The organism is Pseudomonas sp. LBUM1641 (assembly GCF_059716235.1).
Window position 1 is genome coordinate 1,150,097 of the sequence record NZ_CP166815.1, and the last position, 57,671, is coordinate 1,207,767.

General features: G+C 61.0%; 51 protein-coding genes (2 of these 51 running past the window's edge). 24 read left to right on the plus strand and 27 right to left on the minus strand.

The window, feature by feature from the left end; genetic code table 11:
- On the minus strand, positions 1 to 681 hold the 5' portion of the coding sequence (gene yejK, locus ACA046_RS05190) for a nucleoid-associated protein YejK (protein WP_003212745.1). Its footprint begins 324 nt before the window's first position; 681 of the gene's 1,005 nt are visible here — the first part of the coding sequence; it begins with the start codon at positions 679 to 681; the stop codon falls past the left edge of the window.
- 396 nt (positions 682 to 1,077) lie between these two features.
- Here yejK and ACA046_RS05195 point away from each other — a divergent pair, with 396 nt between their 5' ends.
- Positions 1,078 to 1,359 carry an HU family DNA-binding protein gene (locus ACA046_RS05195; protein ID WP_017476062.1) on the plus strand — a complete coding sequence of 94 codons (282 nt, stop codon included), beginning with the start codon at positions 1,078 to 1,080 and terminating at the stop codon, positions 1,357 to 1,359.
- Positions 1,360 to 1,536: 177 nt separating this feature from the next.
- Here the strand turns inward: ACA046_RS05195 and rlmF are convergent, their stop codons facing one another.
- From rlmF to ACA046_RS05220, 5 genes are all read right to left on the minus strand, one after another.
- The gene (gene rlmF, locus ACA046_RS05200) at positions 1,537 to 2,559 is read right to left on the minus strand and encodes a 23S rRNA (adenine(1618)-N(6))-methyltransferase RlmF (RefSeq protein ID WP_497676044.1); all 1,023 of its coding nucleotides are present in this window, start codon (positions 2,557 to 2,559) and stop codon (positions 1,537 to 1,539) included.
- Positions 2,560 to 2,807: 248 nt separating this feature from the next.
- The gene (locus ACA046_RS05205; RefSeq protein WP_076017613.1) at positions 2,808 to 5,660 is read right to left on the minus strand and encodes a valine--tRNA ligase; all 2,853 of its coding nucleotides are present in this window, start codon (positions 5,658 to 5,660) and stop codon (positions 2,808 to 2,810) included.
- Positions 5,661 to 5,845: 185 nt separating this feature from the next.
- A complete protein-coding gene (locus tag ACA046_RS05210; protein ID WP_459029197.1) occupies positions 5,846 to 6,250 on the minus strand; it encodes a DNA polymerase III subunit chi in 405 nt (134 codons plus the stop codon).
- A gap of 7 nt (positions 6,251 to 6,257) precedes the next feature.
- Complete coding sequence (locus ACA046_RS05215) at positions 6,258 to 6,686, minus strand: DNA polymerase III subunit chi (protein ID WP_102605183.1); 429 nt, start codon at positions 6,684 to 6,686, stop codon at positions 6,258 to 6,260.
- A 165-nt stretch (positions 6,687 to 6,851) separates the two neighbouring features.
- On the minus strand, positions 6,852 to 8,342 hold the full coding sequence (locus ACA046_RS05220) for a leucyl aminopeptidase (protein ID WP_497676045.1): 1,491 nt from the start codon (positions 8,340 to 8,342) through the stop codon (positions 6,852 to 6,854).
- A 282-nt stretch (positions 8,343 to 8,624) separates the two neighbouring features.
- Here ACA046_RS05220 and lptF point away from each other — a divergent pair, with 282 nt between their 5' ends.
- The 10 genes from lptF to tadA all read left to right on the plus strand — a co-directional run bounded on the left by lptF (position 8,625) and on the right by tadA (position 19,146).
- Complete coding sequence (lptF, locus tag ACA046_RS05225) at positions 8,625 to 9,743, plus strand: LPS export ABC transporter permease LptF (RefSeq protein ID WP_459026206.1); 1,119 nt, start codon at positions 8,625 to 8,627, stop codon at positions 9,741 to 9,743.
- Complete coding sequence (gene lptG, locus ACA046_RS05230; protein ID WP_421523501.1) at positions 9,736 to 10,815, plus strand: LPS export ABC transporter permease LptG; 1,080 nt, start codon at positions 9,736 to 9,738, stop codon at positions 10,813 to 10,815. The genes lptF and lptG overlap by 8 nt, the downstream gene beginning before the upstream one ends.
- A gap of 152 nt (positions 10,816 to 10,967) precedes the next feature.
- A complete protein-coding gene (gene lepA / locus ACA046_RS05235; protein ID WP_169378422.1) occupies positions 10,968 to 12,767 on the plus strand; it encodes a translation elongation factor 4 in 1,800 nt (599 codons plus the stop codon).
- Positions 12,768 to 12,772: 5 nt separating this feature from the next.
- Positions 12,773 to 13,627, plus strand: a complete 855-nt coding sequence (lepB, locus tag ACA046_RS05240) for a signal peptidase I (RefSeq protein WP_076017606.1) — start codon at positions 12,773 to 12,775, stop codon at positions 13,625 to 13,627.
- A 147-nt stretch (positions 13,628 to 13,774) separates the two neighbouring features.
- The gene (gene rnc, locus ACA046_RS05245) at positions 13,775 to 14,464 is read left to right on the plus strand and encodes a ribonuclease III (RefSeq protein ID WP_076017605.1); all 690 of its coding nucleotides are present in this window, start codon (positions 13,775 to 13,777) and stop codon (positions 14,462 to 14,464) included.
- Entirely contained in the window at positions 14,457 to 15,359 is a 903-nt protein-coding gene (gene era / locus ACA046_RS05250; protein WP_003210432.1) for a GTPase Era, read from the plus strand. The genes rnc and era overlap by 8 nt, the downstream gene beginning before the upstream one ends.
- Positions 15,360 to 15,581: 222 nt before the next feature.
- Entirely contained in the window at positions 15,582 to 16,271 is a 690-nt protein-coding gene (recO, locus tag ACA046_RS05255) for a DNA repair protein RecO (protein ID WP_497676046.1), read from the plus strand.
- A 52-nt stretch (positions 16,272 to 16,323) separates the two neighbouring features.
- Positions 16,324 to 17,067: a pyridoxine 5'-phosphate synthase gene (pdxJ, locus tag ACA046_RS05260; protein WP_003210427.1), complete on the plus strand. Its 744-nt coding sequence runs from the start codon at positions 16,324 to 16,326 to the stop codon at positions 17,065 to 17,067.
- Between the two features lie 202 nt (positions 17,068 to 17,269).
- A complete protein-coding gene (locus tag ACA046_RS05265; RefSeq protein ID WP_459026215.1) occupies positions 17,270 to 18,649 on the plus strand; it encodes a multicopper oxidase family protein in 1,380 nt (459 codons plus the stop codon).
- On the plus strand, positions 18,649 to 19,146 hold the full coding sequence (tadA, locus tag ACA046_RS05270; RefSeq protein ID WP_459026217.1) for a tRNA adenosine(34) deaminase TadA: 498 nt from the start codon (positions 18,649 to 18,651) through the stop codon (positions 19,144 to 19,146). Before ACA046_RS05265 ends, tadA begins: the two co-directional genes overlap by 1 nt.
- Positions 19,147 to 19,262: 116 nt before the next feature.
- On the opposite strand, the gene cmoB is transcribed toward tadA, so the two are convergent.
- The 6 genes from cmoB to ACA046_RS05300 form a co-directional block, all read right to left on the minus strand.
- Complete coding sequence (cmoB, locus tag ACA046_RS05275) at positions 19,263 to 20,219, minus strand: tRNA 5-methoxyuridine(34)/uridine 5-oxyacetic acid(34) synthase CmoB (RefSeq protein ID WP_459026219.1); 957 nt, start codon at positions 20,217 to 20,219, stop codon at positions 19,263 to 19,265.
- Positions 20,216 to 20,959, minus strand: a complete 744-nt coding sequence (gene cmoA, locus ACA046_RS05280; protein ID WP_093201534.1) for a carboxy-S-adenosyl-L-methionine synthase CmoA — start codon at positions 20,957 to 20,959, stop codon at positions 20,216 to 20,218. Before cmoA ends, cmoB begins: the two co-directional genes overlap by 4 nt.
- Positions 20,960 to 20,995: 36 nt before the next feature.
- A complete protein-coding gene (locus ACA046_RS05285; RefSeq protein ID WP_459026223.1) occupies positions 20,996 to 21,652 on the minus strand; it encodes a lysoplasmalogenase in 657 nt (218 codons plus the stop codon).
- A 1-nt stretch (position 21,653) separates the two neighbouring features.
- Positions 21,654 to 22,046 carry a protease inhibitor I42 family protein gene (locus ACA046_RS05290; protein ID WP_010176924.1) on the minus strand — a complete coding sequence of 131 codons (393 nt, stop codon included), beginning with the start codon at positions 22,044 to 22,046 and terminating at the stop codon, positions 21,654 to 21,656.
- A 199-nt stretch (positions 22,047 to 22,245) separates the two neighbouring features.
- Positions 22,246 to 24,666, minus strand: coding sequence for an endopeptidase La (gene lon, locus ACA046_RS05295; RefSeq protein WP_226476632.1), 2,421 nt, complete (start codon positions 24,664 to 24,666; stop codon positions 22,246 to 22,248).
- Positions 24,667 to 24,882: 216 nt separating this feature from the next.
- Positions 24,883 to 25,872: a GntR family transcriptional regulator gene (locus ACA046_RS05300; RefSeq protein ID WP_076017595.1), complete on the minus strand. Its 990-nt coding sequence runs from the start codon at positions 25,870 to 25,872 to the stop codon at positions 24,883 to 24,885.
- A 335-nt stretch (positions 25,873 to 26,207) separates the two neighbouring features.
- Here ACA046_RS05300 and ACA046_RS05305 point away from each other — a divergent pair, with 335 nt between their 5' ends.
- From ACA046_RS05305 to ACA046_RS05345, 9 genes are all read left to right on the plus strand, one after another.
- The gene (locus ACA046_RS05305; protein WP_497676047.1) at positions 26,208 to 27,551 is read left to right on the plus strand and encodes an amidase; all 1,344 of its coding nucleotides are present in this window, start codon (positions 26,208 to 26,210) and stop codon (positions 27,549 to 27,551) included.
- Between the two features lie 11 nt (positions 27,552 to 27,562).
- Positions 27,563 to 28,441 carry a polysaccharide deacetylase family protein gene (locus ACA046_RS05310; protein ID WP_003210406.1) on the plus strand — a complete coding sequence of 293 codons (879 nt, stop codon included), beginning with the start codon at positions 27,563 to 27,565 and terminating at the stop codon, positions 28,439 to 28,441.
- Positions 28,442 to 28,619: 178 nt separating this feature from the next.
- Complete coding sequence (locus tag ACA046_RS05315; RefSeq protein ID WP_017476084.1) at positions 28,620 to 29,960, plus strand: MFS transporter; 1,341 nt, start codon at positions 28,620 to 28,622, stop codon at positions 29,958 to 29,960.
- 11 nt (positions 29,961 to 29,971) lie between these two features.
- Positions 29,972 to 30,733, plus strand: a complete 762-nt coding sequence (locus tag ACA046_RS05320; protein ID WP_459026231.1) for an SDR family NAD(P)-dependent oxidoreductase — start codon at positions 29,972 to 29,974, stop codon at positions 30,731 to 30,733.
- A 160-nt stretch (positions 30,734 to 30,893) separates the two neighbouring features.
- Positions 30,894 to 31,643, plus strand: a complete 750-nt coding sequence (locus ACA046_RS05325) for an SDR family NAD(P)-dependent oxidoreductase (protein WP_459026233.1) — start codon at positions 30,894 to 30,896, stop codon at positions 31,641 to 31,643.
- A 13-nt stretch (positions 31,644 to 31,656) separates the two neighbouring features.
- Positions 31,657 to 31,959, plus strand: coding sequence for a hypothetical protein (locus tag ACA046_RS05330; protein WP_076017591.1), 303 nt, complete (start codon positions 31,657 to 31,659; stop codon positions 31,957 to 31,959).
- 119 nt (positions 31,960 to 32,078) lie between these two features.
- On the plus strand, positions 32,079 to 33,053 hold the full coding sequence (locus tag ACA046_RS05335) for a CobW family GTP-binding protein (protein WP_497676048.1): 975 nt from the start codon (positions 32,079 to 32,081) through the stop codon (positions 33,051 to 33,053).
- Positions 33,050 to 34,222, plus strand: coding sequence for an ABC transporter substrate-binding protein (locus ACA046_RS05340; protein WP_167664567.1), 1,173 nt, complete (start codon positions 33,050 to 33,052; stop codon positions 34,220 to 34,222). The genes ACA046_RS05335 and ACA046_RS05340 overlap by 4 nt, the downstream gene beginning before the upstream one ends.
- A gap of 204 nt (positions 34,223 to 34,426) precedes the next feature.
- Positions 34,427 to 36,763 carry a putative bifunctional diguanylate cyclase/phosphodiesterase gene (locus ACA046_RS05345; protein ID WP_497676049.1) on the plus strand — a complete coding sequence of 779 codons (2,337 nt, stop codon included), beginning with the start codon at positions 34,427 to 34,429 and terminating at the stop codon, positions 36,761 to 36,763.
- A gap of 58 nt (positions 36,764 to 36,821) precedes the next feature.
- On the opposite strand, the gene ACA046_RS05350 is transcribed toward ACA046_RS05345, so the two are convergent.
- The 6 genes from ACA046_RS05350 to ACA046_RS05375 all read right to left on the minus strand — a co-directional run bounded on the left by ACA046_RS05350 (position 36,822) and on the right by ACA046_RS05375 (position 44,962).
- Positions 36,822 to 39,239, minus strand: coding sequence for a glucose/quinate/shikimate family membrane-bound PQQ-dependent dehydrogenase (locus ACA046_RS05350; RefSeq protein ID WP_497676050.1), 2,418 nt, complete (start codon positions 39,237 to 39,239; stop codon positions 36,822 to 36,824).
- Between the two features lie 100 nt (positions 39,240 to 39,339).
- Entirely contained in the window at positions 39,340 to 40,677 is a 1,338-nt protein-coding gene (locus ACA046_RS05355) for a carbohydrate porin (protein WP_497676051.1), read from the minus strand.
- A 213-nt stretch (positions 40,678 to 40,890) separates the two neighbouring features.
- On the minus strand, positions 40,891 to 42,168 hold the full coding sequence (locus tag ACA046_RS05360) for a type II toxin-antitoxin system HipA family toxin (RefSeq protein ID WP_497676052.1): 1,278 nt from the start codon (positions 42,166 to 42,168) through the stop codon (positions 40,891 to 40,893).
- Complete coding sequence (locus ACA046_RS05365) at positions 42,165 to 42,614, minus strand: helix-turn-helix domain-containing protein (protein WP_497676053.1); 450 nt, start codon at positions 42,612 to 42,614, stop codon at positions 42,165 to 42,167. Before ACA046_RS05365 ends, ACA046_RS05360 begins: the two co-directional genes overlap by 4 nt.
- 141 nt (positions 42,615 to 42,755) lie before the next feature.
- A complete protein-coding gene (locus ACA046_RS05370; RefSeq protein ID WP_497676054.1) occupies positions 42,756 to 44,006 on the minus strand; it encodes a 2-aminoadipate transaminase in 1,251 nt (416 codons plus the stop codon).
- 89 nt (positions 44,007 to 44,095) lie between these two features.
- Positions 44,096 to 44,962: a LysR substrate-binding domain-containing protein gene (locus ACA046_RS05375; protein WP_497676055.1), complete on the minus strand. Its 867-nt coding sequence runs from the start codon at positions 44,960 to 44,962 to the stop codon at positions 44,096 to 44,098.
- A gap of 194 nt (positions 44,963 to 45,156) precedes the next feature.
- Between ACA046_RS05375 and ACA046_RS05380 the strand changes: the two genes are divergently transcribed.
- Complete coding sequence (locus ACA046_RS05380; protein WP_258343832.1) at positions 45,157 to 46,185, plus strand: amino acid ABC transporter substrate-binding protein; 1,029 nt, start codon at positions 45,157 to 45,159, stop codon at positions 46,183 to 46,185.
- A gap of 4 nt (positions 46,186 to 46,189) precedes the next feature.
- Here the strand turns inward: ACA046_RS05380 and ACA046_RS05385 are convergent, their stop codons facing one another.
- The 5 genes from ACA046_RS05385 to ACA046_RS05405 form a co-directional block, all read right to left on the minus strand.
- Positions 46,190 to 47,203, minus strand: a complete 1,014-nt coding sequence (locus tag ACA046_RS05385; RefSeq protein ID WP_497676056.1) for a sensor domain-containing diguanylate cyclase — start codon at positions 47,201 to 47,203, stop codon at positions 46,190 to 46,192.
- Positions 47,204 to 47,363: 160 nt separating this feature from the next.
- Complete coding sequence (locus ACA046_RS05390; RefSeq protein WP_497676057.1) at positions 47,364 to 49,262, minus strand: alkaline phosphatase D family protein; 1,899 nt, start codon at positions 49,260 to 49,262, stop codon at positions 47,364 to 47,366.
- Positions 49,263 to 49,375: 113 nt separating this feature from the next.
- Positions 49,376 to 49,582, minus strand: a complete 207-nt coding sequence (locus tag ACA046_RS05395) for a hypothetical protein (protein ID WP_497676058.1) — start codon at positions 49,580 to 49,582, stop codon at positions 49,376 to 49,378.
- 107 nt (positions 49,583 to 49,689) lie between these two features.
- Complete coding sequence (locus tag ACA046_RS05400) at positions 49,690 to 49,974, minus strand: hypothetical protein (RefSeq protein ID WP_459026258.1); 285 nt, start codon at positions 49,972 to 49,974, stop codon at positions 49,690 to 49,692.
- Positions 49,964 to 50,752 (minus strand): MlaA family lipoprotein, encoded by a 789-nt coding sequence (locus ACA046_RS05405; protein ID WP_459026260.1) that lies wholly within the window; start codon positions 50,750 to 50,752, stop codon positions 49,964 to 49,966. The genes ACA046_RS05400 and ACA046_RS05405 overlap by 11 nt, the downstream gene beginning before the upstream one ends.
- Positions 50,753 to 50,916: 164 nt before the next feature.
- On the opposite strand from ACA046_RS05405, the gene ACA046_RS05410 reads away from it, so the two are divergent.
- Entirely contained in the window at positions 50,917 to 51,627 is a 711-nt protein-coding gene (locus ACA046_RS05410) for a response regulator (protein ID WP_497676059.1), read from the plus strand.
- Positions 51,624 to 52,943, plus strand: a complete 1,320-nt coding sequence (locus tag ACA046_RS05415; protein WP_497676060.1) for a sensor histidine kinase — start codon at positions 51,624 to 51,626, stop codon at positions 52,941 to 52,943. The genes ACA046_RS05410 and ACA046_RS05415 overlap by 4 nt, the downstream gene beginning before the upstream one ends.
- A gap of 322 nt (positions 52,944 to 53,265) precedes the next feature.
- On the opposite strand, the gene ACA046_RS05420 is transcribed toward ACA046_RS05415, so the two are convergent.
- The 4 genes from ACA046_RS05420 to ACA046_RS05435 all read right to left on the minus strand — a co-directional run bounded on the left by ACA046_RS05420 (position 53,266) and on the right by ACA046_RS05435 (position 57,446).
- On the minus strand, positions 53,266 to 55,494 hold the full coding sequence (locus ACA046_RS05420; RefSeq protein ID WP_497676061.1) for an ATP-binding protein: 2,229 nt from the start codon (positions 55,492 to 55,494) through the stop codon (positions 53,266 to 53,268).
- A complete protein-coding gene (locus ACA046_RS05425; RefSeq protein WP_459026268.1) occupies positions 55,491 to 56,105 on the minus strand; it encodes a biliverdin-producing heme oxygenase in 615 nt (204 codons plus the stop codon). Before ACA046_RS05425 ends, ACA046_RS05420 begins: the two co-directional genes overlap by 4 nt.
- Positions 56,106 to 56,206: 101 nt before the next feature.
- A complete protein-coding gene (locus tag ACA046_RS05430; RefSeq protein ID WP_459026270.1) occupies positions 56,207 to 56,584 on the minus strand; it encodes a response regulator in 378 nt (125 codons plus the stop codon).
- Between the two features lie 142 nt (positions 56,585 to 56,726).
- Positions 56,727 to 57,446, minus strand: a complete 720-nt coding sequence (locus ACA046_RS05435; protein ID WP_459026272.1) for an SDR family NAD(P)-dependent oxidoreductase — start codon at positions 57,444 to 57,446, stop codon at positions 56,727 to 56,729.
- A gap of 127 nt (positions 57,447 to 57,573) precedes the next feature.
- Between ACA046_RS05435 and ACA046_RS05440 the strand changes: the two genes are divergently transcribed.
- Positions 57,574 to 57,671 carry the beginning of a bleomycin resistance protein gene (locus tag ACA046_RS05440; protein WP_258343850.1) on the plus strand. Its footprint extends 337 nt past the window's final position, so 98 of the gene's 435 nt are visible here — the first part of the coding sequence; the start codon lies at positions 57,574 to 57,576; its stop codon lies off the right edge, out of view.

Genomic DNA, 57,671 nt, shown 5'->3' on the forward strand with positions numbered 1-57,671 from the left:
CTTGGTTTTCTCGCGGGCGGACTCGTCCGGCAAGTCTTCGCTTTCGACGAAGTCGCTGAAGGCCTTGAGCAGGGTGCGGGTCTCGCCCGGGCCGTCGACGCCTTCCTGGCAGCCGATAAAGTCGCGGAAGTACTCCGAGACCTTCTTGCCGTTCTTGCCCTTGATAAAGGAGATGTACTGCTTGGACTGCTTGTTGTTCTGCCACTCGGACACGTTGATCCGCGCCGCGAGGTGCAGTTGGCCAAGGTCGAGGTGGCGCGACGGCGTCACGTCCAGTTGGTCGGTCACTGCCACGCCTTCACTGTGGTGCAGCAGGGCGATCGCCAGGTAATCGGTCATGCCCTGTTGATAATGGGCAAACAGCACGTGGCCGCCGGTGGAGAGGTTGGATTCTTCCATCAGCTTTTGCAGGTGTTCCACGGCAATGCGGCTGAACGCGGTGAAATCCTTTCCGCCGTCAAAATACTCCTTCAACCAGCCGCTGAACGGGTGCGCGCCAGACTCGGCATGGAAAAAGCCCCAGGCCTTGCCTTGTTTGGCGTTGTAGCTCTCGTTGAGGTCGGCAAGCATGTTCTCGATCGCGGCCGACTCGGCAAGCTCGGAGTCGCGGGCGTGGAGAACTGCGGGTGTGCCGTCGGGTTTTTTGTCGATCAGGTGGACGATGCAATGACGGATCGGCATGGGCTTCTCGGCAGGTGAAGGGGAGTGGTTGAGCTCCCGGAAAAAGTCGCCAGTGTACCGCACCCGCTAGGGATGGCGTTGTTCGGAGGGCATTTTGAGAGCCCTCCGACGGGCCATATGCCTTTTTTTCACGGTTTAGAGCGATAAAGCTGACCAAATGGGTATGTTGAGGCGGATATTTCCCCGTCTCTGTGCTAGTTTTGCCCCGTCTTACGCGCAGTCTGGGCGTTAAGCGTGCATTCAGCATTTGTCAGGTCGAACCAAACCCGGTTTCAGGTATCTATAACCCCGATCTTCGTGGTTATAGCCCTTGGGTGCCAGGCCTTGATGGCAGGGCTCGATGGCTGACACTGCACTCTGCAATCCAAATGAATTTGATAGGGAAGGAACACCACAATGGCTATTACTAAAGACCAACTGATCGCTGATCTGGCTGAATCCACTGGCGCCACCAAAGTTCAAGTGCGTGCAGTGATTGAACAACTGAGCCAGATCGTTGCTGATCAGCTGGAAAACGGCGGCGAAATCACTCTGCCAGGCGTTGGCAAACTGAAAGTGACCGAGCGTCCTGCCCGTACTGGCCGTAACCCTTCGACTGGCGCTGCCATCGAAATCGCTGCCAAGAAAGTTATCAAGCTGGTTGTGGCGAAAAGCCTGACCGACGCTGTTAACAAGTAAGACGCAGCAAAAAAAACCGTGCTCCGGAGCGATCCGGGCACGGTTTTTTGTTGCCTGCGGTTTTGTTTTTAACTGTAGGAGCGAGCTTGCTCGCGAAGGTCGTCAACGATAACGCGGGGCATCTGATACCCCGCGGCGCCTGTTGGTTTTTCGCGAGCAAGCTCGCTCCTACAGGTTTTAGTCTTTGCGCGCCCAGCGCTGGCGCCACACCTGTTGCTCGCTCGGGGTCTGGAAGGTCCAGGCAACAAAGCGGCTCTGCTTCTGGCCCTGGGACATCTCCACCACCTGGCTTTCCAGTACACCGGCCTTTTTCAGCGCAGTCTGAATCGCCGGCAGGTTTGACGCCTTCGACACCAGGGTGCTGAACCACAGCACTTTATGTTGGAAATGCGCGCTTTCAGCGATCAACTGCGTCACAAACCGCGCTTCACCGCCTTCACACCACAATTCCGCCGACTGGCCACCGAAGTTCAGTACCGGCAACTTGCGCTTCGGATCAGCCTTGCCCAGTGCTCGCCATTTACGCTCGCTGCCCTTGGTTGCTTCATCCATGGACGCGTGGAAGGGCGGGTTGCACATGGTCAGGTCGAACCGCTCACCCGGCTCCAGCAGGCCCAGCAGGATCTGCTTGGGATTGGTTTGCTGGCGCAGATGGATGGCCTTGTTCAGCCCGTTGGACTGCACGATCGCCTTGGCGGCCGCCACGGCCGTTGGGTCGACTTCCGAGCCGAGGAAATTCCAGCGGTATTCGCTGTAGCCGATCAACGGATAGACGCAGTTGGCGCCCATGCCGATGTCCAGCACCTTCACCGGCGCGCCACGGGGGATCACGCCTTCGTTGACGCTGGCCAGCAGGTCGGCGAGGAAGTGCACGTAGTCGGCACGGCCCGGGACCGGTGGGCACAGGTAATCAGCCGGGATGTCCCAGTGATTGATGCCGTAGAACGCCTTGAGCAACGCCCGGTTAAACACCCGCACCGCGTCGGGGCTGGCGAAGTCGATGCTTTCCTTGCCGTACGGGTTGATGATCACGAATTGCGCCAGTTCCGGCGTGGTCTTGATCAGCGCCTGGAAGTCGTAACGGCCCTGGTGGCGGTTACGCGGGTGCAAGGTGGCCTCTTTGCGCGGAACGACGGGCTTGGCCGGCGTGGCGGATTTAGGCTTCTTGCGCGGTGCTTTGGGTGTGCTGGGGGCGGTCATGGGCTGCGTCGATTCTGGAATTTGGCTCAAAGTGGCGGGCATTGTCCCACATTCTTGAGTCGAACTCGGTCAAATGTGGGAGCTGGCTTGCCTGCGATGGCATCGCCTCCGTCTGACAGATACACCGAGTCGCCTGCATCGCAGGCAAGCCAGCTCCCACATTGATCGGGTTTACAAAGAGATATGTCATTGCTTTCCTGGGCAAAAAAAAGAGACCCGAAGGTCTCTTTTTTCACACGGGCTGCACCTTACAGGCTGGAAATCCGCGCATGTTGCTCCGCCAGCTTGCCCAAAGCCTGTTCAGCTTCGGCCAATTTGGCGCGTTCTTTCTCGATGACTTCAGCCGGAGCCTTGTCGACGAACGCCGCGTTGGACAGCTTGCCGCCCACCCGCTGCACTTCGCCTTGCAGACGCAGGATTTCCTTGTCCAGGCGCGCCAGTTCGGCACCTTTGTCGATCAGGCCGGCCATCGGCACCAGCACTTCCATCTCGCCAACCAGTGCGGTGGCGGACAGCGGCGCTTCGGCGCCTGCGGCCAATACGGTGATCGACTCCAGCTTCGCCAGCTTCTTGAGCAGTGCGTCGTTCTCGGTGAGGCGACGCTGATCTTCGGCGCTGGCGTTCTTCACGAACACGGCCAGTGGCTTGCCCGGACCGATGTTCATCTCGGCGCGAATGTTGCGCGTGCCCATCATCAGGGTCTTGAGCCATTCGATGTCGCTTTCGGCCGCCTCATCAATGCGGGCTTCGTTGGCCACCGGCCAAGGTTGCAGCATGATGGTCTTGCCGTCTTTGCCGGCCAGCGGCGCGAGGCGCTGCCAGATCTCTTCGGTGATGAACGGCATGAACGGATGCGCCAGGCGCAGCGCCACTTCCAGCACGCGCACCAGGGTGTGACGGGTGCCGCGCTGACGTTCGATCGGCGAGTTCTCGTCCCACAGCACGGGCTTGGACAGTTCCAGGTACCAGTCGCAATACTGGTTCCAGATGAACTCGTACAAGGCCTGCGCCGCCAGGTCGAAGCGGAACTGGTCGAGTTGACGGGTCACTTCGGCTTCGGTGCGCTGCAGCTGGGAGATGATCCAGCGGTCCGCCAGGGACAGCTCGATGGCCTCGCCGTTCTGGCCACAGTCTTCGCCTTTATCCAGCACGTAGCGCGCGGCGTTCCAGATCTTGTTGCAGAAGTTGCGATAGCCCTCGACGCGGCCCATGTCGAACTTGATGTCGCGACCGGTGGACGCCAGCGAGCAGAAGGTGAAGCGCATGGCATCGGTGCCGTAGCTGGCGATACCTTCCGGGAATTCTTCGCGGGTCTGCTTTTCGATCTTTTTCAGCAGTTTTGGCGTGGGTTGCATCAGGCCGGTAGTGCGTTTCTGCACCAGGGTTTCCAGGTCGATGCCGTCGATGATGTCCAGTGGGTCCAGGACGTTGCCCTTGGACTTGGACATCTTCTGGCCCTGGCCATCACGTACCAGGCCGTGCACGTACACGGTCTTGAACGGTACCTGCGGCGTGCCGTCTTCGTTTTTCACCAAGTGCATGGTGAGCATGATCATCCGGGCAACCCAGAAGAAAATGATGTCGAAGCCGGTGACCAGCACGTCGGTGGAGTGGAATTTCTTCAGGAACTCGGTCTGTTGCGGCCAGCCGAGGGTGGAGAAGGTCCACAGGCCCGAGCTGAACCAGGTGTCCAGTACGTCGTTGTCCTGTTGCAGCGCCACGTCCGGGCCGAGGTTGTGCTTGGCACGTACTTCGGCTTCGTCGCGGCCAACGTAGACCTTGCCCGACTCGTCGTACCAGGCCGGAATCCGGTGGCCCCACCACAGCTGGCGGCTGATGCACCAATCCTGGATGTCACGCATCCACGAGAAGTACATGTTTTCGTACTGCTTAGGCACGAACGCGATGCGGCCGTCTTCCACGGCAGCAATCGCCGGCTCGGCCAGCGGCTTGGTAGACACGTACCACTGGTCGGTCAGCCAAGGCTCGATGACGGTGCCGGAGCGGTCGCCTTTCGGCACCTTCAGGGCGTGGTCATCAACGCTGACCAGCAGGCCAGCAGCGTCGAAGGCTGCAACGATTTGCTTGCGCGCTTCAAAACGGTCGAGGCCGGCGTATTCAGCCGGGATCTTGCCGTCGATGCTCTCGTTCAGCGTGCCGTCGAGGTTGAATACCTGGCAGGCCGGCAGGACAGCGGCGTTTTTGTCGAAAATGTTCAGCAGCGGCAGGTTGTGGCGCTTGCCGACTTCGTAGTCGTTGAAATCGTGGGCCGGGGTGATTTTCACGCAGCCGGTGCCGAATTCAGGGTCGCAGTAGTCGTCCGCGATGATCGGGATACGACGGCCAACCAGCGGCAGCTCAACGAACTTGCCGATCAGCGCCTGGTAGCGCTCGTCGTTCGGGTTGACCGCGACGGCGGCGTCGCCAAGCATGGTTTCCGGACGAGTGGTGGCGACGATCAAGTAGTCGTTGCCTTCGGCGGTCTTGGCGCCGTCAGCCAGCGGGTACTTGAGGTTCCACAGGAAACCTTTCTCGTCGTGGTTTTCCACTTCAAGGTCGGAAATCGCCGTGTGCAGCTTGGTGTCCCAGTTGACCAGGCGCTTGCCGCGATAGATCAGGCCGTCTTCATGCAGGCGCACAAAGGCTTCCTTCACGGCTTCCGACAGGCCGTCGTCCATGGTGAAGCGCTCGCGGCTCCAGTCGACGGACGAACCCAGGCGCCGGATCTGACGGCTGATGTTGCCGCCGGACTGATCCTTCCATTCCCAGATTTTATCCAGGAATTTCTCGCGACCCAGGTCGTGACGGTTCTGGCCGGTGGCTTCCAGTTGGCGCTCCACCAGCATCTGGGTGGCGATACCGGCGTGGTCGGTGCCCGGCTGCCACAGAGTGTTGCGACCCTGCATGCGGCGGAAACGAATCAGGGCATCCATGATCGCGTTGTTGAAGCCATGGCCCATGTGCAGGCTGCCAGTGACGTTCGGTGGCGGAATCATGATGGTGTAGGCATCGCCCGCGCCTTGCGGAGCGAAATAATTCTCGGACTCCCAGGTCTGGTACCAGGAAGTTTCAATAGCGTGCGGCTGGTAGGTCTTATCCATGCGCGGCGGGACCCTAGTTGGCATTAATTCAGGAAAGCCGACAAGTATAACGGGGGATAGGGGAGAGGGGTAGGAGCGAGCTTGCTCGCGAAAAACCTGAGGGCGGTGCGTTCATTCAGGATGCACGCGTTATCGTTCACGCCCTTCGCGAGCAAGCCCGCTCCCACAAGGAATATGTGTCAGCCTTAGTTCTGGTACTGGCTCAATAACCGCTCCATGCGCGCATCCAGTCGGCGCTTGATCTCGGTTTCGATATGCGGGGCAAAATCGTCGATCACGTCTTGCATGATCAGTTGCGCAGCGGCGCGCAGTTCGTTGTCCAGGTGCAGCAACAGGGCGTCGGGCGCTTTCTCTGCGGCAGGCACGGCAACTGTCGGCGCGGGTGCGGCTTGCTCTGCGGGCGTTTCGACAGGTTCCGACGCAACAGGCTTGCCACCGACCATATCGAACAGCAAAGGAATTTGTACGTCACCGTTGACCGCATCGGTCAGCAGCGGCGGTTGCAGGTCATCATCACCGAGCAGCTTGCGGATCGACTCAAGGTCATCCAGCAGGTGATCAGAGTCTTTTAGCGGGTTTGGAGTGTCCATCATGTGCTCAAAGTCGTTGTAGCCGGTGATCTTGCAGAGAATAGCCCTGTTCGCGGTAGAAACGGAAACTCTCCCGCGCGGCCTGACGAATAGCCGGGTCTTCCACCACCACTTCCGCCACGCGGGCAAAACCTTTGGCGAAGGCCGGTACTTTCAGGTCGAGGTTGACCAGCAGGTCTGTGTGATCGCCACAGCTATCGCCCAAACCCAACACCACCAGGCCTTCCGGCTCTGATTCGGCGGGGCCGTGGGGCACGAAGCTTTCGCCCTTGAAGCGCCACAGGCGGGCGTCGAGGTCGTCACGTTGGGCGGCATCGCTGCAATGCAGGTAGATGCGGTGGCCCATGCGCCAGGCTTTTTCGGTGAGCTTGCAGGCAAAGTCCAGGCGCGCGGAAGGATCGGCGCTGGGCAATATATAGAAGTCGACTTGGGTCATTGGGGGTCACTGTAATCGATCATCACGAAAATCCCGTAGCAGCTGTCGAGCCTCAGCGAGGCTGCGTTGCGGTGTGTCAGGTACTCCGCTGACGCAGCCTCGCCGGGGCTCGGCAGCTGCTACGGTCGGGGCGGCGTTGAAATCACCGCCCCGGGATCGTCAGTTTCAGGCTTTGGCGCGGTCCAGCAGGTACTGGGTCAGCAATGGAACCGGACGGCCAGTGGCGCCCTTGTCCTTGCCGCCGCTGGTCCAGGCCGTGCCGGCGATGTCCAGGTGCGCCCAGTTGAAGTTCTTGGCGAAACGCGACAGGAAGCAGGCTGCGGTGATGGTGCCGGCTTTCGGGCCGCCAATGTTGGCGATGTCGGCGAACGGGCTGTCCAGCTGTTCCTGATACTCATCGAACAGCGGCAGTTGCCAGGCGCGGTCGTCTGCAGCCTGGCCGGCGCTGAGCAGTTGGCCGATCAGTTCATCGTTGTTGCCCAGCAGGCCTGATGTGTGGGCGCCCAGGGCAACCACGCAGGCACCGGTCAGGGTGGCGATGTCGATCACGGCTTGCGGCTTGAAGCGTTCGGCGTAGGTCAGGGCGTCGCACAGCACCAGGCGGCCTTCGGCGTCGGTGTTGAGGATTTCCACGGTCTGGCCGCTGAGGGTGGTAACGATGTCGCCCGGACGCGCCGCGCCGCCGCTCGGCATGTTCTCGGCGCAGGCCAGGATGCACACCAGGTTGATCGACAGCTTCAGTTCCAGCACGGCACGCAGGGTACCGAACACGCTGGCGGCGCCGCCCATGTCGTACTTCATCTCGTCCATGCCCAGGCCCGGCTTGAGGCTGATGCCGCCGGTGTCGAAGGTGATGCCTTTGCCGACCAGGGCGTATGGCTTCTCGGACTTCTTGCCGCCGTTGTATTGCATCACGATCAGGCGTGGCGGCTGGTCGCTGCCCTGGCCCACGGCATAGAACGAGCCCATGCCGAGTTCCTTGATCTTCTTCTCGTCCAGGACTTCGACTTTCAGGCCCTTGAATTCTTTACCCAGCGCCTTGGCTTGCTCGCCCAGGTAGGTTGGGTGGCAGATATTCGGTGGCAGGTTGCCCAAATCACGGGTGAACGCCATGCCGCCAGCGATGGCCTGGGCGTGGGTCACGGCGCGTTCGACTTCAGCCTGGGCCGCCTTGATGGTCAGCAAGGTGACTTTCTTCAGGGCGCGGGGTTCGGCCTTGGTGCTCTTGAACTGGTCGAAGACGTAGCCGCCATCCAGCAGGCTTTCGGCCAGCAGGCGGGTCTTGCCGTAGCTGTCGCGGCCCTTGACCACGATTTCGTCCAGCGCCAGGGCTGCATCGGTGCCGCCCAGGCCCTTGAGGGTAGTGAGGATGCTGCTGATGATCTTGCGGAACGGACGGTCGCCCAGTTCGGCGTCTTTGCCCACGCCCACCAGCAATACGCGCTCGGCTTTAAGGTTAGGCAGGCTTTGCAGCAGCAGGCTCTGGCCCACTTTGCCGGCCAGGTCACCGCGCTTGAGGACCGCGCTGATGGCGCCGCCGCTCAGTTCGTCCAGTTGCTTGGCGGCAACGCCCAGCTTGCGGCCTTCGCCGACAGCGACCACGAGGGTGGCGGTTTTCAACGTTTCGGGGCTAACGCTTTTTACAACCAGTTCCATTTTCGGGTCCCTTATAAAGGTCAGTGAGCCAGGAGTCTGTACTCCGGCTTGTAAGCTTGGCAGCCTGTAGGCCGCCCGCGACAAAGGCCGCAGTTTGAACCTCGCCGCCCGAGCCTGACAACCCTTGTGGGCAGCTTTGTGCACGCGTATGAGCAAGCTCCGTGACAGGTGCGGTCAATCACAGGATAATGCGCCATCTTTTTAGCCGGCCTGCAGCAATGGGTCGTCTCGATATGCTTGCTTGTTTGGCCGCCTTAGCCTGACAACCCTGGAGTGTCTGGTTTGATCGTCTTCCGTTATCTATCCCGCGAAGTCCTGTTGACCCTGAGTGCCGTGAGTGCGGTATTGCTGGTCATCATCATGAGTGGTCGCTTCGTCAAATACCTCGCCCAGGCTGCCTCGGGTGCCCTGGATCCGGGTTCGCTGTTCCTGATCATGGGCTTTCGCCTGCCGGGCTTCCTGCAGCTGATCCTGCCATTGGGCCTGTTTCTCGGGATCTTGCTGGCCTACGGCCGCTTGTACCTTGAAAGCGAAATGACCGTGCTGTCGGCCACCGGCATGAGCCAGCAGCGTCTGCTGGCCATGACCATGGTGCCGGCCACCGGTATCGCGCTGGTCGTGGCCTGGTTGAGCCTGAGCCTGGCGCCCCAGGGTGCCTTGCAGTTCCAGCTGGTGCTCAACAAACAGGACGCCATGACCGAATTCGACACCCTGGAGCCGGGCCGCTTTCAAGCGCTCAACGACGGCACCCGGGTGACCTACACCGAACAGCTGTCGGATGATCGTGCCAACCTGGGCGGTGTGTTCATCTCCCAGAAGAACCTCGGCCAGAACCAGAAAGACCGTGGTATTTCCATATTGGTGGCCGACAGCGGGCGCCAGGAAGTGCGTCCGGACGGCAGTCGCTACCTGATCCTGGAGAACGGCTATCGCTATGACGGCAGCCCCGGGCAGGCGGATTACCGGGCAATCAAGTACGACACTTACGGTGTAATGCTGGCCCGTCCGGATGTCAGCGACGAAGTGACCGACCGCGACGCGATCCCGACGCCGGACCTGATCGGAAGCAAGGAATTGCGCTCGATCGCCGAGCTGCAATGGCGGATTTCCCTGCCGTTGCTGGTGTTTATCGTGACCTTGATGGCGGTACCGCTGTCCCGGGTCAACCCGCGCCAGGGCCGCTTCCTCAAACTGTTGCCGGCCATCCTGCTTTATATGGCTTACCTGACCATCCTGATTTCCGCCCGCGGCTCCCTGGAGAAGGGCAAGCTGCCGCCGGCTCTTGGGTTGTGGTGGGTCCACGGGATCTTCCTGGCGATTGGCCTGGGGCTGCTTTATTGGGAGCCGATGCGTTTGAAGATGCGGAGTCGTCGCAGCATGAAGGAGATGGCTCGTGGTTAAGCTCGACCGCTACATTGGTAGCAGCGTCCTGGTCGCAATCCTTGCGGTATTGGGCATTATTCTGGGCCTGGCCTCGTTGTTCGCCTTCATTGATGAAGTCGGCAACGTCAGCGATACCTACACCGTTACCAACGTTCTGAGCTACGTGGCGCTGACCGCGCCCCGTCGTCTCTACGACATGATGCCGATGGCTGCGCTGATCGGCTGCCTGATTGGCCTGGGTAGCCTGGCCAGCAACAGCGAATTGACCATCATGCGTGCGGCGGGTGTTTCCATCGGCCGCATCGTGTGGGCGGTCATGAAGCCCATGCTGTTGCTGATGGCGGTCAGCGTGCTGATCGGTGAATACGTGGCGCCTCCTGCCGAATCCACAGCCCAGGCCAATCGTGCCCTGGCCCAGGGTTCGGGTGATGCCCAGAGCGCCAAACATGGCCTGTGGCACCGCCAGGGTGAGGAATTTATCCACATCAACGCCGTGCAACCGGGTGGCCTGTTGATCGGTGTAACCCGCTATCACTTCGATAAAGAACGTCACCTGTTGTCGTCCAGCTTCGCCAAACGTGCGCAGTACGCCGACGAAAAGTGGCAACTGAGCGAGGTGACCACCACCTATTTCCGTGATATCGGCAAGGGCGCGGCGTCGAGCACTGAAGTGATCAACGTTCCGACGGAGCAGTGGGATATTTCCCTCAAGCCCGAATTGCTGAATACCGTGGTGATGATCCCGGAAAGCCTGCCTATCTCCGGCCTGTGGGGTTATATCCACTACCTCAAGGACCAGGGCTTGAACAATGGCCGTTACTGGCTGGCGTTTTGGGTCAAGGTGTTGCAGCCGGTAGTGACCGCTGCGCTGGTGCTGATGGCGATCTCGTTCATCTTCGGTCCGCTGCGTTCCGTAACCCTCGGCCAACGTGTGTTTACCGGCGTGCTGGTGGGCTTTACCTTCCGTATCGCCCAGGATCTGCTGGGGCCGTCCAGTCTGGTATTCGGCTTCTCGCCACTGTTTGCGGTGCTGGTGCCCACGGCTATTTGCGCGGTGGCCGGCTTCTGGCTGTTGCGTCGGGCCGGTTGAGCCTGCGCTTATGAACAAAAAATGCCCCGTTCGAACGATCGGGGCATTTTTGTTCTTGGTCACCATGGATGACGTCAGGTCTGCGCATCAGGTACAATTCCCGGCTATTTTTCAGCGGGCAGTCTGCCTGCAGCCTTTTTGAGTGTTGATCCGTGAGTGATTTGAGTCATATCCGCAATTTCTCCATCATCGCCCACATTGACCATGGCAAGTCGACGCTGGCCGATCGATTTATCCAGATGTGCGGCGGCCTTGCCGAGCGTGAAATGGAAGCCCAGGTGCTGGACTCCATGGACCTCGAGCGCGAGCGCGGGATCACCATCAAGGCCCACAGCGTTACTCTGTATTACACCGCCAAAGACGGTATCAAGTACCAGCTCAACTTCATTGACACCCCGGGCCACGTCGACTTCACCTATGAAGTCAGCCGTTCCCTGGCGGCCTGTGAAGGTGCGTTGCTGGTAGTGGATGCGGGCCAGGGCGTTGAAGCCCAGTCCGTCGCCAACTGCTACACCGCCATCGAGCAAGGCCTGGAAGTGATGCCGGTGCTGAACAAGATCGACCTGCCACAGGCCGATCCGGACCGCGTCAAGGAAGAGATCGAGAAGATCATCGGCATTGACGCCACCGACGCCGTCGAGTGCAGCGCCAAGACCGGCCTGGGTGTCGACGAAGTGCTCGAGCGCCTGGTCAAGACCATTCCCGCGCCTACCGGCAACTACGAAGATCCGCTGCAAGCGTTGATCATCGACTCCTGGTTCGACAACTACCTGGGCGTTGTTTCCCTGGTACGCGTGCGCCACGGCCGTGTGAAGAAGGGTGACAAGATCCTGGTCAAATCCACCGGCAAGATCCACCTGGTGGACAGCGTTGGTGTGTTCAACCCCAAGCACACTGCAACCGTTGATCTGAAAGCCGGTGAAGTGGGCTTCATCATCGCCGGCATCAAGGACATCCACGGTGCACCGGTAGGTGACACCCTGACCTTGAGCTCCACCCCTGACGTCGACGTGCTGCCGGGCTTCAAACGCATCCAGCCGCAGGTTTACGCCGGCCTGTTCCCGGTCAGCTCCGACGACTTCGAGGATTTCCGCGAAGCCCTGCAGAAGCTGACCCTCAACGACTCGTCGTTGCAATACACCCCGGAAAGCTCCGACGCCCTCGGGTTCGGCTTCCGCTGCGGTTTCCTGGGCATGCTGCACATGGAAATCATCCAGGAGCGCCTCGAGCGCGAATACGACCTGGACCTGATCACCACCGCGCCGACGGTTATTTTTGAGCTGGCGCTGAAAACCGGTGAAACGATTTACGTCGACAACCCGTCGAAGCTTCCGGATCTGTCTTCCATCGAAGACATGCGCGAACCGATCGTGCGGGCCAATATTCTTGTGCCGCAAGAACACCTGGGCAACGTCATTACCCTGTGTATCGAAAAGCGTGGCGTACAGCACGACATGCTGTTCCTCGGTACCCAGGTGCAAGTGACCTACGATTTGCCGATGAACGAAGTGGTCCTGGACTTCTTCGACCGTCTCAAATCCACCAGCCGCGGCTATGCTTCGCTGGATTACCATTTTGATCGTTACCAATCAGCTAATCTGGTGAAGCTGGATGTGCTGATCAACGGCGACAAGGTCGATGCCCTGGCGCTGATCGTGCACAAGGACAACGCGCACTACAAAGGTCGCCAGTTGACCGAAAAGATGAAAGAACTGATTCCGCGCCAGATGTTCGACGTCGCGATCCAGGCCGCCATTGGCGGGCAGATCATTGCGCGGACCTCCGTCAAGGCACTCAGAAAGAACGTACTGGCCAAATGCTATGGCGGCGACGTCAGCCGTAAGCGCAAGCTGCTCGAGAAGCAAAAGGCCGGTAAAAAACGCATGAAGCAAGTGGGCAACGTGGAAATTCCACAAGAAGCCTTCCTTGCGGTGCTCAGGTTGGATAGTTAGGTCCTATGTCACTAAATTTCCCGCTGTTGCTGGTCATTGCCGTTGCCGTTTGCGGTCTCCTGGCGTTGCTCGATCTGATGTTCTTCGCCCCGCGTCGCCGGGCTGCCATCGCGTCCTATCAGGGCAGCGTCAGCCAGCCCGATGTAGCGGTGGTCGAGAAACTGAACAAAGAGCCAATGCTGGTTGAATACGGCAAGTCGTTCTTCCCGGTGTTGTTCATCGTGCTGGTGCTGCGTTCGTTCCTGGTGGAACCGTTTCAGATCCCTTCGGGATCGATGAAACCTACCCTGGACGTGGGCGACTTCATCCTGGTGAACAAGTTTTCCTACGGGATTCGCTTGCCGGTGATCGACAAGAAAGTCATCGAGATCGGTGACCCGCAGCGCGGCGATGTGATGGTGTTCCGCTACCCAAGCGACCCGAACGTCAACTACATCAAGCGTGTAGTGGGCCTGCCGGGCGATGTGATTCGCTACACCAGCGACAAGCGCCTGTTCGTCAATGGCGAGTCGGTGGCGGAAAAACTGATCGGTTCCGAGCCGAACACCCTGGGCAGCGCCGAGCTGTACCAGGAAAAACTCGGGGCGGTAGAGCACGAAATCCGCAAGGAAATGAGCCGCTACCGTTCGCCGCCTGACAACCAATGGACAGTGCCTGCCGGGCATTACTTCATGATGGGCGACAACCGCGACAACTCCAATGACAGCCGCTACTGGGATGATCCCAATATTCCCAAAGAGCTGCTGGGCATGGTCCCCGACCAGAATATCGTCGGCAAGGCCTTCGCGGTCTGGATGAGTTGGCCGGAACCCAAGCTCAGCCACCTGCCGAACTTCTCGCGGGTCGGGCTGATCAAGTAATCCATGCGGCGCTGTGAACACAGCGCCGAATGCTTTTCTGGGGCTTGGACAAAGTCCGGCTCCATGCAGCAACCACCAGGATTTGAATTTGAACACAGCGTTAATCGTCGCAGGCCACCGGTGCCTCGAACTGAATGTGGGTAAACCGTGAGCGTTTCTCTAAGCCGTCTCGAGCGTCAGCTCGGCTACACCTTCAAGGATCAGGAACTGATGATCCTTGCCCTGACACACCGCAGTTTTGCCGGGCGTAATAACGAGCGCCTGGAATTCCTCGGTGATGCCATCCTCAATTTCGTCGCCGGCGAAGCCTTGTTCGATCGCTTCCCGCTGGCCCGTGAAGGCCAGTTGTCGCGCTTGCGTGCGCGCCTGGTAAAAGGCGAGACCCTGGCCGTACTGGCCCGTGGTTTCGACCTGGGTGATTACCTGCGCCTGGGTTCCGGCGAGCTGAAGAGCGGCGGTTTCCGTCGCGAGTCGATCCTGGCTGACGCCCTTGAAGCACTGATCGGCGCGATCTACCTCGATGCAGGCATGGAAGCAGCCAAGGAGCGCGTTGTCGCCTGGCTGGCGACCGAGATCGAAAGCCTGACATTGGTAGACACCAACAAAGATCCGAAGACCCGCCTGCAGGAATTCCTGCAGTCCCGGGGTTGCGACCTGCCGCGTTACGAAGTGGTGGATATCCAGGGTGAGCCGCATTGCCGAGTGTTCTTCGTCGAATGCGAAATCACCTTACTGAATGAAAAAAGCCGAGGTCAGGGTGTGAGCCGTCGTATTGCCGAACAGGTAGCGGCCGCTGCAGCACTGATTGCCCTGGGCGTGGAGAATGGCCATGACTGATTCAACCGCAACTCGCTGTGGCTATGTTGCCATCGTTGGCCGTCCGAACGTGGGCAAGTCCACGTTGCTGAACCACATCCTGGGACAGAAGCTGGCGATCACCTCGCGCAAGCCTCAGACCACCCGCCACAACATGCTTGGCATCAAGACCGAAGGCGCCGTACAGGCGGTCTACGTTGATACCCCGGGCATGCACAAAGGCGGCGAAAAGGCCCTTAACCGCTACATGAACAAAACCGCTTCGGCGGCGTTGAAAGACGTCGACGTGGTGATCTTCGTGGTCGACCGCACCAAGTGGACCGATGAAGACCAGATGGTTCTGGAGCGCGTGCAGTACGTCACCGGCCCGTTGATCGTCGCGTTGAACAAGACCGACCGTATCGAAGACAAGGCCGAACTGATGCCGCACCTGAGCTGGCTGCAGGAACAACTGCCGAACGCCCAGATCATGCCGATCTCGGCCCAGCACGGGCACAACCTCGAAGCCCTGGAGCGTGTGATCGCCGGTTACCTGCCGGAGAACGAGCACTTCTTCCCGGAAGACCAGATCACCGACCGCAGCAGCCGTTTCCTCGCCGCCGAACTGGTACGCGAGAAAATCATGCGCCAGATGGGCGCCGAGCTGCCGTACCAGATCACCGTCGAAATCGAAGAGTTCAAGCAGCAGGGCAAAACCCTGCATATCCACGCGTTGATCCTCGTTGAACGTGACGGCCAGAAGAAAATCATCATTGGCGACAAGGGCGAGCGCATCAAGCGCATCGGCACCGAAGCGCGCAAGGACATGGAATTGCTGTTTGATTCCAAGATCATGCTCAACCTGTGGGTGAAGGTTAAGGGTGGTTGGTCCGATGACGAGCGTGCGTTGCGTTCGTTGGGTTACGGCGACCTGTAACAGGTCTCCGGAACACCGCAGGACAAATGTGGGAGGGGGCTTGCTGTGGCGAGGGAGCTTGCTCCCGCTGGGGCGCGAAGCGGCCCCAATCCAGTCGCCGAGGCCCATCAGTTAAAACGCGGTGTCTGGTTTTAGGGCTGCTTCGCAGCCCAGCGGGAGCAAGCTCCCTCGCCACAAAAGCGCTTCACCACACTGGCCTCTCTTTAGAGACTCTTACACGGCATGTCCCAAACCCCACCCACCGGCCAACCCGCCTACGTCTTGCACAGCCGCGCCTACCGCGAGACCAGCGCCCTGGTGGACTTCCTCACACCCCAAGGCCGTCTGCGCGCAGTCTTGCGCAGTGCTCGCGGGAAGGCGGGCACCCTGGCGCGGCCCTTCGTGGCCCTGGAAGTGGAGTTTCGCGGACGTGGCGAGCTGAAGAACGTCGGCCGCATGGAAGCCGCCGGCGTCTCCAACTGGCTCAACGGCGAGGCGCTGTTCAGCGGCCTCTACCTCAACGAGTTGCTGATCCGCCTGCTTCCCGCCGAAGACCCACACCCCGGCGTCTTCGATCACTACGCCGCCACCTTGCTTGCCCTCGCCGAAGGCCGCCCCCTCGAACCGCTGTTACGTGCATTCGAATGGCGCCTGCTGGATGACTTGGGCTACGGCTTCGAACTGAGCAACGACCTGCACGGCGATCCCATCGCCGCCGACGGCATGTACCGCCTGCAAGTGGACGCAGGCCTGGAGCGGGTCTACCTGCTGCAACCCGGCCTGTTCCAAGGCACTGAGCTGCTGGCCATGAGCGAAGCCGACTGGACCGCCCCCGGCGCCTTGTCTGCCGCCAAGCGCTTGATGCGCCAGGCCCTGGCCGTGCATTTGGGCGGTCGGCCACTGGTCAGCCGCGAGTTGTTTCGAAAGCCCTGACATCCCCGTGTATGCTGTGCAGCGATTCCTTCCCTCTTCAGGAGCGCTTTTCGTGACCACCAGCAATCGCATTCTTCTCGGCGTGAACATCGACCACGTAGCCACCCTGCGCCAGGCCCGGGGCACCCGTTACCCGGATCCGGTCAAGGCCGCGCTGGACGCCGAAGAAGCGGGCGCCGACGGCATCACCGTGCACCTGCGCGAAGACCGCCGCCACATCCAGGAGCGCGACGTGCTGCTGCTCAAGGACGTGCTGCAAACCCGAATGAACTTCGAAATGGGCGTCACCGAAGAAATGATGGCGTTCGCCGAGCGCATCCGCCCGGCGCATATCTGCCTGGTGCCGGAAACCCGGCAGGAACTCACCACCGAAGGCGGCCTTGATGTGGCTGGCCAGGAAGCGCGGATCAAGGCTGCCGTGGAGCGTCTGTCGAAGATCGGCAGTGAAGTCTCGCTGTTCATCGACGCCGACGAGCGCCAGATCGAAGCTTCGCGCCGTGTAGGCGCACCGGCCATCGAACTGCACACCGGCCGTTACGCCGACGCCACCACGCCGACTGAAGTTGCCGACGAATTGCAGCGCATCATCGATGGCGTTAACTGCGGCCTGGGTGAAGGCTTGATCGTCAACGCTGGCCACGGCCTGCACTACCACAACGTCGAAGCGGTCGCCGCAATCAAGGGCATTAACGAGCTGAACATCGGCCATGCGCTGGTGGCGCACGCGCTGTTCGTCGGCTTCAAAGGCGCCGTCGCCGAGATGAAAGCCTTGATTCTGGCTGCCGCCAAACATTAAAAGAGCGCTGAAGATCCAATGTGGGAGCGGGCTTGCTCGCGAATGCGGCGTGTCAGCCGGTGCATGAGGAACTGACCCACCGCCTTCGCGAGCAAGCCCGCTCCCACATGTGGCAATGCGAACCCTTACTGTTTAGGTGATGCAGGTGTATGGTATCTGCCCTTTGCGGGTCTCGGACTCGCGGCAGATACGTGAGGTTGTTGTGTCCCAATCGTTTTCCCGTCGACAAATCCTGGGTGGTCTTGCCGGTCTCGCGGTAGTGGGCGTCGGTGCCGGTGGCGCCTACCGCTATTGGCTGGGTAAGGTCGCCGAGGCCGAGGCAGGGCACGATTACGAGTTGATCGCCGCGCCATTGGATGTGGAGCTGGTACCGGGACACAAGACCGAAGCTTGGGCGTTCGGCCCTTCGGCGCCGGGGACCGAGTTGCGGGTGCGTCAGGGTGAATGGCTGCGGGTGCGCTTTATCAACCACCTGCCGGTCGCCACCACCATCCACTGGCACGGCATTCGCCTGCCGCTGGAAATGGACGGCGTGCCGTATGTCTCGCAATTGCCGGTACTGCCGGGCGAATACTTCGACTACAAATTCCGCGTGCCCGATGCCGGCAGCTACTGGTATCACCCTCATGTGAACAGCAGCGAAGAACTCGGCCGTGGCCTGGTAGGGCCGCTGATTGTCGAAGAGCGCGAACCCACCGGTTTCAAACACGAACGCACCTTGAGCCTGAAAAGCTGGCACGTGGACGAAGAGGGCGCCTTTGTGGCCTTCAGCATCCCGCGTGAAGCGGCGCGTGGCGGTACCGCCGGGCGCCTGTCGACCATCAACGGTGTGTCTCAGGCGGTGATCGATCTGCCGGCCGGCCAGATCACCCGCGTGCGCCTGCTCAACCTCGATAACACCCTGACCTATCGCATTAACATCCCCGACGTTGAAGCGCAGATCTATGCCCTGGACGGCAATCCCGTCGAACCACGCCCGTTGGGCAAGGAGTACTGGCTGGGCCCCGGCATGCGTATCTGCCTGGCCATCAAGGCGCCTCCCGCCGGTGAAGAACTGTCGATCCGCAACGGCCCGGTACGCCTGGGCACCTTCCGCTCGGTCGCCAGCACCGACGCACCTACCGAATGGCCGCCTGCGTTGCCCGCCAACCCGGTCGCCGAGCCGGACCTGGCGAATGCCGAGAAACTCAACTTCAATTTCGAATGGGTTGGATCGGTTTCGGTGAACGTGGACAATAAGCCGCCGAGCCTGTGGCAGATCAACGGCCAGGCCTGGGACATCACCGACAAGACCTGCGCCGACCGCCCGATTGCCAAGCTGGAAAAGGGCAAGAGCTACATTTTTGAATTGAAGAACATGACCCAGTACCAACACCCGATCCACCTGCACGGTATGAGTTTCAAGGTCATCGCCTCGAACCGCCACAAGGTGATTCCGTACTTCACCGACACCTACCTGCTGGGCAAGAACGAACGTGCCCGCGTAGCGTTGGTGGCGGATAACCCGGGTGTCTGGATGTTCCATTGCCATGTGATCGACCACATGGAAACCGGCCTGATGGCCGCCATCGAGGTGGCGTGATGCGCCAGTTTCGCCCCACGGCGATTATCGACCGCAGCCGCGACCAGGACTTCATGCGTGAAGCGCTGACCCTGGCCGCCCAAGGCGCCGCGCTGGGTGAAGTGCCGGTGGGCGCGGTGCTGGTGCAGGATGGAGAAATCATCGGGCGTGGCTTCAACTGCCCCATCAGCGGCAACGACCCCAGTGCGCATGCCGAGATGGTCGCGATCCGGGCCGCGGCCCAGGCCGTCAGCAATTACCGGCTGCCGGGCAGCACGCTCTACGTCACGCTGGAGCCGTGCAGCATGTGCGCCGGGCTGATCGTCCACTCGCGGATCGCCCGGGTGGTGTACGGCGCGCTCGAACCAAAAGCCGGGATCGTGCAAAGCCAAGGGCAGTTTTTTACCCAGGGCTTTCTCAATCATCGGGTGCTGTATGAAGGCGGGGTGTTGGCCGAAGAGTGCGGGACGGTGTTGAGCGAGTTCTTCAAGGCGCGAAGAGCCAAACCCACGGTTTGATCGTTATATTCTCGTAGCAGCTGTCGAGCCCCAGCGAGGCTGCGTCGGCGGCACCCGTTAGTGCGCGGTGCTCCCCACGCAGCCTCGCTTGGGCTCGACAGCTGCTACGGGAAGGGTTACTTCTTGGCGACAATCACCGCCCGCATCGGCGCCGGCAGCCCTTCGATGGTCTTGCTGTGATCCTCAGGGTCCAGGAAGTCGCTGAGGGACTGATACTTCATCCACTCCGTGCCGCGCTGTTCCTCAATCGTCGTCACGCTCACATCCACACAGCGCACATCGGTGAAGCCCGCGCGGCGCAGCCACAGCATCAGCGCCGGCACCGACGGCAGGAACCACACGTTGCGCATCTGCGCGTAACGGTCTTCCGGCACCAGCACCTGCTGCTGATCGCCTTCAACCACCAGCGTCTCCAGCACCAACTCACCGCCCTTGACCAGGCAATCCTTCAACGCCAGCAAATGCTCGATCGGCGAACGGCGGTGGTAAAACACGCCCATGGAAAAGACGGTATCGAAGCCTTCCATATTCGGCGGCAGATCTTCAAACGGGAACGGCAGGTGCCAGGCCTTTGGCTCAGGCAAGTAGCGCTGCACCGCCTGGAACTGGCAGAAGAACAGCCAGTTCGGGTCGACGCCAATCACGCTGTCCGCCCCGGCGCCGAGCATGCGCCACATGTAATAGCCGTTACCGCAGCCCACATCGAGGATGCGTTTGCCCTTGAGGTCCAGGTGCGGCGCGACTCGCGACCACTTCCAGTCCGAGCGCCATTCGGTGTCGACGTGCACGCCGAACAGATCAAACGGGCCTTTGCGCCACGGGCATAAGCCCAGCAGGGCCGTACGCATTTGCGCACGGGTTTCGTCGTCGCAATCGGTGTCGAGCACCAGACCATTGAGCAGGTCGATGTCGCTGGGCATGATGTTCGGCAGCGCATCCAGCGCACTCTGCCAGCGCTCCAGGTCGCCATGACCTTTTTCCATCTTCGCATCGAGTTGCGCCTGCAGGCCCTGGGCCCAAACGGCCAGGGGAGTGCCGACCAGATGGCGGGCGAGGGGAGACAGATCAATCATGGCAAGGCAATCAACGAGGCAAAGTTAAGACACTGGAACCACGGCACGACTTTCGAGAATCCGGCCGCCAGCAGGCGTTCGCGGTGTTCTTCGAGGCTGTCGGGCTTCATGACGTTTTCGATGGCGCTGCGCTTCTGGGCGATTTCCAGTTCGCTGTAGCCGTTGGCGCGCTTGAAGGCGATGTGCAAGTCGGTGAGCAGCGCGTGTTCTTCAGGATCATTGAAGCGCAGCTTTTCCGAGAGGATCAGCGCGCCGCCCGGCAGCAGCGATTGGCGAATGCGCGAGAGCAAGGCCAAGCGTTGTTCGGGGGCGATAAATTGCAGGGTGAAGTTCAGCGCCACCACCGAAGCCGGCTGGAATTGTAGCGCGAGGATATCGCCCTCGATCACCTCCACTGGCAGCAACTCCTGGAACATCGAGTCCTGGCCGTTGAGGTATTCGCGGCAACGCTCGACCATCGCCGCCGAGTTATCCACAGCAATCACCCGGCAACCGTCGGTGCGCACGTGACGGCGCAGGGCCTGGGTGACTGCGCCGAGGGATGAACCGAGGTCGTAGAGCACGCTATTGGGCTGGGCAAACTGCGCCGCGAGTACGCCGAGGTTCTCGACGATGGTCGGGTAGCCGGGCACCGAGCGCTTGATCATGTCCGGGAATACCCGCACCACGTCTTCATTGAAGGCGAAGTCTGGCACCTGGGGCAGGGGCTGGGCGAATAGGCGATCGGGTTCTTTGCTCACGGCTGTTCCGGCGACGAAGGGGGAAAGCCGGGCATTTTAGCCAAGTTGGTCGTCGGATGCGCGGGTTGTCTGATGGAACGCCGATGCGGTAATCCCCCACTGCCCCAGCCAATAACTGACGATCAGCAAATACGGCGCCGCTTCAAACGAAACCACAAACCGATTGATCCCAATCAGCGTGTCGGAAAACACGAACGACGCTGCGCCCGCCGCCGCCAGGTACGCTGAGCGCTTGGGCACATCGCTGCCCAATCGCGCCAGCGCTCGCCACAACATGGCGCTGATCACCAGCGCATACACCACCACCGGCACCAGCAATGGGCCAAGGCCGTGGGAAATCAGAATGCTCAGCAATATCGCGCCCACCACCAGTGCCAATACCAGCGGCAAAAAGGCCGGTCGGCGGCAGTCGCTCAAGTAGGCTTTCAGGTACGCCAGGTGCGCGAACAAAAACGCCCCCAGGCCGAAGATGAACAAGTCGCCGGGCCAGGCCAGCAGCACATCGCCCACCAGGGAAAAAATCAGCCCCAGGCTGATCCAGCGTCGATAGTCGGTAGGCGGCGCATCATGCAGCCAGCCCAGCAACGCCAGTACCGGCAACGGCTTTACCAACAGGCAGAGCAGGGTGGCGTGGGTGCTCAGGCCGTAGATAAAGGTCACCGCACCCATCAACGCAAGGATCATCCATGGCATATCAGTTCACCGTAATGGCGCAGTCGAAGGTTTCGGCCGGTTCTGCTTCCGGCTCCCAGGGTTGTTGTGAGGTGAGGCGCAAACGGCCCTGGCCGGCGTTGAAGGCCTGGAAGCGCCAGGTGGATTGACCGCCGCTGCCGACCACACCGGTGTCTTCAGTGTTGCTGTAGACCTCGGGGCTCAGGCTGCGCAGCACACCGCCGGCCGAGTCCTGGATGGCCCAGCGATAACCGGTGGTGGGATTGCTTGGCAGGGTCAGGATCAGGTTTTGCCCGGTCTTGAGTTGCAGTGGGCAAGCGCTCTGTTTTTCCACGGTGACGTTTTGCTTCGGCGCGCTGGCGCAGGCGGCGAGCAGGCAAAGGCTCAGGGGGAGAAGCAGGCGGGCAGCGGTCATGGGGGCTCCGTTGTTTGACGACGAAGGGCGAGCATAACCGAAGATGAGACAAGGTGTGACAGATGGCGTTGTGTTGGCTGCTCCGGCCTCTTCGCGAGCAAGCCCGCTCCCACATTCGACCGCATTCCAAAGGATTAACTCGGTCAAGTGTGGGAGCGGGCTTGCTCGCGAAGGGGCCAGCTCAGGCACTACATAACTATCAGAACAACACCTTCGCCACATCCGCAAAGCGCTTGGCAAAGTGCACCGTCATCCCTTCCTTCAGATACTCCGGCAGCTCCTCAAAGCTCCCGCGGTTAGGCTCCGGCAAGATCAACTCGTGAATCTTCTGGCGCCGCGCCGCAATCACCTTCTCGCGGACCCCACCAATCGGCAGTACATGTCCGGTCAACGTCAGTTCACCGGTCATCGCCACGCCCTTTTTCGGCGGCTGGTTACGTGCCAGGGACAGCAGCGCACTGGCCATGGTCACGCCCGCGCTCGGGCCGTCTTTCGGCGTGGCACCTTCCGGCACATGCAGGTGCACGAAAGCTTCGTCGAAGAACTTCGGATCACCGCCGAACGACTTCAGGTTGGAGCTGATGTAGCTGTAGGCAATCTCGGCCGATTCCTTCATCACGTCACCCAGTTGCCCGGTGAGTTTGAAGCCACGGTTCAGTGTGTGAATACGCGTCGCCTCGATCGGCAGGGTCGCGCCGCCCATGCTGGTCCAGGCCAGGCCGGTGATCACACCGGTGCCCGACAGCACTTGCTCGTTACGGAACACCGGCATCCCCAGGGAGGCTTCCAGGTCTTTGTTGCCAATCTTGATCACCGAGTCCGGCTCATCCAGCAGCTTGACTACCGCCTTGCGCACCAGTTTGCCCAGCTGTTTTTCCAACTGACGCACACCGGCTTCCCGGGCGTAGCCATCGATCAGGGCGCGCAGGGCGCCGTCGCTGATGGACAGGCTGTTTTTCGACACGCCGGCTTTTTCCAGCTGTTTTGGCCACAGGTGACGCTTGGCAATCGCGACCTTTTCTTCGGTGATGTAGCCCGACAGGCGAATCACTTCCATGCGGTCCAGCAATGGGCCGGGGATCGAGTCCAGGGTGTTGGCGGTGCACACGAACAGCACTTTGGACAGGTCCAGGCGCAGGTCCAGGTAGTGGTCGAGGAATTCGACGTTCTGTTCCGGATCCAGGGTTTCGAGCAGCGCCGAGGCGGGGTCGCCCTGGTAGCTCTGGCCCATCTTGTCGATCTCGTCGAGCATGATCACCGGGTTCATCACTTCCACATCTTTGAGGGCTTGCACCAGCTTGCCCGGCATCGCGCCGATGTAGGTGCGGCGATGGCCCTTGATCTCGGCCTCGTCGCGCATGCCGCCGACGCTGAAGCGGTAGAACGGCCGGCCGAGGGATTCTGCAATCGATTTGCCGACACTGGTCTTGCCCACGCCCGGCGGGCCCACCAGCAACACGATGGAGCCGGCGACTTCGCCTTTATAGGCGCCCACCGCGAGGAATTCGAGGATGCGACTCTTGATGTCGTCCAGGCCGGCGTGGTGCTTGTCGAGCACTTTGCGGGCGTGCTTCAGGTCGAGTTTGTCCTCGCCATACACACCCCATGGCACCGAGGTGGCCCAGTCCAGGTAGTTGCGGGTAACCGCGTACTCCGGCGAACCGGTTTCCAGGATCGACAACTTGTTCATTTCTTCGCTGATGCGTTTTTGCGCCTGGGCCGGCAGCACCTTGTCCACCAGGCGTTGTTCGAACTGCTCGACGTCGGCGCTGCGATCGTCCTTGGTCAGCCCCAGTTCCTGCTGGATGACCTTGAGTTGCTCCTTGAGGAAGAACTCGCGCTGGTGCTCGCCGATCTTGCGGTTCACTTCGGCGGAGATTTCTTTTTGCAGGCGCGCGACTTCGACTTCCTTGCGCAGCATCGGCAAGACTTTTTCCATGCGCTTGAGCATGGGTACGCAGTCCAGCACTTGCTGCAACTCATTGCCGGTGGCCGAGGTGAGGGCCGCGGCAAAGTCGGTCAGCGGCGACGGATCGTTGGGGCTGAAGCGGTTGAGGTAGTTCTTCAGTTCTTCGCTGTACAGCGGGTTGAGCGGCAGCAGTTCCTTGATCGCATTGATCAGCGCCATGCCGTAGGCCTTGACCTCATCGGTCGGCTGGGTCGGCTGGTGCGGGTATTCGACTTCCACCAGGTACGGTGGACGGTGGTGCTTGAGCCAGGTCTTGATCCGCACGCGGGTCAGGCCCTGGGCGACGAATTGCAGCTTGCCGTTTTCGCGGCTGGCGTGATGCACCTTCACCAGGGTGCCGTACAGCGGCAGGCTGGAGGTGTCGAAGTGGCGCGGATCTTCGGGCGGGGTTTCCATGAAGAACAGGGCAAGGGAGTGGTGGTCGGATTTGCTCACCAGCTCCAGGGTTTCGGCCCACGGCTCTTCATTGACGATCACCGGCAACACTTGCGCCGGGAAGAACGGCCGATTGTGGATCGGGATGATGTAGACCTTGTCGGGCAGGTTTTGCCCTGGCAGGGCCAGGCCAGTGTTGGAAGAAGTGTGTTCAGCGTTTTCCGGATCGGCGTAGTCGTTGAGGTCGATGTCCGGGAATTCTTGCTGGTCGCTCATGGGGCACCTGCATAAGGAAGTATGCAGGTTAGATGGGGCAGGTCGGCCGTGGTTTCAATGGGTGGGGTGAGATAGCAACATATTGCACAATATTTTCAAAAGCGCCGCTGAACAAATGTGGGCTTGCTCGCGAATGCGGTCTGTCAGTCAATGCATCTGTGACTGATGCGCCGCATTCGCGAGCAGGCCCGCTCCCAAATTTTCGATTGCATTTCGTCAGCTGAGTTTGTGCAAGTAGGCCGGTAAAGGCTGTTCAGGCAGCACCGACAGCACCTTCAAGCGCTGCAACATCCGCTGCCTGGCCCGTTGCAGGTGCTCGCGCAGGTTCAGTGCGGCGGCGTCGAATGCGCCATGCAGCAACAGTTCAAGGATCAGCCGGTGCTCGGCCAGCATCGCCGGATCGGCACCGATGCCCAGCAGGCGGTAGAAAATCCGGCTGATGATCATCGGGCTCTGGCCCTGGCGAATCAGCGCGGCGATCTTGCGGTTTTGCAGGCCCGCCAGGCAGTGCTGGTGCAGGTCTTCCTCGATTTGCTCGATTTCTTCCAGGCTGCAATGGGCGCTGTCCTGGGCATCGAGCACCCGCTGCAACATGGCTTGCAGCAGGTCGCGGTCGAGGTTTGGCGCGCTCTGGCGCAGGGCTTCCGGCTCCAGGCAGGCGCGCAGTTCGTAGTCTTCGGTGACTTCCCGGGCGGTCAGCGGCCCGGCCAGCCATTGGGAATAGGGTTCTTTTTCCACCAGGCCACGGTCCCGCAGGCGCATCAGTGCTTCGCGCACCACCGCACGGCTGACGTTGTAGTGCTCGGCGGCAGCCTGTTCATCCAGGCGGTAATGCCCGAAGGCGATGCAGGTCGAAAGCGCTGCGCCGATTTCCTCGACGATGCGCTCCCCCAGCGGCCGGGTGTCCACCAATTCATCTTCACCGTTGAGGCCCAGGTGCGCATGGCTCAGGGGCAGGCGCAGCGGCTCCATGTCCAGGCCCTCGGGGTTGATCAGGTAACCGCGGCCATCAAAGCGGCAGATCAGCCCTTCGTCATGCAGCAGGTTCAGGGCTTTGCGCACCGGCACCCGGCTGGTGCCGAACAGTTCGGCCAGCGGCGCTTCCAGCAACACCAGGCCATGGCGCGCGGTGCCGTGGGTGATGGCATCGCGCAAAACCTGGTGAATCATCGCGTAACGGGAAGCCGAGGCTGACACTGCTTTCATCGGGTTCTCTGGAGCAAACGGGTCGGTGGCCGGGGATTCTCTCATAGTTGCGCCTGTCACTCTGCGCCACGTCGGTGGCACTTTTTTGGGGCCTGCAGAGGGAGTTGTTACTTTTCTGCACCAAAATGTACTTATTAAGAAAAGATACATTATTTCATTGTGAACGAGTGTTAAACGCCCGCCGATATTTCTTTTGATGTCTGAAACCCATCTAGGCCGTGTATCTGCTTCAAGCTGCCCTACATGCCCAACGCGGTGTCAACGAGACTGGCACGAAAGCTGCCTTTGTAAAATGTACATTTTATTAATATGTACGTTTTTAAAAGGTCATTCCCATGTCAGACGCCACTTCACTGGCCGAGGATTTCGCCAGCGGTCACAGCGACCCGGTGCAGGCACTTGAACAGGCACTTGCCGACGCGAGCAAGGTCCCCAGCGTATTCATTTCCCTGACCGCCGAGCGCGCCCGCCGTGAGGCCGAAGCGTCCGCTGCCCGTTGGCGTGCCGGCCAGCCGTTGAGCGTGTTCGACGGCGTGCCGCTGGCCTGGAAAGATCTGTTTGATGTGGCCGGCAGCATTACCACAGCGGGCGCCGCCTATCGCAGCCACGCACCGGCCGCCTTGCTGGACGCGCCGAGCGTAGGCCTGTTGTGCCGCGCCGGCATGGTCAGCGTGGGCAAGACCAACCTCAGCGAGCTGGCGTATTCCGGCCTGGGCCTGAACCCGCATTTCGGCACGCCGCATAACCCGAGCAGTGTCGATCAACCGCGTATTCCCGGCGGCTCATCGTCCGGTTCAGCCGTCGCCGTGGCGGCCGGCATCGTACCGATCGCCATGGGCACCGACACTGCCGGCTCCATCCGTATTCCCGCAGCACTGAATGGCGTAGTGGGTTATCGCAGCAGCTGCCGACGCTACAGCCGCGACGGCGTTTTCCCGCTGGCCCACACCCTCGACAGCCTCGGCCCGCTGACCCGCAGCGTGCGCGATGCGCTGGCCATCGACGACCTGCTCAACGCTCGCGACCAGCGCCCGCCACGCCAGGCCCGCAGCCTCAATGGTCAGCGTTTTTGGGTCGAACAAAATGTGCTCGAAGACGCCCGCGTCGAACCCGCAGTGCGCGATAACCTGCAGCGTTGCGTGGACCGCTTGAAAGCCGAAGGTGCGCTGATTGATGTGCGCCCCTCGAAGACCTTCCAGGCCACCCTCGACCTGATCCAGCAACAAGGCTGGCTTGGCTCCTTCGAAGCCTTCGCCCTCCACGAAGCCCTGCTCGACAGCCCTGATGCCGAGCAACTCGACCCCCGCGTACGCCGTCGCCTTGAAGCGGCTCGCACGCTGCCGGCCAGCCAACTGCTGGCGCTCTACGAAGCCCGTCGCCGCCTGCAACAACAGCTTGTCGACGAACTCGACGGCGCGATCCTCATCACCCCCACCGTGGCTCGCGTAGCCCCGGCCCTGGCGCCACTGGAAGCCGACGATCAACTGTTCGTCAGCACCAACCTCGCCACCCTGCGCCTGACCATGCCCGGCAGCCTGCTGGACATGCCCGGCGTCAGCCTGCCCAGCGGCCGCGACGCCCTGGGCCTGCCCACTGGCTTGCTGCTCAGCGCCCCCAGCGGCGAAGACGCGCGCCTGCTTCGGGCCGCGCTGTCAGTCGAAACCGCACTCACTTTTTAAGGAGACACATCATGGCTAAAGACATCCTCTGTGCATTTGGCGTCGACGTCGACGCGGTCGCCGGCTGGCTCGGTTCCTATGGCGGCGAAGACTCCCCGGACGACATTTCCCGTGGCCTGTTCGCCGGTGAAATCGGTGCGCCACGCCTGCTCAAATTGTTCGAGCGCTATGGCCTGCGCACCACTTGGTTTATCCCCGGCCACTCGATGGAAACCTTCCCTGAGCAGATGAAAGCGGTGGCCGACGCCGGCCACGAAATCGGTGTGCACGGCTACAGCCACGAAAACCCGATTGCGATGACCGCCGAGCAGGAAGAAATCGTCCTCGACAAGTCCATCGAACTGATCACCCAGGTTACCGGCAAGCGCCCCACCGGCTACGTCGCGCCGTGGTGGGAATTCAGCAAAGTCACCAACGAACTGCTGCTGAAAAAAGGCATCAAGTACGACCACAGCCTGATGCACAACGACTTCCACCCGTACTACGTCCGCAAGGGCGATACCTGGACCAAGATCGACTACAGCCAGCACCCCGACACCTGGATGAAACCCCTGGTGCGTGGTGAAGAAACCGACTTGGTGGAGATCCCGGCCAACTGGTACCTCGACGATCTGCCACCGATGATGTTCATCAAGAAAGCCCCCAACAGCCACGGCTTCGTCAACCCGCGTCACCTCGAAGAAATGTGGCGCGACCAGTTCGACTGGGTCTACCGCGAGCACGAACACGCGGTGTTCACCATGACCATCCACCCCGACGTTTCCGGCCGCCCGCAAGTGCTGCTGATGCTTGAGCGGCTGATCGAACATATCCAGAGCCATGCCGGCGTGCGCTTCGTCACCTTCGACGAAATCGCCGATGACTTCATCCGCCGCCAACCGCGTACCTGAACTGCCCAACTTTTGTAGGAGCGAGCTTGCTCTCGAAAACCGTCAACGATAACGCGGCCCGTCTGGTTAAAACGGGGCGTTCTCAGGTTTTTCGCGAGCAAGCTCGCTCCTACAGTCGGGCCAACCGCGTACCTGACACCCGTACCTAAACCCTGGCCAACCTCCCGAGGCGCGATTCATGTCTATCTACAACAAGCTTGATCTGACTGGCTGGAAACCCCGGCAACTGACGCCCAAGGAAGTGCGTTTCGCCACCTGGATCGCATTTTTTGCCTGGGTGTTTGCGGTGTATGACTTCATTCTTTTCGGCACCTTGCTGCCGGAAATCGGGCGGCACTTTAATTGGGGTGAAGTGGAGCAAGCGCAGATAGCGACATGGGTGGCGGTAGGCACCGCCGTGGTCGCGCTGGCCATCGGTCCGATCGTGGACAAGCTGGGTCGGCGCAAAGGGATTATTTTCACCGTGGCCGGTTCGGCAATCTGCTCGGCGCTGACCGCCATTGGCGGCGCGTGGGGCAAGTCTTCGCTGATCCTGATCCGTTCGCTGGGCGGCCTGGGTTATGCCGAGGAAACCGTCAACGCCACCTACCTGAGCGAGCTGTACGCCGCTTCGGATGACCCGAAACTGGCCAAGCGTCGCGGCTTTATCTACAGCCTGGTCCAAGGCGGCTGGCCGGTGGGCGCGTTGATCGCGGCAGGTTTGACCGCGCTGTTGCTGCCGGTGATTGGCTGGCAGGGCTGCTTCGTGTTTGCGGCGATCCCGGCGATTGTGATTGCGGTCATGGCGCGCAAGCTCAAGGAGAGCCCGCAGTTCCAGATTCACCAACGCATCAGCGAGCTGCGCAAAAGCGGCTCGGTGAAAGAAGCACAAAACGTCGCCGTGACCTACGGCGTGGACTATGACGAACACAGCAAGGCCGGCCTCAAGGCTGCATTCCGTGGCCCGGCCCGCCGTGCAACGTTGGTGATTGGTGCGGCGCTGTTGCTCAACTGGGCCGCGATTCAGGTGTTCAGCGTGTTGGGTACGTCGGTGATCGTCAGCGTGCACCACATCTCGTTCGAGAACTCGCTGATCATCCTCGTGCTGTCGAACCTGGTGGGTTACTGCGGCTACCTCAGCCACGGCTGGATGGGCGACAAGATCGGCCGGCGCAACGTGATCGGCCTGGGCTGGATGCTCGGCGGGCTGTCGTTTGCCGGGATGCTGTTTGGCCCGAGCAACATGGCAATGGTGGTCGGGCTCTACAGCCTGGGCCTGTTCTTCCTGATCGGGCCGTACTCGGCGGCACTGTTTTTCATCAGCGAAAGTTTCCCCACCAGCATCCGTGCCACCGGTGGCGCGATCATCCATGCCATGGGACCGATTGGTGCAGTGGTTGCCGGGTTTGGCGCGACCCAAGTGTTGTCGGCCGGCAGTGACTGGCAGACCGCTGCGCTGTGGTTTGGCGCGCTGCCGTGCTTTCTGTCCGGTGCGTTGATGTTTGCCGCACGCCATGTGCGTCCGGAAACCGTTCAGTAAGGAGTCATTTGATGAGTCGTAAAGTTGCATTGATTACCGGTGCCGCCAGCGGCATCGGCCAGGCCCTCGCGGTGGCGTATGCCCGCAGCGGCGTGGCGGTGGTGGGTGGGTATTACCCGGCCGATCCCCATGACCCGCATCACACGGTTGCGCTGGTGGAAGAGGCCGGCGGTGAATGCCTGATGTTGCCGCTGGACGTGGGCGATACGGCGTCGGTGGATAACCTGGCGGCGCAGGCGGTCCAGCACTTCGGTCGCCTCGATTACGCGGTGGCCAACGCAGGGCTGTTGCGCCGTGCGCCACTGCTGGAGATGACTGACGAACTATGGAACGAGATGCTCAACGTCGACCTGACCGGGGTGATGCGCACCTTTCGTGCGGCGACCCGCCACATGAGTGACGGCGGGGCATTGGTGGCGATTTCGTCGATTGCCGGTGGCGTGTATGGCTGGCAGGACCACGCGCACTATGCGGCGGCGAAGGCTGGGGTGCCGGGGTTGTGTCGGTCGCTGGCGGTGGAGTTGGCGCCGTTGGGGATTCGTTGCAATGCGGTGATTCCGGGGTTGATCGAGACGCCCCAGTCGCTGGACGCGAAGAACTCCCTGGGGCCGGAAGGCCTGGCGAAGGCGGCGCGGGCAATTCCGCTGGGTCGGGTAGGGCGGGCGGATGAAGTGGCGTCTCTGGTGCGTTTTTTGACCAGTGAGGAATCGAGTTACCTCACCGGACAGAGCATCGTGATTGATGGTGGCCTGACCGTGCGCTGGCCGGATTAACCCCGGTTTTAAGCCGGACTCGGTCAAAAATGTGGGAGCGGGCTTGCTCGCGAATGCGGTGGATCAGTTCCGCATGTATTGGCTGGCACTCCGCTTTCGCGAGCAAGCCCGCTCCCACATTTTTTTTGCGTTCGCCGTTTGATTATTTGAGGAGTTCACCATGCCCCAACTCTCTAACCGCCGTGCCGTGATCACCGGTGCCGGCAGCGGCATCGGCGCCGCCATCGCCCGTGCCTACGCCGTCGAAGGCGCACGCCTGTTGCTGGCCGACCGCGACGCCGCAACCCTCGCCGAAACGGCCATCACCTGCCGCAACCTCGGTGCCGAAGTCCTCGAGTGCGTGGCCGATGTCGGCACTGTCGACGGCGCCCAGGCCAGCGTCGATGCCTGTGTCACCCACTACGGCGGCATCGATATCCTGGTCAACAACGCCGGCATGCTGACCCAGGCCCGGTGCGTCGACCTGACCATGGACATGTGGAACGACATGCTGCGCGTCGACCTCACCAGCGTCTTCGTCGCCAGCCAGCGCGCCTTGCCCCACATGATTGGCCAGCGCTGGGGCCGGATCATCAACGTTGCCTCGCAACTGGGGATCAAGGGCGGCGCCGAGTTGACGCACTATGCAGCGGCGAAAGCTGGCGTGATCGGCTTCACCAAATCCCTCGCGCTGGAAGTGGCCAAGGACAACGTACTGGTCAACGCCATTGCGCCCGGGCCGATTGAGACGCCGTTGGTAGGCGGCATCAGCGACACCTGGAAACGCGCCAAGGCTGCCGAGTTGCCCTTGGGTCGTTTCGGCCTGGCGGATGAAGTCGCGCCCACCGCGGTGCTGCTGGCCAGCGAGCCGGGCGGCAACCTGTTCGTCGGCCAGACCCTCGGCCCGAACTCCGGCGATGTCATGCCATGAGCGGGCAATAAGCATGTGCGGACTCTGCGGCCTGCTGGGCGAAGACTTGCACTGGAGCGATCCCCTGGGCGATGAGTTGCCGCGTCGCCGCGAACGCCTGCGCCGCATCGCGGCGATCAACCAGGTGCTGGCGGTGTTCCGGCTCAAGGTCGAAGACTTCCAGGGCGCGTCCTATCTACTGCTGGGCGCCACCGGCAAACAGGAACTGGCCAGCGGCCTGGATCAGCTGTGGCGGGCGGCAGAGACCATGCTCGGTCGGCCGCTGGACCCTCTTGACCCCAAATTACTCGACCACTTGGAACAGGGTCTTCTGTAGGAGCGAGCTTGCTCGCGAAAAACGTCAACGATAACGCGCCCTCTCTGGTTGAACGCGGCGTTCTCAGGTTTTTCGCGAGCAAGCTCGCGCCTACAGGAGGCCAGCAACGAGGTAGAAATATGAGCATCGCCCTGAATGTCATCACCGGCTTCCTCGGCAGCGGCAAGACCACCTTGCTCAAGCGCCTGCTGCAAGGCGAAAGCCTTGGCGACACAGCGTTGCTGATCAATGAGTTCGGCGACGTCGGCATCGACCATCTGCTGGTGGAAGAAGTCGCGCCGGACACCGTGCTGCTGCCCAGCGGTTGCGTCTGCTGTTCGATTCGCGGCGAGTTGAAAGACGCCTTGCTCGGCCTGTTGCAGCGCCGTGAGCGTGGCGAGATTCCGGCCTTCAAACGGGTGATTCTGGAAACCACCGGCCTGGCCGACCCGGCGCCAATCCTCGCCACCTTGAACAACGACGTGCAGCTTCGCGGGCGCTTTCATATCGGCTTGGTCGTGACGTTGGTAGACGCCAGCCATGCCGTCTTGCAAGAGCGCCTGCACCCGGAATGGCTGGCGCAAGTGGCCGCCGCGGATCGCCTGCTGTTGAGCAAGACCGACCTCGTCGAAGACTGCGCCCCACTGCGCGCGCACTTGCAGGCACTGAACGCCGGTACGCCGATCCTCAATACCTGCGATATCGACAGCGGTGAACAACTGCTGCTTGGCGAAGGCCTGCGCAGCGCCGAACCTGCGGCCGAAGTCAGTCGCTGGCAACTCCATCAAACCACCGCCGCCAACCACGGCGCCGCGCAAGTCTGTTGCCTGACCTTCGACCAGCCGCTGGATTGGGTGGGGTTCGGAGTCTGGTTATCGATGCTGTTAAGATGCAACGGCGAACGTATTCTTCGCGTCAAAGGACTGCTCAACGTGAACGCAAGCTCGGCCCCCATCGTTATCCACGGCGTGCAGCATTGCCTGCATGCCCCGGTTCACCTGCCTGCCTGGCCGGGGACCGATCGGCAATCACGCCTGGTGTTTATCCTGCGAGGTCTCGACCCGGCGTTGCTGCGTCGCTCCTTTGAAGTGTTCTCCAGAAGGTTCGCCGCATGATCACGCTGCGCGTCCTCGGTACCTCGGTGACCTTGCTCGAATGCCTGCGTGTGCGAGCGGAAAAAGAGCTGGGCATTCGCCTGGTGTATCAGGTGCACGATGTCGAGCAGGCCCAGCGTATTGCAGTGATGCAGCCGGACAGCTACGACCTCTACGACCAGTGGTTTCACAACGTCGATTTCGTGTGGCCGGCCCGGGCGATCCAGCCGATCGACACCCGGCGCATTGCGCTGTGGCACGAGATCAACGACCTGCCCAAGCGCGGACGTTTGTCCGCCAACGACCGCCTGGGCAGCGGCAGTGTGCCCAGCGAGCGCCTGTTCGTGCAGCACGATGGCAGCCTCGGCAGCACCGTGACCGAACGCATCAGCATGTTGCCCCTGACCCACAACGCCGACAGTTTCGCCTACCGCCCCGAGCGCTTGCCCGAAGGGTTCAACCGCGCCAACGAGAGCTGGGGCTGGCTGCTCGACCCAGCCTGGGGCGCACGTACCGCGCTGCAGAGTGACGCCGCCATCGGTGCCCTCGATGCTGCACTGGCGGTGCAAGGCGCAGGGCTCGCGAGCTTCAAGGACATCGGCAACATGAGCATCGAAGAGATCGATGTGCTGGCGGATATCCTGGTACGCAAGCAGAAGGAAGGGCACTTCGCGGCGTTCTGGTCGGATGACGAAGAAGCGGCGCAACTGATGCTCAGCCCGAGCATCGACATCCAGAGTTTGTGGTCACCGACCCTGATGCGCCTGCACCGGGCCGGGGTTAAGTATCGCCTGGCGGTGCCCCGTGAAGGTTATCGCGCCTGGTTCGGCGGGTTGTCGTTGTCGCGCCATGCCAAGGGCCCGGTGCTGGATGCGGCCTATGCCTACCTCAACTGGTGGCTGTCCGGCTGGCCAGGTGCGGTAATGGCGCGCCAGGGTTATTACATCGGCAACCCGGCCCGCAGCCGTGATCACCTGAGCAGTGCCGAATGGGATTACTGGTACGCCGGCCAGCCCGCGCGGGAAGAGCTGTTGGGCAGCGATGGCTTACCGTTGATTGATGTGGGCGAAGTGCGCGACGGGGGCTCCTATGAGCAACGCATGGGGCACATCGCGGTGTGGAACTCGGTGATGGACGAGCACAACTACCTGGTGCGGCGCTGGGGTGATTTCATGCGGGCGCGCATGTAGCAACGGCTCTATGTCGCCAAATTAATGACGGGAAAACTCCCGTACTTATTGGATGCACTTCCTCTCTTGCGCAGCTAGTCTGGATCATTCGAATGTCCTTTTAAAAAGGATATTTATTTGACGCCAGTTCAGCTTTCGCGAGGGACGCGTATGACGAAGGGAGATTTCGGCTGGAGGAGACGGGCGCTGCCAGAGGGCAACAAAATGAGGTGGCGCCATACCTTTCAAACCCGGATCGCCGGGGTGCTGGCGCTGCTGTTACTGGTGGTCGTGGCGGCGGTGTATTTCGCAGTGAAGACCGCGACCAATCACGCCGTGGAAAATCAGGCCCAAGTGCAACTGGAAACCGGCAGCCAGGTGTTCGAACGGCTGCTCGACCTGCGTGGCCGGCGTCTGCAATATGGCTTGAACTGGCTCGCGGCAGACCTGCCCTTCCGCCAGTCTGTCGCCGAGGGTGAGCCCGCCGAGATTCTCGCCGCGCTGCGCCGGCATGGTACCGGCCTGACGTCCAGTGAGGTGTTTGTGCTGGGCCTCGACGGTCGGGTGATGGTCAGCACGTTACAGGCGCTGACCCCGGGCCAGCCTTTTCCCTACAACGATGCCTTGCGCCAGGCCCGGCGCAGCGGCCTGCAAATGTTGATCGTGGCCCTGGATGGCCGGCCTTTTCTGCTGGTGCAACAGGACGTCGTCGACCTCACACCGATTGCCCGTGTCGCCATGGGCTTCCCCATGGACGAAATCTTTGCCAGTGAATTGCGCTCCATGAGCAACCTCGAGGTGTCGTTCTTCAGTGCGCAGCACGGCCAGCCCGGCGAACTGTTCAGCACTCAGCCCGAGTCACTGCAGGCATCGATTGCCAGTAACTTGCAGGCGCCGTACATCAATTCCGAGGCGCAACTGAACCTGTTTCACGGCCAGCGTTACCTCAGCCAGGTGTTGCCCTTGGGTAACACCGCAGACGGCGGTGAAGTGCGGGTGCTGCTGCAAAGCCCGCTGGACCACGCCCTTGAGTCCTTCGCGCCGCTGGACCGGCAATTTCTTGCAATCGCCCTGGTGGTGCTGCTGGTGTCGCTGGCGGGCGCTTTGTTCCTGGCGCGTAGGGTTTCGCGCCCACTCAATGCGCTGGTGCAGGCCGCCGAACGCATCGGTGCCGGTGATTACCGTACGCCAGTGCGGGTGCGCAGCCATGATGAGTTCGGCCTGCTGGCCCAGGCCTTTAACGCCATGCAAACCGGGATCGCCGTGCGCGAACGGCAACTGGCCCACAACGCTCTGCACGATCCGCTCACCGGCCTGCCCAACCGGGCGCTGGCCATGGAGCGCCTGGGCAGTGCCATCAGCGCCGGCCGGCCCGTGGTGTTGCTGTACCTGGGGATTGAAAACTACCGGGTGATCAATGAAAGCTATGGCCCGGAAGGAGTGGAAGAAATGCTCCGCGAAGCCAGCCGCTGCCTGCTGTCGAGCCTCTCGGCCAGTGACACCGCCGCGCGCATCACCGGCAGCGAGTTTTTGCTGCTGCTGGAAAACACCGAGATCGACCGTGTCGTGGCCTTGGCTGACCGCCTGTATGGGCTGCTGACCGAGCCCCAGCGCATCGGCGGCGATGAACTGCGCCACGAAGTGAGCATCGGCATCGCCGCGTACCCGGCCGACGGCCAGCAGGTTGAAGAACTGATCAGCCGCGCCGCGCTTGCCCGCCACGATGCGGCAGCGTTACCGGGCTATTTACAGATCTACCAACAAGACCGCGACCTCGCCCACCAACGCCAGATCACGCTGATCCGCGACCTGCGCCGGGCGGCGGCGGAAGGTGAGTTGCACCTGTGTTATCAGCCCAAGCTCGACTTGCACCATGGCCATGTGAGCCAGGCCGAAGCGCTGTTGCGCTGGCAGCATCCGACCCTTGGGCTGGTATCGCCCGCCGAGTTCATTCCCCTGGCTGAGCGCACCGGCAGCATGGGCAACCTTACCCACTGGGTGATCGAAGAAGCCATTCGGCAATTGGCCGAGTGGGAGGTGCGCGGGTTGCAGGTGCAGTTATCGGTGAACATCTCGGTGGATGACCTGGCCGATGACAGCCTGGCCCTGCAGGTGACCGAGCTGTTGGCGCGCTACTGCGTATCGGCCCGGCAACTGATTTTCGAAATCACCGAAAGCGCGATCATGCACAACCCGGCTCAGGCCCTCAGCGTGCTGGAGCAACTGCGCGGTTGTGGCATCAGCCTCTCGGTGGACGACTTCGGCACCGGCTATTCATCCCTGGCGCAACTGCAACGATTGCCAGTGCAGGAACTGAAGATCGACCAGTCGTTCATACGCAATCTCGACGGCATCTCCGGCGACGGCGTGATCGTGCGCTCGACCATCGAAATGAGCCACAACCTGGGGCTCAAAGTGGTGGCTGAAGGTGTGGAGTTCGAGCCTAGCCTCAAGCTGCTCAAGCTCTGGAAGTGCGACACGGCCCAAGGCTATCTGATCAGCCGGCCACTGAACGCCATGGCGTTCGAAATGTGGATGCGCCGCGAACGTGTGCCGGTGTGAACACAAAAAAAGGCGGCTACCCATAAGGTAGCCGCCTTTGTCTTGCCGCCGCTGTTACTTAGTCCGGCAGTTTGAACGCCATCACATAGTCGCCCTGCTTGGTGCCCAGGGAACCATGACCGCCGGCCATGACCAGCACGTACTGCTTGCCGTCCTTGCCGGTGTAGGTCATCGGTGTGGTTTGCGCGCCTGCTGGCAGGCGGCCTTCCCACAGTTGCTTGCCGTTTTTCACGTCATAGGCACGCAGGTACTGGTCAAGGGTACCGCTGAGGAAAGACACGCCACCGGCCGTGGTGAAGGTCCCGCCCAGGCTTGGTACGCCCATGGTCAGTGGAATCGGAACCGGCGAGCTGTCACGCACGGTGCCGTTCTTGTGCATCCAGATGGTCTGGTGGTTGGTCAGGTCGACCGCGGCCACATAACCCCATGCTGGCGCCTGGCACGGCAGGCCCAGTGGCGACAGCATGGCTTCGAGGATCACGCCGTACGGCGCGCCTTTGTTCGGCTGCACGCCTTCGGTTTCGCTGACCCGTGGGCCTTGCTTGGCGATGTCGGCGGCCGGGATCAGTTTCGATTTGAACGCCATGTAGCTCGGGTTCACGAAAGCAATCTGGCGAACCGGGTCGACGGAAATGCCACCCCAGTCGAACACGCCAAAGTTACCCGGGTAAACGATCGAACCTTGCAGCGATGGCGGGGTGAACGGACCGTCGTAGCGCATGGATTTGAAATCAATCCGGCACAGCATCTGGTCGAACGGCGTCACGCCCCACATGTCACGCTCCTTGAGGGGCGGTGGCATGAAGTTCAGGTCCGATTTCGGTTGGGTCGGAGCGGTGTGATCGCCGGCCACTGCACCTTGCGGTACAGGGATTTCATTGATCGGCACCACTGGCTGACCGTTCGAGCGGTCGATCACGTAGATGCTGCCTTGCTTGGTCGACGCCATTACCGCTTGCTTCACGCCGTCAGCGGTCTTGATGTCGATCAGCGAAGGCTGGCCGCCCACGTCCATGTCCCACAGGTCATGGTGAGTGAACTGGAAGGTCCACTTCACGTGGCCGCTGTCGATGTCCAGGGCGGTCAGGCCGGCGCTGTACTTCTCGGAGTCCGGAGTCCGGTCGCCGCCGTACTGGTCGGGCATCTGGTTACCCATCGGCAGGTAGAGCATGCCGAGTTTTTCGTCCACCGCGAACATCGACCACATGTTTGGCGAGTTGCGGGTGTAAGTCTTGCCCTCGGCCAACGGGGTGGTGTCGTCCGGGTTGCCGCTGTCCCAGTTCCACACCAGCTTGCCGGTGTGCACGTCGAACGCGCGGATCACGCCGCTTGGCTCGTCGGTGGAGACGTTGTCGGTCACGTGACCGCCGATCACTACCAGGTTCTTGGTAACGGCCGGTGGCGAGGTGGAGTAGTAACCGCCCGGGGCGAAGGTGCCGATGTTGGCACGCAGGTCGACCTGGCCTTTGTCACCAAAGTCTTCGCACATCTTGCCGGTGTCGGCGTTCAGGGCGATCAGACGGGTGTCGGCGGTAGGTACGAAGATGCGTTTCGGGCAGGCATTCGGCGCGGCGGCCGGGCTGGCGCTGCCAGTCGGGCTCTGCTCGGAAGCGTAGACCGCGTCATCGTGATACGACACGCCACGGCAGGTCATGTGCGCCCAACCCTTGAAGTTGGCAGCACCCTCGCTGCTGATCTTTGGGTCGAAACGCCAGATTTCCTTGCCGGTGTCCGGGTCCAGGGCAATGACCTGGCTGTGTGGTGTACACACGTAGAGCATGCCGTTGACTTTCAGCGGGGTGTTTTCCGCGGTGGTTTCACCGGGATCGCCTGGGCCAGGAATGTCGCCAGTGCGATACGTCCAGGCTGGAACCAGCTTGTGGGCGTTTTCCGGGGTGATCTGCGCCAGTGGCGAGTAACGGTCACCAAAGGCCGAGCGGCCATAGGAGTTCCAGTCACCGTCCGCCTGGGCTGGCGCGGCGCTGGCCATGCCTGGCACCGCATCGCGGTCCAGTTGGCCTTTTTTGACCATGGCACCCGGGTCGGTGAATTGGCTGGCCAAGGCAGCAGCACCGGCCAGCACGACGGCGACGCTCAGGGCGCCAGTGCCCAGCGGCGCGGCTTGGCCACGCAGCAATGGACGGCGGAACCACGGGAGCAGCATGACGATGCCGAGGGCGAACAGCAGCGCCAGGCGCGGCACCAGTTGCCACCAGTCCAGGCCGACTTCCCACAGCGCCCAGACGGTGCTGGCAAACAGCACCAGTGCGTACAAGCCCAGCGCCGCGCGGCGTGTTGCCAGCAGCAAAAGACCGGTGACGGTGATGCCGAGACCGGCCAGCAGGTAATACAGCGACCCGCCGAGCATGCTCAGCTTGATCCCCCCGGCCAACAAGGCCAGGCCCATTATCAGCAGCAAGATCCCCAGTAGCCTGGGCAGCAGGCGACTTGGACTTGAAGCACCATCAGTGCTCATAGTGTGGTTCTCCGTTACGTTTTGAATTGATTGCGCACAGTTCACTGTAGATGACGTTCCGGCGCAGGCTTGGTTCAGGGCAAATTAGCTTTATTCAGAATCAGAACGAGCTTTGCAGCTTGATCCCGCCGATCAGCGCGTCATCCACCTGGGCCACGGCCCCGGGGTGACGGATGTATTGCAGGTTCGGGCGCACGGTCAGCCAGTGGGTGACGTGGATGCCGTAATAGAGTTCGGCGCTGTATTCGGTGTGTTGAATCGGCATATAGGCCGGGTCATCGAAGTCGTACACCGCACGGGCCTGGTTGCTCGCCTCGGCGTTCTTGCGATAGGCCGGGTTGACGTGCACCCGGGCCACGGCAAGGCCGATATCGTCCTTGGCGCGGGCGTCAAACGGGCCCTTGTAGACCACGCCGGCCTGCACGTAGTTATCCACAGCGTTGGTTTTCTTGTCGTGCATCGTGCCGTTGGCGAACACGCTCAAGCCTCGCGAATGGTCGCTGGCCAGGCTGGTGACTTGCTGTTGCACTCCCAGCCACACCCCGTGTTTGCTGGAGGCGCTGCGATAGGCCTCGCCGCTGAGGGCTGCCGGTTGGTCGTTGCGGTCTTTATAGACGTCGCTGGCCTTGGCGCTGCTGTAGTAGTAACCGGCGCGGTATTCGCCGGGCAGGCCGTTGAGCGTGGGTGTCCACACCAGTTCCACCGGGAGCAGGGCGCCTTGTGTGCCGCTGCCACTGAGCTTGAAGCCATTGCCGCGATCCAGGTTGGACGGGTTCTGTTCATAGGCGCCGACCTGGGCGTACAGTTCGGGCGTCAGGTGATACTTGACCCGCAGCGCCCACTGGCTCACCGGCCAGTTGTACCAGATGCTGCCCACCCAGTTACCGACCTGTGAGCCGCAGAACGCCAGGTTCTGGAAGTCGCAGGGGAAGCTGTTGAAGTCTTCGCCTTCGCCAAAGCGCCCGGCCTTGATGTCGAGCTTCTGGTCGAAGAATTTCTGCTGGTACCACATTTGCGTCAGGCGCCAGGTCTGGCCACGGCCCCAGACTTCCTGGGACGAAGTGAACCCGCCCACACGCGGATCGTTAACGCGGTCGTTGGTGATGTTGTTGCCGCTGCGCTCGGTCACCGTCAATTGGAACTCGGCGTCGTGCCAGCCGAGGATCTTCTGCAGATCCAGGTGCGTGCCCAGGCCGAACTGATCGCTGTAGCGCGCAGTACGATCGTGGTCAGAACCGCCATGCAGGTTACTGCCCATCTCGCCGGTGTAGTCGAGTTTGAAGTCGTAGCCTTGTTGAGACAGCGCTGTCCGGGTGCCGCCGAAATCACCCAGCATCCACGGTGATTCAGCGTCAAAGGCAGGAGCGGCTTGGGCACAGGTGGCCAGACCGAAAGGCAGCAGCGCAGCGCACAGGCGCAGGTTTGGGAAAGCTGGCATAGGCAAAATGGGGTCTTAATATTTTATGGTTTTGAAACGCCAACAGCGACCTGGCGCGTTCGCACAAAGGCGTTGAACACGGGCGGACGATGTTTTATGGAATGATGAAACGTTTCAGTTTGTTGCCGACAAGGATAAAGCCCCGACGCGGGGAGAGAAAGGGCTAAACGGAAGATGGATTCTTTCGGATTTGGTAATAGTGGCGTCGCTGGGTCATTGTGCGCCTTTGGACAACTTGAAGGCGGGGCTCATTTCGTCCTGCTCACGTCTTGAGATGCCCACTGCATTGGCCAGCGTTGGCCACTGATTCACAATGCCCCTGAAACGTTCGATAAGCGTGTCGGCCTCCGGGAGTGGCACCCTGAAGATCCCGGCGACTGATCGCACCAACTCCAGATCCAGAGCGTTGTCATGTTCGCTGATATTGAGTTTCAGGCCATGACCGTAACGGTCGGGATTCATATCGTAGGCAGGAGAGAGCCGCCAGCCCCGTCCCGGTTCCAGCAGGAAGCCGTGGTTACGCAAGTGATCATCGGTATTGGAAACCAACACGTTAAACAGAATTCGGCACCACAGTTCGCGCAAGTCAGCTTGGGTATCGGCGCCTTGCGTGATCAACACCCGTGCAAGTTCCAGGTAGCTGACGCCAGTCGAGGCATCGTCACCATCGGTATGCCCGGTCAAGGTCATGGCGGAGGCGAAATGCAAACGTCGCCCCTGAGCAGACCGGTCAAAACGTTTAACCCTGAAGCAGTGATGCTCGCTGGCATAGCGTTCTGCATCCATGGGGGCGACGCGCAGACCGCAGCCCTCGGCGAGAGACCCAACGATGTATTCCCAGGCTCCCACATCGTGCTCATCGCGCAGGCTCGAAAACTTGGCAATCCAGAGATGCCCATCGGGGTCGACCACGCTGGCTTTAGGGCGTGCGCCACCCAGCGAGCCGCCGGGTGCGATCAACGTCCGCAGCCATTCGCTGCCTTCGACGGCGGTATTGTCGGTATCGTTTTCCAGGGCGCGGCTGGCTGCTTCCAGTTCCCGCAGTTTGATCAGTGGCGGCGCCGCCAGGCTGTCCTGATTGTCCAGAAAGGGGCCGCTGTCATCTTGCTTGAAACGCAACGCGCCGACGCGGAAGGTATCGTGTACACCCAACAGGAAGTCTGACTCCATAAGCCGAGTGTGGGGTGCAACTCTTGCCGCTCGTTTATCGCGTTCCAGCCGACGCTTCATCAGCATGCGCCCCCATCGGTCGGGGCTGGAGTCGGCAAATACACCGAAGGTATCGCGACCTTGCGGGGGGAACTGCGGGCCTTCGAACAAGCCTAGGCGCGGGTCAAGTTGAGTCAGGCCCAACTGCGGATCAGCCAGCGCCTCACGGTCGTATTCAAACTCAAACAACTCACTTGGACCGCCTTGGCGCGCATGCAGTACGCCAAGGCGACGGGCATGATCGAGCCCATCCCAGTCGGCATAAACGAGAATACGGGTCATGGCTTGGATGACTCGTCACTAGAACGGCTGACGGGGTTGACGATCAGGGCCGAAAGTTTCGAGGCCGTTTGTGCCTGGGGGGAGACTGAGGACGCGATGGTGGCAGACAACGTGTGTGCAGCCTTCTTCACGCGAGGCTTGGTTGCCCCCTGCTTTTTGTTTGTAAGCGCGGCGTCTTGCAGATGGCGTCCTACTGTGTCGGTTTCAGCGATCGAGGCTATATCCTGTTCGAGCCCGAGCACTTGCAATACGGACAGGTAGGCGCCGATGGTCACTCCCGTAGAGCCTCGCTCCAATGCACGCAGGGTCATGAGTGACATACCGGCACGCTCCGCCACTTGTTTGGCGGTGAGCTTGCGACGCAAGCGCGCCAAGCGCAGGCGTTCGCCCAAGTCCGCCAGCAATTGCTGGGTCATAGGGAGCAGCGGAGCGGTTTTGTTGGCCATGGGTGCAATTATTCCGGCGCTTTCGAGATGAATATGCAGGAATAATAGCACTACCGGTGAGCATTTGATCTGCAATTATTTTGGCTGTTTTGTAGTCTTATGGCTAAAATAATTGCAGTTTTGTTGTGGTGGGGGGTTGACCTAAGCCAGCTTCACCAAACACCCCTCAAGAATATCCAGCCCTTCCTCCAGCACCGCCGCCTCAATCGTCAACGGCGCCAGCAGACGGATAATGTGCCGTGATTTGCCGCTGGGCATCAGCAGCAAACCCGCCTCGCGGGCCAGGGCCAGCAGTTGGGTCAGTTGTTGTGGTGCCGGGCTGCCGTCGGCGTTGGCCAGTTCGATACCACGCATGGCGCCCACGCCGGTCAAGCGGCCGAGGTACGGCGAGAGCTTTTTCGAACGCCATGATTCATAGCGGCTGAGGATGGCTTCTTCCTGCTGCGTGCCCCAACTTTTCAGGTGTGCATCCGTCATTTCATCCAGGGTCGCCAACGCCGCCGCGCAGGCAATCGGGTTGCCGGAATAGGTGCCGCCCAGGCCGCCTTTGGGCAGGCTGTCGAGCAACGTTTTGCGACCTACTACTGCGCCGAGCGGCACACCGCCGGCGATGCTTTTGCCCAGCAGAATCAGGTCAGGCTCGATGCCCAAGCGTGAGAACGCAAAACGCTGGCCGGTACGGCCGAAGCCGGACTGGATTTCATCGGCAATCAGCAGGATGTTTTTCTCGTCGCAAAAGCGGCGCAGCGCTTGGGCGAATTCCACGTCCAGCGTCAGGAAGCCCCCTTCGCCCTGCACCGGTTCGATGATGAAACAGGCCACGTCGTCGACGTCGATTTCCACGCTGAACAGCCGGTCCATCGCCTTCAGCGCTTCGGCGCAGGTCACGCCGTTGTCGCGACTGGGGAATGGCAGGTGGAACACCGGCCCCGGCAGTACGCCGACTTTTTGTTTGTACGGCGCGACCTTGCCATTGAGGTTCAAGGTGGCCAGGGTGCGTCCGTGAAAGGCACCGTCAAAGGCAATGACAGCGGTGCGGCCCGTCGCTCCCCGGACAATTTTCAAGGCGTTTTCCGCCGCCTCCGCACCACTGTTGGTGAGCATGCCACTGACCGGGTAATCCACCGGGATGAACGCGGTGAGGCGGTCCATCAGTTCGATGTAGGGCGCGTGAGGGGCGGCGTTGAAGGCGTAGTGGGTGAGTTTGGTCGCCTGCTCGCGAATCGCCTCGACCACACGCGGGTGGCAATGGCCCAGGTTGAGTACGCCAATGCCACCGACGAAATCGATGTAGCGCTTGCCCGTGGTGTCCCAGACTTCGGCGTTCTTGCCATGGCTGAGGCTGATGGGGTGGACGATGGAAATCGACTGGCTGATGGTTTCGCGGCTCATGGATCCGGGACTCAAGAATAGGATGCGTCCTTTTATCTAAGCCGTGAGCCGCCTTGCCCCGCAAACGAAATAAAGTCGCCGGGTCATTATTAAAAGTCGGGATGTGCTGTGGTGTACTCCACCATCCAGCTCAAAAACGCCTGCACTTTTGGAATCCCACCGGCATGTTCGGCATGGGCGATAAAGTGCGCGCCGGCGCTGGGCATCGCGTAATCCCAAGGGATCATCAGGCTGCCGTTCGCCAATTCCTCGGTCACCAGATACTGCGGCACCAACGCCACGCCATACCCCGATTGCGCTGCGCGAATGCACATGTAGAACGTGTCGAAGCGCGGCCCGTGGTAGCTGTTTTGCGAGTGCAGGCCTTGTTCCAGAAACCACTCGTGCCAGGCTTCCGGACGCGAGGTGCATTGCAGCAACGTGTGGCGAGACGAGGCGTCGCTGCCTGCGGCGACAAAACCGGGTGCGCACACCGGCACCACGGCTTCGCGAAACAACTCGATGCAGGTCGCTCCCGGCCACGATCCCTGGCCGAAGAAGAACGCGATGTCGGCCTTGGCCTGCAACACGTCGAACGGCTCCAGTTCATTGCGCACGTCCAGGTGGATATTGGGATGGCGCGCGGCAAAATCCTTGAGCTTGGGCACCAGCCAGCGGTCACCGAAGGTTGGCTGGGTGGCGATGCGCAGCACTTCGGTTTCGCCGCCGTAGGTCAGGATGTAGCGGCTGGAAATATCCACCTGGTTGAGGATCTTGCGCACTTCCTCCAAGTACAGCGAGCCTGCCGGCGACAGGTACAAACGCTGGCGCACTCGCTGGAATAACGGGTGGCAGAGCATCTCTTCCAACTGCGCCACTTGCTTGCTCACCGCACTCTGGGTCAGGTGCAGCTCTTCGGCGGCGCGTGTGAAGCTCAAGTGGCGGGCGGCGGCTTCGAAGCACTGCAGGGCAGTCATCGAAGGGGTCAAGCGTTTCGAAATCACGGGATCGCAGATCCTTTCAAATAGCCAAGTTCATTCCAAATCGGAAGGAGCCTTTGCCTAAACGTCGTTTGTGGCCAAGGTGTAAAGCCGTTGATACTGACCGGCAACACTATAAACGGCGCGGGTTTTTGGCGCCGAATAATAAAGATCGACAGGGAGCGCCTTGCATGAAGAACATCAAATCCACGTTGGCGGCATTCACCGCCGCCGCAGTATTGGGGTTGGCCGGGAGCGCGCACGCGGGGGCGACCCTGGATGCGATCCAGAAGAAGGGTTTTATCCAGTGTGGGGTCAGCGATGGTTTGCCGGGTTTTGGCGTGCCGGACGCCAACGGCAAGATGACCGGCATCGATGTGGATGTGTGCCACGCCGTCGCCGCCGCGCTGTTTGGTGACGCGTCGAAAGTGAAGTTCAGCCAGTTGACCGCCAAGGAGCGCTTCACCGCGTTGCAGTCCGGCGAGATCGACCTGATTTCCCGCAACACCACCTGGACCAGTTCCCGCGACGCCGGCATGGGCATGGTGTTCACCGGCGTGACCTACTACGACGGCATCGGCTTTCTGGTGAACACCAAGCTCGGTGTGAAGAGCGCCAAAGACCTGGACGGCGCGACCATCTGCATCCAGGCCGGCACCACCACCGAGCTGAACGTCTCGGACTACTTCCGCTCCAACGGCCTGAAGTACACGCCGATCACCTTCGACACCGCCGACGAAAGCGCCAAGGGCCTGGAAGCCGGCCGCTGCGATGTGCTGACCACTGACCAGTCGGGCCTGTACGCCCAGCGAATCAAGATGGCTCACCCGGATGAATTCGTGGTGTTGCCGGAAGTCATTTCCAAGGAACCGCTGGGCCCGCTGGTGCGCAAGGGCGACGACGAGTGGTTCAGCATCGTCAAGTGGACGTTGTTCGCCATGCTCAACGCCGAGGAAATGGGCATCACCTCGCAGAACGTCGAAGAGCAGGCCAAGTCCACCAAGAATCCGGACGTCGCCCGCCTGCTGGGCGCAGACGGTGACTACGGCAAGGACCTGAAACTGCGCAAGGACTGGGTGGTGCAGATCGTCAAGCAAGTGGGCAACTACAGTGAAGTCTTCGAGCGCAACATCGGCCAGGGCAGTGTGCTGAAGATCAAGCGTGGCCTGAACGCGTTGTGGAGCAATGGCGGCATCCAGTACGCGCCGCCGGTTCGCTGAAGGTTTACTCAGACACGGTGTCCTTGCCCGCCGCCTTGGAGCGATACAACGCCTGATCGGCCCTGGCCATCAGGCTTGTGGGTGATTCTTCGTTGCGCCGCTCCACCACGCCCAGGCTCAGCGTTACTTTGAAATTGCCCACGGCGGGCAGCTCCTTGAGCACACAGCGCATCCGCTCGGCCAGTTCCCGCGCGGTTTCCAACGTGCTTTTGGGCACAATCACCATGAACTCATCACCGCCCCAGCGGGCCAGCAAGTCGCCGTGGCGCAAGCAGGCTTCCAGGCATTGCACCACATGCACCAGGGTTTCATCACCGACGGCATGGCCGTGTTGGTCGTTGATCGGCTTGAAGTCATCTACGTCCATGGCAATCAGCGACAGCGGCAGGCGAAACCGTTGGGCGCGATCGCATTCTTCCAGCAGGACCCGCTCCAGGCGGTAACGATTGGCCACACGGGTCAGGGCGTCGCGCTCTGCCAGGGAGCGGTTCTCATCCAGTTGCACCTGCAGTTGTTGATTGACCCGCGACAGCTCGCGGGTGCGTTCAGCCACCAGGGCTTCGAGGGATTGATTGCGTCGTTCCAACTGTTCGATGGACTGTTTGCGTGCCTGGATGCTGCGGTGGGCGCCGACCATGCGTGCTACCGAGCCGTCGTCGTTCCGTGAGATCACGTAGCCACGGTCTTCAATCCACAAGTAGGAGCCGTCTTTCTTGCGGCAGCGGTATTCGGCTTGATAGTGAGTGGTGCGGCGGTTGATGTAGTTATCGAACAGCACCATCACCTGAGGGTAGTCCTCGGGATGAATCACGTTTTCCCAGGTGAATACGCTGTTTTCCAGGGAGTGATGGGCGTACCCGAGCATTTCGTACCAGCCGGGGTTGCGGTAGACGAACCCGCTGTTGGCGTTCCAGTCCCAGATCCCGTCGCTGACCAGCTCCATGATTGCGTGCAGCATGTCGGCGTTAAGGTCGGAAAAGTCGTTCCGTGACGGTTCGCTGGCAGATGTATCGTCCATTGCGCGTTCCTTGCGTGTGCTGGCTCTTATGGCCAGTCAATATTGACGCCGATACTCCGTGGCTGACGGTACTGTACAACGGCGCTTTGGCGCTTAGAAAGGGGTGCTTTGGTCTAGTCGAGGGTGTGGCTCAAGGCCGCTATTTGTTAGGGGGCAGCCTTTAATTTGGCGGCACCATCCTCGTCTTCGGCGCACCATTGGCATTGTGTTGATAGATCGCCTCAGGTTGCCCTTGCTGGTTAAAAAACACCTGCCCGATCCCTGCGGAGTTCCACAACCGCTCCCCCGCCTCGGCGTGTTCCGGAATATGCGGCACTACCTGCATGGGTCTGCGTCGGGTCAGCCAGTTCAACGGCGAGCGGGGCGAGTAGAGCCAGCGATTGAGGCGGTCGAACCATTCCAGCAGGCGCGGTGGGAATTCGTTCTTGATGCCGCTGCTGGTGATCTGCCAGATCTTCGGGCCAGCGTTGCGGTGGCGGATCAGCACTTCGTAGACGAACGAGTAGTGCACGTCTCCGGACAGGATCACGTAATTACCCGGGGTGCGGGAATGGCGAAAGATGTTGAGGATCACCTGCGCCGCGCCGCGATGGGCCATCCAGTTTTCCGCGTCCACCAGCAGCGGGTAGCCGCACCAGCTGAAGGCTTTCTGCACGGTCTCGATCAGCTTGACGCCGAAGATCGGCGCCGGTGAGACGATGATCGCCGAAGGGTGGTCCAGCAGTTCCTGTTGCAGTTCGCTCAAGGCTTCCCAGTCCAGCAGGCCGGACGGTTGCTTGAGGTTGAACTCACTGCGCCAGCGCCGGGTGCGGGTGTCGAGTACTACCAGCGCGGGCGTGGTGGGCAGCACGTAATGCCATTGCTGGAATTTCAGCAGTTCGTCTACCAGCTCATCCTGCGCATCAGCATCCAGGTAGTTGCCATGGGTTTGCGTGGTCAGGGCCAGGGTTTTGCCTATTACGGTGTCAAACACATCGGGGTTATTGCCCCAGCCCTGGCACAGCATGTAAGCCAGCAGCGCGTTGCCGATGATGCGTTTGGAGAACGGATGGCCGTAGGCCGTTTCTTCCCATTGGGCGCTGAGGTTCCAGTCGTCGGTGATGTCATGATCATCGAAGATCATCAGGCACGAAAGATGGGCCATTACCCTGGCCACGCCACCCAGGCCATCCCGAAACTTGTCGATCTGCATTTGCTCGTGGGCGTAGCGTACGTGCCCTTCGGCGCGCAGTTGCGGCGCTTGCGGGTTGATCAGGCCCCACGACACGGGTGACCAGGCGAGCAAGTACATCGCCATGACTTCGGCGAAGGTTACAAGGTGGTTGTCGGCGCTGCTGCTGGTGAAAATCGGCTTCTTCACGCCACCAAAAAACCGCTCGCGCAGGGTCTCGTTGCTCTCCAGGGCGGGCAACAGATCGGCTCGATGGTAGTAGCTGGCGGCATGCTCATAGAGTGCAGCGCTGTTGTCGACGACGGCACCGTCGAGGTGTTCGTCGAACAGGCCGAGGCGTGTGATCAGCGTATGAATGGCTCGCAGCATTGGCCCGGCGACATCGTCGGCGTAGACCTGGTCGCCGCTCATCATCAACAAGGCCGGGCGCTCTTCGACGGTGGTCGACTCGGCTAACAGACGGTCGACACACAGCAAACCTTCATCGGCTCTGTGGTGGGGCTTGCGGCACGAGCCGTGTACCAACTGATGGATGCGGCTGTGCAGGACGAAGTTCGGGGTTTGGGTGCCCGGGTAGAGCAGGTGCGGTGCCCACTCGGCGATGCCGGCACCGTTTACCAGCAGGTCGTACCCGATGATCACGTCCTGGGGCAGGGCGTCGGCCAGCGGCACGTCGATCAAATGGATAAAGGCCTGGCGCCCGACAGGCACGACCTGGCAGCGGCTGGCGTCCAGTTCGATATCCAGCCTCTCGCCTTGGGCGGGTTGCAGCCTCAGGGTCAATGCCAGGGCACGACTTCCCACCAGCCACATCAGCAGGCGCCGGGGCTCCAGGCGTCGCAGCAATGGGCCAGCAAGTACGGCAGGAAGGGGGGCGGGTTGCAGCATGAAGGCCATGGCTCTTTGCAGGTTGGGAACAAAGGGTAACGCAATGGATGTCAGTGTTTTGTCAAGGATTGCACCAGGTGAGAGGGCAGCGGTGCTGCCCTCCGGTTGGCAGGTTAGGGCAGGCGGCCACCGCCCAGGTTGTCCAGGCCACCAGAGTTTTTACGACCCCGGTCGCTGGCCGAGGCGCCGTTGTAGTCAGCGGTCTCTCTCGCTTCGGCAACGGGCTCGAGGCTTCGTTTGTTGCGCACTGGTGCAGGTTGTTCAGTGTGGGCAGGAGGCATGTGCAATTGTGCAAAGGAGCCGTGCGTAGGATTGATCATGGAGACTTTCCTTTTCTAAAAGAGAGGGTTCTCCCTTGATAACTCGCGCTATCAAGGAGAGCGAGAAACTACCCATCCCCCGGTTGCCTCGCTATAAACGTCTCGCGTCAAATTATGACCTGGTCAGGTCCATCGTCTTCTGGGGGCGCATGGGTTGTGACTGATGTTTCTCCCAAGGTAATAAGCCAGCGCATGACATCCGCCAGCGCCATGCTGTGTTGGCGCTCAACCCAGCGCATGCCTTGGGGGCTGTAGTGTTCGACATAGCGACTGAGGATCAGCCGATTCTGGTCGCCAGAGAGTTGCAGGCGTGTTTCCCGGCAGAGCAGCGCATTGGCCCCGCGTTTACGCACATGGTGCTTTAGCACCAGTGAGCCTGAATCAGAAATCATCGCCGGCTCCCTTTGCGCAATCATCGGCCCGGGGTGACGTCGCCCCCTGCTTGCCCTCCAGCACAAAGGCCGCGCGGTGTTCGGCCACCACGTTACGCAACGCGCTGTAGTAGTCCGGCAATTTTTGCAGGCTGTCGGTCAGCGGCAGCAACGACGCGCGCGTATCCACCGTGCCACCCACCAGGCTGATAGTACCCAAGGTTTGCACGGTATCGCTGTCGCCCAGCGGCGCCACCAGGAAGTTCAAGACTTTGCCCGCCGCATCGCGGCTGTTGCCGGTGCCCAGCAACGGCAGCTCGACGATCGGCCCGTTGCCAATCCCCCACACGCCAAAGGTCTGGCCGAAGTCAGCGGTGTGACGAGGGATACCCAGCGGGTCCGAAACATCAATCAACCCGACGATCCCCACGGTGGTGTTCACCGCAAAGCGTCCCAGGGTGTTGATCGAGCGCCGTGGATTGCCTTGCAGCAGGTCGTTGATGAATACCTTGGGCTCGCTGAAGTTGCTGGCGAAGTTATGCACACCCTGCTGGAAGAAATCCGGCATGTATCGGTAGCCGCGGGCTACAGGTGCCAGGGCGTAGTCATCCACCGCGCGGTTGAAGGCGAAGACGCCCCGGTTGACCGGCTCGGCAGGGTCATATACCGGGTAGGAAACCTGTGCGCAGCGTGTGGTACTTGCCACGTTGGCCGGGCTTGCGCAGCCTGTCAGGTAAGACACGGTCAGCAACAGCACGGCCTGGCGAGCCAGGTGCTGGGGATACGTCAGCGAGCGCATAAGCACAGTCTCCGGAAAAAGGAGGCCGATCCTGGCATTCGGGGCTTGCGCAAAGATGTCTGCTTTATTGCGCCGTTGACGCTTTATTGCACGATTGAAATATATGACGAGCCGCCTCGAATGGTTTTAGATGGCGCATCGACAAGACCAAGTGATGCCCACCGGTGAGCCATCTTTTAATCGTGGACGATGACCTTGAGGTCCTCGCCCTGCTGAAGAAATTTTTTCTGCAACATGGCTACACGGTCGAGACCGCCGCCAATGGCCCCGACCTGTGGGCGGCCATGGAGCGCATGCCTGCCGACCTGATCATCCTCGACCTGATGCTGCCAGGGGATAACGGCCTGTTGCTGTGCCAACGCCTGCGCCAGCAATACGCAACACCGGTGATCATGCTGACTGCCATGGGCGAGTTGAGTGATCGTGTGGTGGGCCTGGAAATGGGCGCCGATGACTACTTGAGCAAACCTTTCGACGCCCGTGAATTACTCGCTCGGGTGCGCGCCGTGCTGCGTCGGGCGGGTGAGAGCCGGCCGACCTTAGGGGATGCGTCTCGCCCGCTGATTCGCTTCGCCGGTTGGCAACTGGACCTGACACGCCGGGAGTTGCGTTCGCCGGACCAGGTGATGATTCCGTTGTCGTCCGGGGAGTTCGACCTGCTGCTGGTGTTCGTCGAACACCCTCAGCGCGTACTGACCCGCGAGCAATTACTGAACCTGGCGCGGGGCCATAGCCACGACGCGTTCGACCGCAGCATCGACGTGCAGGTCAGCCGCCTGCGACGCAAGCTGGAGTTCGACACCAAGCGCCCGGCGATGATTCGTACCGTGCGCAACGGTGGTTACCAGTTCACCGTCGCGGTGACCCGCTCATGAAGCGCTTCAAACCCCGGGACACTGTGGCCCGCTGGATTGCCCTGACCATCCTGGTTGCGATGCTCACTGCGCTGGCCTTCAACGCGCTGTTCGTACAACTGGCGGGCGTCTGGGCCAGGCCGCCGTTGGGTGAAACGGGCCTGTTGGAAAAGGTCGCGGTGATCGTACGGATGATCGAAGCGGCAGAGCCCTCCCAGCGCCCACAACTGGCGCAGGCGGTGGGTGACGACAGTTTCAACGTGAGTTGGTCGGCCACCCGCGCAGGTATTGATGTGCCGATTCTGGAAGACCCGGTTTTTCATTCCGATCAGCTGTTTAAACAGCTGCTCAAGGGGCCGGAACGGCGAATGGAGGCCTATGAGCCAGCTGATTGGCCAGGCCCCGGCGGGCACTATGCGCTGGTGGTGCAACTGGTTGACCAGTCCTGGCTGATGTTCAGCGCGCCGTCCCGCAGTTGGGGGCTGGCGGAAGGCCCGCGAAGCCTTGTAGTGATGATGCTGGTGCTGATTTCCACCGCGTTGGTCACGCTGATTGCCACCCGGCGCCTGGCCCGTCCGCTGCAACATTTTGCCCAGGGTGTGCGACGTTTTGGCGCCGACTTTCGTGCGCCACCCATCGAACCGGTCGGGCCCCATGAAATCCGCCAGGCGATTCTCGCGTTCAATGGCATGCAAGCGCAGTTGCAACACTTCATCCAGGATCGCACCCAGATGCTCGCCGCGATTTCCCACGACCTGCGTGCACCGCTGACCCGCCTGCGCCTGCGGGGCGAATTTATCGAGGATGCCGATCAGCAGCACCGCCTGTTCCGGGATGTCGACGAGATGCAGGCGATGATCAACACCGCTCTGGAGTTCTTTCGCGACGACGCGCGCCTGGAGCAGGCGACCCAACTGGACTTGGCCGAGTTGCTGCAAACGTTGATCGACGACTACCGCGACCAGTCCTTCGACATCACCTTCAACGGCCCGCCGCGGCTGGTTTATTTCGGCCGGCCGCTGGGGCTTAAACGGGTGATGACCAACCTGATGGACAATGCGATCCACTATGGGCTCGCACCGGAAATCGAACTGCAACACAGCCCTGGACAGGTGACGGTGCGGGTGCTCGACCGTGGCCCCGGCATTCCGCAGGAGCAGCAGGAACAGGTGTTCCTGCCGTTTTTTCGCCTGGAAGGTTCACGCAATAAAAGTACGGGCGGGGTCGGTTTGGGGCTCTCCACTGCACGGGCGATTGTGCTGGAACACGGTGGGACGCTGACGCTGGAAAATCGCCCGTGCGGCGGACTGGCCGCCGTGGTGGTATTGCCGGTTTAGGAAGGCTTGAACGGTCAGAGCAAGTTGCCGCCCAAGCCGCTTAGAGCAACGCCTTCTTTGTTACCTTTAGGTTCGTCCTTTGCTGGGGAGGAGGGTTGGACGGGCTGGACGGGTTGAACCGGCTTAGGGGTTTGAAAAGGCTGAATCAAGGTTTGGTAATGGAAAGCGCTGCCAACGATCATGAAGGTACCTCTCGTTCAATAGGAAGTTTGTTCTGTGCATCACCTCCCTTTGAGTGCGTCCTGATCAGTGGCGTTGGCCCGGTCCAACGTTCCGGGCCATTGGGTTTCCATTTGCTTCGACGTCTCAACCAAGAGCCGTTTCAAGCCGGCTTGGGCACCGTAAACCGAAACTCACTGCCTCGGCCCAACTCACTTTCAGCCTCGATCCGCCCGCCATGCGCCTGGACGATGCCCTGGGTGATGTACAGCCCAAGGCCGCTGCCGGTGGGATTGTTTTCGGCTTGAGTCCAGTAGCGATCAAACACATGAGGCAACTCATCCGGGGCAATCCCTTCGCCGGAATCACGCACCGAAAACACAATCTCTTCGCTGGTACTCATGGCGCTGATGCCGATATTGCCCTGGCGTGGTGTGAACTTGATGGCGTTGCCGATCAGGTTCGACAGCACCTGGAACAGGCGCTCCGGGTCGGCGTTGATTTGCAGTCCGGGCTCGGCGTTGAAGGACAAGTCGATACCCTTTTCCATCGCCAAGGGCGCCAGCAATGAATAGGCCTCTTCGAACATCTGGCCCACGTCCAGGGCCACCGGCTTGACGGTATAACGCCCTGCTTCGATCTTCGAGGTGTCGAGCAGATCCTCCAGCAGCACATTCATACGCGCTGCGGCTTGCTGCATGGTGTCGATGGCCGAGGAAATCCGCCGCGAGGTGTGTGGGCCATCGGAGCTGAAGGCTTTTTGCATCATGCCGCAGAGCATCGAAATGACCGTCATCGGGTTGCGCAGGTCGTGGGAAACCACCGCCACCAGTTCATCCCGGGCGCGCACGGCTTGCTGTTCGCGTAGCACCTGGCGGGCCAGGTCATTTTCCAGGGCCGAGCGGCGCAGGTCGTTGGCGGCGAAGCGGTCGCCGTGGCTCCACTTGGTGGAAATGCCTGCCATTTCCACCTTCCAGATTTCAAACGAGGTACGTGGGCGAAGGTGCAGGCCAGCGTCGGTGCTTTCCAGGTCCAATGGCTTATTCGGGTCGCCACTCCAGTTGATGTTTTCCTTCACTTCAGGGCGAAACCACAGCACGCCGTTATCCACCGGTTTGGGCAAACTCATGGCCAGCACGCCACTGGCGACGTGCTGATAGTCAGCCGCTGGCGGGTACACCGAGGCCAGGTTATGGCTGGCGAATACCGGCTGCCCGGTTTCTTGCAGCCACTTGTGCAGGGCGCGGATTTGCACGGGGTCCGGGCAGTTGCCGTAGCGGTGCAGTTGTTTGTCTTCGATGATCGCCACGCCGCCCGCCAGGGTCAGGTCCATCAGCAGTTGCGGACGTTGCGCCAGGCCGTCAAAGACGTTTACCGGCGACGCCTGCATGGCCTCGTTGAGCAGGGCCAGGGCCTCGACCTTTTCTTCGCGCTGGCGGCTCAGGTCCAGGGCTTCCATGGCACTGATCTGCAAGGACAGCACCTGGCCAATGGTCTGGCAGGCGGTGCGCAAATCATTCGGTACCAACAGTGGCTGGCGATTGCCACAACTGATCAAGCCCCACAGTTTGTCGCCGGCCATCAGGGAAATGCTCATGGACGACAGCACGCCCATGTTCTGCATGTACTGGCAGTGGATCGGCGACACGCTGCGCAGGGTAGCGAAGCTCAGGTCCAAAGGTTGGCCGGTGTCCGGGCGCAACCTGGGCACCAGGGGCACCGCTTCATAGTCGGCATTCGGGATGATCCGCAGCCAGTTGGTGCGGTACAGCTCCCGGGCTTGTTCGGGGATGTCGGACGCTGGGAAGAACAGGCCGTTGAACAGTTCCATGGACGGTGCGGACGCTTCGGCGATCACCTGGCCGTGGCCTTCTTCCTCGAAGCGATAAATCAGCACCCGGTCGTAGCCGGTCATGGCCTGGATTTCGTTGACGCTGATTTCATACAAGGCTTGCAGGGTTTTCGCCGACTGCAGGCGTTGCAGCATCTTGCCCAGGTTGCTGGTTCGGCCATTAAGTGCCCGTGGCTGGAAGTCCTTGAGGCGTGGCTCGAACTCCAGCACCAGCACCTCCTGATGGCGGTGGAGCAACCCTTCGAACTCGCCACCGTTGAGGTTCATGTGCAGCGGAGGGGCGTCGAAGAAGCTGTTTTGCGTAACCATCGCCTGGACCGCTTCGGCATGTTCTGTGCCGATCAATGTGTGCAGTGGCTGGCCCAGCAGGGATTCTGGCGAATGATTGAACAGCTCGGCCACGTTGGCACTGACCTGCATGATATGCAGGTCGGGCTCGGACAAGGTCAGCAGCACCCCGTGAGGCTGGATGGCCCCCGGGAAGCGGATGGGTTCGTCGGCACAGTTGGCAAGCAGTTCTTCAAAATCTTCGGGTTTCATAGCAGTACCTCCTGGCTGTCGAGCCATTGCTCGAAGCAGCTGAATGTTGAGCGGGCAGCATTCACCGCGCGCAGTTTGGCGTGCGCGTCGAGGGGCACCTGGTTCAGGTAATCAAGGAAATCTTTCCAGCGCCGACCGGTTTCGGCGCCATACACATTGAGAAACGCGCCACCGTTGTCGGCGTCCAGTCCCAGGCGCTGGGCCATTTCCCGGCGCAGTATTTGCCCGCCCAGGGTGGCGCCTTCCAACACATACAGCGCGCCGAGGCAGGCAGCAGGCGTGTCCAGAGGCGGTAACGACGAGCAGTGGGGAAGGGCGGCGATGGCCGGTTCATCCAGGCCAAGGGCGTGGAGATCCGTCAACAAGGTAGGGGTTTTCAGGCGCAGCACCTGATCGAATCCCTCGGGGATCAGGCCACTGTCGTACAACGCTGCTTCCAGAGGGCTGTAGAACCCGTAGTACGCCTGAAGCAGGCGTCTGTAGCCATTGTCATCCAGTTGCGGAGAGAAAAACGGCAAGCGTTTTTCCAGGGCGACGTGCAGTAACGCGGTACCCGAGCGCAAGGCTTCAAGTACGGGGGGCGCACCAACGTCATGGGCCTGTGAATGCATTCAGTAAACTCGAACTGGGGGCCTGCTGGCCATGTAGGGTTGCGTAATAACTGACCGCAGGAGCTGCCGCGAAGTTCGCTGCAGTTGATGTCGCGATGCTATCAGCGCACGGGCGGGCCCTGCACAAGGGCCGATTGCACGCAATCGAGCAGGTGTTCAGTGCTCCAGGGCTTGGGCAAGAACCGCACGGTGCAGCCCAGTTGCGAAGCCATTACGGTGTTTCCCGAAGTCAGCACCACCGGCAGTGACGGCCAGCGATGGGCGACCACCTTGCTCAAGTCGTAGCCATTGAGCAGGCCGGGCATCTGGATATCGCTGACAATCAGGTCCACCGGATCACTGGTGCGCTCAAGAAAAATCATCCCTTCGTCTGCTGAGGGAAATGACGTCACGACTGCACCGAAATCCTCCAGTACATCCACCATCAACGAGCGAATGATTTCGTCGTCTTCCAGCACCAATATCGATGGCTGAGCCATGATCCTTACTCCACCATCCGGGTTAAGTAAGGTGGAGTGAGGCGCCGTTGATTAGGTTCGATTGAATGTATTTTTTGCGATGGGTGGTCATTTGGTTAGCTTTAAGTTGCCTCAGCGCAGGATGCTCTCCTGGCGAAACGTGCTAGAAGCGCTCATCCAACAGCGCCGGCAACGTCAGCTCCTTGACGAAACTGGCGCCGGACAGGCTCAAGACCATACGCACCACCTGCACCACGTCATGCACCGGAATCAATTGGCCCTCACCGCGCTCTTCGGCCTGGGTACGCGAAGTGCTCAAGGGGTCTTCGGTATTCAGATAACCCAGGTTCAGGCAAGTGACGCCCAGGCGCTGCTGGCGATAGCCTTCACGCAGCGCATCGGCAATACCGCGCAACGCGAATTTCGAGGCGCCGAATGCCACTTCCGGCCGGCCGCTCTGGGGCAGACCTGAGGTCGAGCCCGTGAGGATGATGCGCGGCTGGGGGCTCTTCAATAACACCGGCAGCAGCCGCTTGATCAGCAACAGCGGTGCGGTGATGTTGCAACTGACGATGGCTTCCAGTTGCGTGTCCTCGTCGGTGAGAAAGCTATACGCCGGATCAAACGCCCGCGCCTCCCAGATGCCCAGGTTATAGATCAGTGTGTCCAGCCCCTCATCCGCCACGGCTTGCTCGATGACGTGCGCCGCGTGGGCAGGCACGCCAAGATCAGCCTCCACCCAGCGCACCTCGGCGCCAGTGCTGGACACCAGTTGACCGGGACGGCTGCGGGAAACCCCGATCAGCGTATCCCCAACCCCGCCCAGGCCTTCCATCAAGGCCCTGCCCAATCCTTTGCTTGCACCGACCACCATGGTTTTCATCGCTTGTCTCCTGAACCGCTGTGCCGAGGGGAGCGGGCATGCAAGCAGAGTGGCGGGGTGATATCAATTGAGTGGCTGTTTCCAGATGTTAATCTCTACAACGCCGACCAAGCCTTCAAGGATCCTTATGTTCATCCGCAACCCCATTGTTCCCGAACTCATCGTGACAGGTCTCACGGCGAGCCTCGACTTTTGGGTCACCCAGTTGGGCTTCGACATTGCCTA

Coding starts and splice junctions, on each gene's coding strand:
- ACA046_RS05195 (WP_017476062.1), top strand. CDS start 1,078: ATGGCTATTACTAAAGACCAACTGATCGCTGATCTGGCTGAATCCACT.
- rlmF (WP_497676044.1), bottom strand. CDS start 2,559: ATGACCGCCCCCAGCACACCCAAAGCACCGCGCAAGAAGCCTAAATCC.
- ACA046_RS05205 (WP_076017613.1), bottom strand. CDS start 5,660: ATGGATAAGACCTACCAGCCGCACGCTATTGAAACTTCCTGGTACCAG.
- ACA046_RS05210 (WP_459029197.1), bottom strand. CDS start 6,250: ATGGACACTCCAAACCCGCTAAAAGACTCTGATCACCTGCTGGATGAC.
- ACA046_RS05215 (WP_102605183.1), bottom strand. CDS start 6,686: ATGACCCAAGTCGACTTCTATATATTGCCCAGCGCCGATCCTTCCGCG.
- ACA046_RS05220 (WP_497676045.1), bottom strand. CDS start 8,342: ATGGAACTGGTTGTAAAAAGCGTTAGCCCCGAAACGTTGAAAACCGCC.
- lepB (WP_076017606.1), top strand. CDS start 12,773: ATGTCACTAAATTTCCCGCTGTTGCTGGTCATTGCCGTTGCCGTTTGC.
- era (WP_003210432.1), top strand. CDS start 14,457: ATGACTGATTCAACCGCAACTCGCTGTGGCTATGTTGCCATCGTTGGC.
- recO (WP_497676046.1), top strand. CDS start 15,582: ATGTCCCAAACCCCACCCACCGGCCAACCCGCCTACGTCTTGCACAGC.
- tadA (WP_459026217.1), top strand. CDS start 18,649: ATGCGCCAGTTTCGCCCCACGGCGATTATCGACCGCAGCCGCGACCAG.
- cmoB (WP_459026219.1), bottom strand. CDS start 20,219: ATGATTGATCTGTCTCCCCTCGCCCGCCATCTGGTCGGCACTCCCCTG.
- ACA046_RS05285 (WP_459026223.1), bottom strand. CDS start 21,652: ATGCCATGGATGATCCTTGCGTTGATGGGTGCGGTGACCTTTATCTAC.
- ACA046_RS05290 (WP_010176924.1), bottom strand. CDS start 22,046: ATGACCGCTGCCCGCCTGCTTCTCCCCCTGAGCCTTTGCCTGCTCGCC.
- lon (WP_226476632.1), bottom strand. CDS start 24,666: ATGAGCGACCAGCAAGAATTCCCGGACATCGACCTCAACGACTACGCC.
- ACA046_RS05300 (WP_076017595.1), bottom strand. CDS start 25,872: ATGAAAGCAGTGTCAGCCTCGGCTTCCCGTTACGCGATGATTCACCAG.
- ACA046_RS05305 (WP_497676047.1), top strand. CDS start 26,208: ATGTCAGACGCCACTTCACTGGCCGAGGATTTCGCCAGCGGTCACAGC.
- ACA046_RS05310 (WP_003210406.1), top strand. CDS start 27,563: ATGGCTAAAGACATCCTCTGTGCATTTGGCGTCGACGTCGACGCGGTC.
- ACA046_RS05315 (WP_017476084.1), top strand. CDS start 28,620: ATGTCTATCTACAACAAGCTTGATCTGACTGGCTGGAAACCCCGGCAA.
- ACA046_RS05320 (WP_459026231.1), top strand. CDS start 29,972: ATGAGTCGTAAAGTTGCATTGATTACCGGTGCCGCCAGCGGCATCGGC.
- ACA046_RS05325 (WP_459026233.1), top strand. CDS start 30,894: ATGCCCCAACTCTCTAACCGCCGTGCCGTGATCACCGGTGCCGGCAGC.
- ACA046_RS05330 (WP_076017591.1), top strand. CDS start 31,657: ATGTGCGGACTCTGCGGCCTGCTGGGCGAAGACTTGCACTGGAGCGAT.
- ACA046_RS05335 (WP_497676048.1), top strand. CDS start 32,079: ATGAGCATCGCCCTGAATGTCATCACCGGCTTCCTCGGCAGCGGCAAG.
- ACA046_RS05340 (WP_167664567.1), top strand. CDS start 33,050: ATGATCACGCTGCGCGTCCTCGGTACCTCGGTGACCTTGCTCGAATGC.
- ACA046_RS05345 (WP_497676049.1), top strand. CDS start 34,427: ATGAGGTGGCGCCATACCTTTCAAACCCGGATCGCCGGGGTGCTGGCG.
- ACA046_RS05350 (WP_497676050.1), bottom strand. CDS start 39,239: ATGAGCACTGATGGTGCTTCAAGTCCAAGTCGCCTGCTGCCCAGGCTA.
- ACA046_RS05355 (WP_497676051.1), bottom strand. CDS start 40,677: ATGCCAGCTTTCCCAAACCTGCGCCTGTGCGCTGCGCTGCTGCCTTTC.
- ACA046_RS05360 (WP_497676052.1), bottom strand. CDS start 42,168: ATGACCCGTATTCTCGTTTATGCCGACTGGGATGGGCTCGATCATGCC.
- ACA046_RS05365 (WP_497676053.1), bottom strand. CDS start 42,614: ATGGCCAACAAAACCGCTCCGCTGCTCCCTATGACCCAGCAATTGCTG.
- ACA046_RS05370 (WP_497676054.1), bottom strand. CDS start 44,006: ATGAGCCGCGAAACCATCAGCCAGTCGATTTCCATCGTCCACCCCATC.
- ACA046_RS05375 (WP_497676055.1), bottom strand. CDS start 44,962: ATGACTGCCCTGCAGTGCTTCGAAGCCGCCGCCCGCCACTTGAGCTTC.
- ACA046_RS05380 (WP_258343832.1), top strand. CDS start 45,157: ATGAAGAACATCAAATCCACGTTGGCGGCATTCACCGCCGCCGCAGTA.
- ACA046_RS05385 (WP_497676056.1), bottom strand. CDS start 47,203: ATGGACGATACATCTGCCAGCGAACCGTCACGGAACGACTTTTCCGAC.
- ACA046_RS05390 (WP_497676057.1), bottom strand. CDS start 49,262: ATGCTGCAACCCGCCCCCCTTCCTGCCGTACTTGCTGGCCCATTGCTG.
- ACA046_RS05395 (WP_497676058.1), bottom strand. CDS start 49,582: ATGATCAATCCTACGCACGGCTCCTTTGCACAATTGCACATGCCTCCT.
- ACA046_RS05400 (WP_459026258.1), bottom strand. CDS start 49,974: ATGATTTCTGATTCAGGCTCACTGGTGCTAAAGCACCATGTGCGTAAA.
- ACA046_RS05405 (WP_459026260.1), bottom strand. CDS start 50,752: ATGCGCTCGCTGACGTATCCCCAGCACCTGGCTCGCCAGGCCGTGCTG.
- ACA046_RS05415 (WP_497676060.1), top strand. CDS start 51,624: ATGAAGCGCTTCAAACCCCGGGACACTGTGGCCCGCTGGATTGCCCTG.
- ACA046_RS05420 (WP_497676061.1), bottom strand. CDS start 55,494: ATGAAACCCGAAGATTTTGAAGAACTGCTTGCCAACTGTGCCGACGAA.
- ACA046_RS05425 (WP_459026268.1), bottom strand. CDS start 56,105: ATGCATTCACAGGCCCATGACGTTGGTGCGCCCCCCGTACTTGAAGCC.
- ACA046_RS05430 (WP_459026270.1), bottom strand. CDS start 56,584: ATGGCTCAGCCATCGATATTGGTGCTGGAAGACGACGAAATCATTCGC.
- ACA046_RS05435 (WP_459026272.1), bottom strand. CDS start 57,446: ATGAAAACCATGGTGGTCGGTGCAAGCAAAGGATTGGGCAGGGCCTTG.